The sequence below is a fragment of the Streptomyces sp. WAC 06738 genome, from assembly GCF_003945505.1.
Taxonomy (GTDB): Bacteria; Actinomycetota; Actinomycetes; order Streptomycetales; family Streptomycetaceae; genus Streptomyces.
Genome location: NZ_CP029618.1, coordinates 5227183 through 5283781, shown reverse-complemented (window position 1 = coordinate 5283781; position 56599 = coordinate 5227183). Strand labels below are relative to the sequence as shown.

The window sequence follows — 56599 nt, the reverse complement described above, 5'->3', positions numbered from 1 at the left end:
CGGCGGGCGACAGCGCCGACATCTCGGCGAGGTCGATCTCCTCCAGCAGCTTGGCGCGGTAGGTGGGGACGAGGGTCTCGCCGTGGCCTTCCGTGCTGTGGTCGGGGGTGGTGATACGGGCCCGCAGGCTCATCGTCAGTCCTTCCCCCGCGGCATGGTGGAGCTGCGCTCCACCGAGCCGAAGTTGTCGACGCCGGGGATGAGGGACGGGATCTCGACGCTGGCGGTGACGGTGACCTCGCCGTCGCCCGAGGAGACCGAGAAGCCGGCGTCCAGCCAGTCGCTGATCGCGGCGGCGCCGGCGGCAGCGGCGGAGGACGGCGGGTCGTCCAGGGACTCCATCCGCGCCGCGGCCCGGGCGGCGGTGCCGGCCTGGGAGGCGGTGTAGGCGGCGATGCCCAACTGCACGGCGGCGAGCGCGATGAAGATGAGCACCGGCAGGAAGCCGATGTACTCGATCGCCACGGACCCCCGGTCGCGGCGCCCTCGCCGGGCCGGCGAGACCGGCAAGCCGTCCGCGGCCGGCGCCGGCGCGGCGCGCTCGGCGCGGAGACGTTTCGTACGCGATCCGCTCGCCACCCTCAGCCTCCCTCGTCCGTCGCGCCCGCGGTGCCGCTCACCGTGAACGGGAAGTCCAGCCCGCCGGGGAAGAGGACCGGCACCTTCAGGTCGACCTTGGCGGTGGTGACGCCGTTCGACGAGCCGACGGACACGGAGGCGTCCCAGGCGTCCGGCAGGTCCTCCGCCGCCGCGGCCGCCGGATCGTCGCCGACGGCGGCGGCGCGGGCGGCCATGTCGGCGGCGTTGCCGGCGAGCGAGTAGGTGTAGCCGACGAGGACGAACTGCCAGACGACGACGAGGACCAGCGCGATCAGCGGCAGCATGCCGGCGAACTCCACCGACACCTGGCCGCGGTCCCCCCAGCGGCGCCCATCGCGCCCTGCCGCGGGACCCGGCGCGGCGCCGGGACCGGGCGCCCCCGGGGCGCCGGGCGGCAGCGCCGCCTTCGCGCCGGTCGGTGCGACCTGGGGCGCGGAGCCCGTGCCGCGGCCGCCGGCGGCGACGGCGCCGGGACCGGCGCCGGCGCCCAGCGCCCGCTGCCCGCCGCCCCCGTGCGCCCCCGGGCCGCCGGGACCGCCGGCCGCACCCGGGCCCGCCTGGTCCGGCACCACCGTCAGCCCCAGCTCCCCCGCCACCGCCCAGAGCGCCTGCCGCACCGTCGACTTCTGCTCCAGGTCCTGCAACCGCCCGGCGTCCACCAGCGGCTGAAGCTCCTTGAACGCCGCGGGCACCGCCGTCCGCGCCACCGTCGTCCCGGTGGCCCGCGCGATGATCGACGGCTGGATCTCGGTGTTCCGGGTGAGCCGGTTGACCAGCACGACGGTGTCCTCCGCCTTGCGGATCTGCAGCCGGTCCCACAGCCGCAGCATGCGCTTCGCCCCGCGTACGGAGATCACGTCCGGCGTCGTCACGAGCAGCGCGACGTCGGCGAGTTCGACGGCGGCGGCGTTCGGCGTGGTCACCTGGCTGCCGCAGTCGAGCACCACGACCTCGTACCGCGACCGCAGCGCGCTCAGCGTCTGCCGCGCCGCGCGGTCGTCGACGTCCTCGCCGCGCTCGCCCTCGGAGGGGGCCAGCAGCAGGCCGAGGCCGGTGTGGTGGGTGAAGACGGCGTCCTGGAGCACCCGTGGCGAGATGTCCTTGATGCCTGCCAGGTCCGCGACCGAGCGGCGGAACTGCACGTCGAGGTACGAGGCGATGTCGCCGGACTGCAGGTCGAGGTCGGCGAGCGCCACCTGCCGCCCGGCGGCCCGCGCGGCGAGCGCGAGCTGCACCGCCGCGACGGTGGTGCCGACGCCGCCCTTCGCGCCGCTGACGGTGACGAGTGTGCCGCCGGGACCGCCGAACGCCTCGGGCCCCGTCGCGGCGCCGAGGTGCCGACGGACGCCGCCGCTCCACTGCGCGGCGGCCTGCACCCGGGCGGCCAGTTCCTCGTACGCGAGCGGCAGCCCGACGACGCCGCGGGCGCCGGCGTCCATGGCGGCGGAGTAGCCGGCGGGCGAGGTGTCGGCGGTGACGAGGACGGTGCCCACGGCGGGGAAGCGCAGCGCGACGTCGCGGATCAGCTCCAGCGCGGGCACGGGACCGATCCGCTCGTGCACGAGGACGACCTCGGGCAGTTCCGCCACGCCGCTGCCGGCGAGCGTCGCGAGGTGGTCGAGCAGCGCGACGGAGTCGCCGATCGGCGCGGCGGCCTCGGCGTCGGGCAGTTGGTGGAGCAGCGAGACGGTGGCGCGCGCCGCGTCGGGGTCGGCGATGACGGGCTGGATGCGTACGGTCATGTGCGGCCCCTCACCGGTCCTCGTCGAGGGTGTACGTGCGGTCCTCGGGGGCGATGTCGGTGTCCTCCTCGCCGGGGGCCACCAGCGCGAGGCGCACGTGGGTGGCGAAGGACTCCGCGTACGCCACGCGCTGCGCGTCGGAGGTGCCGAGGGCGAAGGTGATCGGCACGGCCTCGCCCTCGTCGGCCCGCGGGTCGTCGTCGCCGGTGCGCTCGATCGGCGTCAGCTCGCCGACGTCGATGACCCGGGCGCCCGCGACGATCACCTGGGAGACGGGCTTGTCGCCGTCGCCCTGGGCGTCGAAGGTGGCGAAGATGTTCACCCGCGCGCCCGGCGTGATCTTCCCGGCCACGCCGGTGGAGGCGTCGATCATGATGGCGATCTCCTGCTGGCCCGGCTCCAGGTCCGGGCGCCCGCTGACCATGTCGCTCTGGAGCAGGGAGCCCTGCTTCAGCGGCGTGAGCGCGACCTTCCCGGCCAGCTCGCCCGGGTCGGTGACCGCGGTGTCGGGCAGCCAGCGCTTCGGCATGGTCGTCTTCTCGTACTGGTCGGGCTCCAGCGGCTCGTACGCCTCGACGTCGGTGGTGAGCCGGTACGCGGTGGCCTCGTCGCCGACCTTGGACTCCACGTCGCTGACGAACGCCAGCACGCCGGCGAAGGCGCCGAGTGCGACGAGGACCGACAGCAGGACGAGGATGATGCCGCGACGCTGGCGTGAGTTCATCGACGGGACCTCAACGGTTGATCTCGGGGGGTGACGGTGGGGCCGCGCCGACGGCGGGCTGGTGGTACGGCGGTACGGACTGCGGCGGCGGCTGCGCGACGGGCGGGGGCGCGCCCTGGTGCGGTACGGGCGCCGGCACCGCCTGCGGCAGCGGGGGCGAGGGGGCGGCGGGCCCCGGGGGCACCGGGGTGGCGCAGAGCAGGCACCGGTCGCCGATGATCTCCAGGCCGCACCACGAGCAGCGGGCCCGCTGCACCGAGGCGACGAGCCGGCTCAGCACCAGCGGGTCGGTGATCCCGGCGGCGAACTCGCACACCTTGTCCGTCGCCCACCAGGGCGCGGAGGCCGCGGGCAGCGGCACCATCTCCATCCCCTGCACCCGCCAGCCGGCGGCGAGTTCGCCGGTGACCCAGGCCGCGTCGGCGCGCCCGGAGGCGTGCACGAGCCCGGTGGCGAAGTCGGGCCCCGGCGGCACGGGGTCGCGTCCGATCCGTACCAACTGGGGGCGGGGGGCGGCGAGGACGGCGAACTGCGCGCCGGGCACCCAGGAGCGGGCGTGCGCGCCGAGGGTCACCGGCACCCGGTCGAGCTTGGCGACGCTGCCGAGCACGGCGCCCGCGTGGATGTAGTGCGTGAGCAGCCGGGCGGCGGTGGCGAGCACGCCGGCGCCGAGGTCGGCGGTGGACAACTGGAGCAACTGGCGGGCGATGACGGCGACGGCCAGCGGCGGTAACGGCAGCGGGATCAGCGCCATCCGGTCGCTCTCCAGCACGGACCGCACGGTGTGCAGCCGGCGGACCACCTCGGCGGGGGTGGCGGCGGGGTGGAGCACGACGAGGAAGCCGTGCTGCTCCAGCACGGCGGACACCTCCGCCAGCGCCTCCTCCAGGGGCTGCTCCCGCGGGTGGCGCAGCGCCATCACCGTGGGTCCCGGGAGTCCTGGCGGGCCCTGCCGGCCGAGCGGCCCGTGCCGGCCGGGGGCGGGGAGCACGAGGTCGGGGCCGGTGACTGCGATGGCTGTTGGCACGTCGGGCGTCCCCCCACCGGTCTCAGACACGCTCTGAGCACCATAACCGGGACGTGGGCTGCGGAAACACCTTTTATGCAAAGAGGGTTGGGTGCACGGCGGCCGTGCGGGGGCGGGCCGGACGGCGCCGTTCGGGGCGCGGCTCCCGTACGGGAAGACTTGACACCCGCATTGGTCTGGACCAAGTTGTGCGGCGCACCCCGCACCGATCCGCACCACCCCTGATCCGTACGTCCCCGGCCCACCCACTACCCCGCACGGTCCAGCTCCTCACGCGCTCCCCCGTTACGGAGGCCCCCGTGTTCCGAGCACGCAGACCCCGCACGCCCCGCTCCGTCCGTACCGCCAGAGGCTCCTTCCGCCGGCTCGCCGTCGCCGCGGCCGGCGGCCTCCTCGCCACGCTCCTCGGCGCCCCGCTCGCCGCGTCCGCGGAGCCCAACCTCGTCCAGAACCCCGGCTTCGAGTCCGGCCTCAGCGGCTGGACCTGCTCCGGCACCGCCGGCACCACCGTCGCCAGTCCGGTGCACTCCGGCACCGCGGCGCTGCGCGCCACCCCGGCGGGGCAGGACAACGCCCGCTGCACGCAGAGCGTCGCGGTCCGGCCCAACTCCGCGTACGAGCTGAGCGCGTGGGTGCAGGGCTCGTACGTCTACCTGGGCGCCGGCGGCACCGGCACCACCGACGTCTCGACCTGGACCTCCGGGGCGTCCTCGTACACCCAGCTCAAGACGAGCTTCACCACCGGGCCCCACACCACCTCGGTGACCGTCTACACCCACGGCTGGTACGGCCAGCCCGCCTACCACGCCGACGACATCAGCCTCACCGGACCCGGCGGCGACCCGGGCACCGTCCCCGCCACGCCCACCGGCCTCCAGGTCACCGGCACCGCCGCCCGCTCCGTCTCGCTGGGCTGGTCCCCCGTCACCGGCGCGACCGGCTACAACGTCTACCGCGACGGCACGAAGGTGCTCAGCACCGGCGGCGCCTCCGCGACCGTCACCGGGCTGACGCCCTCGACCGCGTACCAGTTCCAGGTGACCGCGACCAACGCCGCCGGGGAGTCCCCGAAGTCCGCGGCCGTCACGGGCACCACCACCCAGGACGGCGGCGGCGGGCCCGGCGTGCCGAAGCACGCGGTGACGGGCTACTGGCAGAACTTCAACAACGGCGCGGCGGTCCAGAAGATCCGCGACGTCAGCAGCCAGTACGACATCATCGCGGTCGCCTTCGCCGACGCGACCGCCACGCCGGGCGCGGTGACCTTCAACCTCGACTCGGCCGGGCTCGGCGGCTACACCGTCGCCGAGTTCAAGCAGGACATCGCCGCCAAGCAGCAGGCGGGCAAGTCCGTGATCATCTCGGTCGGCGGCGAGAAGGGCACGGTCGCCGTCAACTCCTCCACCGCGGCGGCGAACTTCGCGAACAGCCTGTACTCGCTGATGACGGAGTACGGCTTCGACGGGGTCGACATCGACCTGGAGAACGGCCTGAACTCCACCTACATGACGCAGGCGCTGCGCTCGCTGTCGCAGAAGGCGGGCCCCGGCCTCGTCATCACGATGGCGCCGCAGACCATCGACATGCAGTCGACCGCCGGCGAGTACTTCAAGACGGCGCTGAACATCAAGGACATCCTCACCGTCGTCAACATGCAGTACTACAACAGCGGCACGATGCTCGGCTGCGACGGCGGCGTGTACGCCCAGGGCACGATCAACTTCCTCACCGCCCTGGCCTGCATCCAGCTCGAAGGCGGGCTCGCGCCCTCGCAGGTCGGCCTCGGCCTGCCCGCGTCCACCCGCGCCGCGGGCGGCGGCTACACCGCGCCGTCCGTCGTCAACGCCGCGCTGGACTGCCTCACCCGGGGCACGAACTGCGGCTCGTTCAAGCCCCCGCGGACGTACCCCGACCTGCGCGGCGCGATGACGTGGTCGACCAACTGGGACGCCACCGCGGGCAACTCCTGGTCCAGCGCCGTGGGGCCGCACGTGCACGCCCTGCCCTGACCGGCCGTCCGCGGCCGGCCGCCTCCCGCACTGCCGGCCGCGCCGGCGGCCCACGGCCCGCCCGCCCGCGCAACCCGGGCGGGCGGGCCCGTATCCGCCCCGCTACCAGGGCAGGTCCCTGATCTGCTGCACGCACAGCACGATGAAGAGCATCCCGGAGACGGTGAGCAGCGCGTTGCTGAGCAGACCGTTGCGCCACTGTTGCGGGGTGCGGTCGGTGTTGAGCAGCCACAGCAGCGTCAGCGCGAGGAACGGCATGAAGAACGCCCCGAGCACGCCGTAGGTGATGACGATGGCGAACGGCTGGTCGAGCCAGAGCAGCGTCATCGGCGGGAAGGTCAGCCACAGCAGGTACGCCCGGAACGGCAGCGACCGCTCCCGGCTGCCCGCGGCGACCTCCCGCGCGCTGCCGTCGCCGCCGCCCGCGCCGCGCACGTTCTCGACGAAGTCCGCGAAGAGCAGGCTGACGCCGTGCCAGACGCCGATGAGCGAGGTGAACGAGGTGGCGAAGAAGCCGACGAGGAAGAGGTTCGCGGTGGCCGCGCCGTAGCGCTCTTCAAGGATGTCGCCGAGGTCGACCAGTCCCTTGTCGCCCGACTCCAGGGTGAGCTGGGTGGCGTGCAGCAGCTCGGCGCCGACGAGCAGCATCGCGACGACGAAGATGCCGGTGGTGAGATACGCGACCCGGTTGTCGAGCCGCATCACCTTCAGCCAGCCGATGTCCGTCCAGCCCTTGGCGTTGACCCAGTAGCCGTACGCGGCCATGGTGATCGTGCCGCCGACGCCGCCGATCAGGCCGAGGGTGTACAGCAGCGAGTCGTCGGGCAGCGTGGGCCAGAGTCCCGCGAAGGCGTCCCCGATGTTCGGGGAGACGCGGATCGCGACGTACACGACGACCACGAACATGACGCCGACGAGGACGGTCATGACCTTCTCGAAGACCGCGTAGCGGTTGAACCAGACGAAGACCAGGCCGACCAGGCCCGTGAGGATGCCCCAGACCTTCAGCTCGGGACCGTCCGGGAAGAGCGCGACCAGCGGCAGCGCGGAGGACGACATGGCGGTGGCGCCGTAGACGAAGCCCCAGATGACGACGTAGACGGCGAAGTAGACGGAGGTCCAGGCGCCGAGGGTGCGCCAGCCCTCGAAGAGCGTGCGTCCGGTGGCCAGATGCCAGCGGCCGACGGCCTCGGCGAGGGCGATCTTGACGACGCAGCCTATGACGGCGGCCCAGAGCAGGGTGTAGCCGAACTTGCTGCCGGCGAGCAGCGTGGCCACCAGGTCGCCGGCGCCGACGCCGGTCGCGGCGACGACGATCCCCGGCCCGACATGGCGCCACTTGGCCTTTCTCATCACGGGTGGTGCGGACGCGGGCTCGGTGCGGTCAGCCATGAGCGGCTCCTTCGCAGCTCGTCCCCCCTGCGATCTCCGGCATTGATAAGGGATCCGCGGACGGGCGCACAAGAGGGCGTACGCGGCGGAAGGCCGGGGGGCGCCTCTTGACCTGACCACGCCAGGTTCAGAACCATTGACGCGCACCACCACCCCACACGACACGACGTCGCCATGCACCACCCCACACCTCCACATCCAGGAGCAGGCATGCGACTACGCATTCGGTCGGTGACCCTGACCGCGGTGCTCGCCCTCACCGCCGCCGGCGCCCTCAGCGCCGCCGGCGCGGAACCCGGCGCCGAGCCGGCGCGGGCCGGCGGGACGGGCGCCTCCCAGGCGCAGCAAAGCGAGCAGATCCGGCAGATCCGGCAATACGAAGTCCTGGGCCAGACCGGCCGCGAGGCCCGTACCCGCCTCGCCGCCACCGGCGTGTCCGTCGACGAGGCACGCGACCACTCCGTGGTCGTCTCCGCCGACGGCGCCCAGGCCCGGCAGCTCCGCGCACTCGGCTACCGGCTCGAACAGCTCCCCGCCCCGCCCGCGCGGCTGGCGGACAAGCCACCCACGACGCTCGACTTCCCGCCGGCCGACTCGCGCTACCACAACTACGCGGAGATGACCGCGGAGATCGACCGGCTGATCGCCGCGAAACCGGACCTCATCAGCAAGCGGGTCATCGGCACCTCGTACCAGGGTCGCGACATCGTCGCCGTCAAGGTCAGTGACAACGTGCGCACCGACGAGAACGAGCCCGAGGTCCTCTTCACCCACCACCAGCACGCCCGCGAGCACCTGACCGTCGAGATGGCGCTGTACCTGCTGGGCGAGTTCGCCGACGGCTACGGCACCGACCAGCGGATCACCGACGTCGTGAACGGGCGCGAGATCTGGATCGTGCCGGACCTGAACCCGGACGGCGGCGAGTACGACATCGCCACCGGCTCGTACCGGAGCTGGCGCAAGAACCGCCAGCCCAACTCCGGCTCCACCGCGGTCGGCACGGACCTGAACCGCAACTGGAACTACCGCTGGGGCTGCTGCGGCGGCTCCTCCGGCAGCCCGTCCTCCGAGACCTACCGCGGCAGCGCGGCCGAGTCGGCCAAGGAGGTCAAGGTCGTCGCCGACTTCGCGCGCAGCCGGGTGGTGGGCGGCAAGCAGCAGATCAAGGCGGGGATCGACTTCCACACGTACAGCGAGCTGGTGCTCTGGCCGTACGGGTACACGTACAACGACACGGGCCCCGGCCTGACGCAGGACGACCGCGACGCGTTCGCGGCGGTCGGCCAGAAGATGGCCGCGAGCAACGGCTACACGCCGCAGCAGTCGAGCGACCTCTACATCACGGACGGGTCGGTCAACGACTACCTCTGGGGCGAGCAGAAGATCTTCAGCTACACGTTCGAGATGTACCCGCGCTCGGCGAGCGGCGGCGGCTTCTACCCGCCCGACGAGGTCATCGACCGGGAGACGAGCCGCAACCGGGACGCGGTGCTGCAACTGCTGGAGAACGCCGACTGCATGTACCGCTCGATCGGCAAGGAGGCGCAGTACTGCACCGGCTGACGCCTGCGGCGCGCCCCCGGGACCGGGGGCGCGCCGTACCTTGCTGACGTGCGGGGGTTGCTGGACGTGCGGCTTGCGGTCAGGCTGCGCGGCCGTAGCGGGCGAGCGCGTCCCGTACGGAGACCTCCCCGGCGGGCGCCGGGTCGGCGCCGCGCTCGGCGGCCTTGAGCCGGCGGTCGGTGAGGCGCTCGCGCCGGTCGAAGTACAGGGCCGGACCCGCGAGGATCGCGGCCATCAGGAGCAGGACCAGGGTGCCGACGGTGTAGTCGAGGATCGCGTTCATGTCCTCTACGATCCCGGATCCTTGCAGGCACAAACAGTGGCAGCTCTGCCATAGGGCTTCGAATTACTGCCACCCCGGTGGCATACTGTCCGCATGCTCTCCAAAGTGGTCTGTCTGCTCACCGACGAGGTCAACGCCTTCGAGCTGGGCGTCATCACCGAGGTCTTCGGCATGGACCGCCGCGAGGAGGGCCTGCCGGTCTACGACTTCTCCTTCGCCGCCCCGCGCCCGGGCCGCGTCACCGTCCACCCCGGCCTGCCCGTCGAGGTGGCGCACGGCCTGGAGCAGTTCGCCGGCGCCGACCTGATCGCCATCCCGGCCGGCCAGAAGTTCGCGTACCGCGACTTCCCGCCCGAGCTGCTGCACGCGCTGCGCGAGGCGGTCGCGCGCGGTACGAAGGTGCTGAGCGTGTGCACCGGCGGGTTCCTGCTCGCCCAGGCAGGGCTGCTGGACGGCCGCCGCTGCACGACGCACTGGATGTTCGCCGACCGCCTCAAGCGCGAGTACCCGCGGGCGCTCGTCGAGCCGGGCGTCCTCTACGTCGTCGACGGCCCGGTGCTCACCTCCGCCGGCACCGCCTCCGGCATCGACGCCTGCCTCGCCCTCGTCCGCGAGGAGCAGGGCAGCAAGGTGGCCAACGCGATCGCCCGCCGGATGGTCGTCCCGCCGCACCGGGACGGCGGCCAGGCGCAGTACATCGACCGGCCGGTGCGCGGCACGTGCGACGACGATGCCATCGCCCGGGTGCTGGCCTGGATGCAGGAGCACCTGGACGAGGACGCCACGGTGGAGCAGTTGGCGGCGCGGGCGCATCTGGCGCCGCGGACGTTCGCCCGCCGCTTCCAGCAGGAGACGGGCACGACGCCGTACCAGTGGCTGCTCGGCCAGCGGCTGCTGCTGGCACAGCAGTTGCTGGAGGAGACCGACGCCACGGTGGACGCCATCGCCGCCCGCGCGGGCTTCGGCAACGCGGCGACGCTGCGCCACCACTTCCTGCGCCGGCTGGACACCACGCCGAACGCCTACCGCCGGACGTTCCGCGGCCCGGCCGTCGGCGCGGGGCGCTGACGGCCGGGGAGCGGGGAGCGTCCGGTCAGCCGAGGACGGCCAGGCAGTCGATCTCCACGAGCAGCCCGGCGGGCAGCCCGACGTAGACGGTCGTACGCGCCGCCGGCGGCTGCTCCAGCTCCGCGAAGTAGGCGTCGTAGATCTGGTTGAACTCGGCGAAGTGGGCGGTGTCGGTGAGGTACACGCGGATCATCACCGCGTCCTCCCACGACGCGCCGCCCTCCTCCAGCACCGCCTTGACGTTGGACAGCGTCTGCTCGGTCTGCGCCCGCAGGTCCGGGCCCGCCGGGGTCGGCGGCTTGCCCTCCTCGGCCGGCAGGAAGCCGACCTGTCCTGCGACCTGGAGGATGTTGCCCTTGCGCACGCCCGCGGAGAAGCGGGCCGGCGGCGGTACGTGGGTGGCGGGGGTGACGTCGGTCTTCTGGGCCTTGTCGCTCATGCGGGCACTCTTCCGGAGTAGTCGTCACTGATCGCTGCCGCCGTGCGGCGGAGCTGCGGGAGGAGGGTCATCAGCTCGTCCGCGGTGACGACGACGTTCGGCGCCGACAGGGAGCAGGCGGCGACGGTACGGCCGTCGGCGCCGCGGATGGGGGCGCCGATGCAGTTGATGGACTCCTCGTGGCCGCCGAAGTCGGTGGCCCACCCCTGCTCGCGCACCGCGGCCAGCTCGGTGAGCAGGGCCTGCGCGTCGGGCGTCGAACGGGGGGTGTACATGGGGTATTCGAGCCGTTCGGCGACGGCGCGCCGCTCCGGCTCCGGCAGGTCGGCGAGGAGCAGCTTGGCCACGGCCGCGACGGTGATCGCGACGGGCCGGCCGATGCGCGAGTACATCCGCACCGGGTAGCGGCTGTCGACCTTGTCGATGTACATCACCTCGCGGTCCTCGTAGACCGCGAGGTGCACGGTGTGCCCGGTCAGCTCGCCGAGCTTCACCAGGTGCGGGTGGGCGATCTCGCGGACGTCCAGGCTCTCGGCCGCCGCCTGGGCGAGGGCGAAGAGCCGGGCGCCGAGGCGGTAGCGCTGGTCGTCCTGGCGGTAGACCAGGCCGTGTTCGTGGAGGGTGCGCAGCAGCCGCATGGCGGTGGTCTTGTGCACGCCGAGGCGGGTGGCGACCTGTTCCAGGCCCGCGGGTCCTTCGGCGAGCATGGGCAGGATGGCGAGCGCGCGGCCGACCGACTGGCTCATCGCGACCTCCCGCTGCCGTGGCTCGTAGCTCCGTACCGCCGGCTGCGACCACCGGCTGCGTACCGCCGGCCGTTGACCAGCCGTTCGCCCGGATGTTAGACAGCGGTGTCGATATACGCAATGCACGTTGCACGTTGCGCAACCAACCTGCTGGAGGGCTTCATGGCGTCGCTCGCCGAGCTGGCGGAAGAACGTATCGACCACCGCTTCAAGGGCCTGCCACCCGACGCGGCCGGCCTCACGGTGGGCGAGCTGGCCGCCGAGCGCCGCTCGCTCTTCACCGGCGGCTTCACCACCCCGGTGCTCACGCTCTCCGCGCCCGCGCTGGCGCACAACCTCGGCGCGCTCGAACGCTTCTCCGCCGCGCACGGGCTGGCCTTCGCACCGCACGGCAAGACGACGATGGCCCCCCAGCTCTTCGCCCGCCAGCTCGACCACGGCGCCTGGGGCATCACCGTCGCGGTCCCCCACCAGGCGCGGGTGGCGCGGGCCTTCGGCGTCCGGCGGATCTTCCTCGCCAACGAGCTGGTCGACGCGGCCGCGCTGCGCTGGCTCGCCGCCGAGCTGGCCGCGGACCCGGACTTCCGGCTCGTCTGCTACGTCGACTCGGTGCGCGGCGTCGAGCTGATGGACGCGGCGCTGCGGGCGGCCGGGGCGACGCGGCCCGTGGAGGTCACCGTCGAGCTGGGCGCGGGCCCCGGCGCGCGCACCGGGGCGCGTACGGAGGCCGACTGCCGCGCGGTCGCCGAGGCGGCGGCGCGGGCGGGGACGCTGCGGCTGGTCGGGGTCGCCGGGTACGAGGCGGAGGCGCCGGGCGCGGACGCCGCGGTGGTACGGGGCTGGATGGCGCGGCTGCTGGGTCTCGCGGCGGAGTTCGACGCCGCGGGGCTCTTCGCGGAGACCGGCGAGATCGTGGTGAGCGCCGGGGGCAGCGCATGGTTCGACGCCGTCGCGGACGGCTTCGCGGCGGCGCCGGAGCTGTCGTGCCCGGTGCTCAAGCTGCTGCGCTCGGGCGCGTACATCAGCCACGACGACGGGCACTACACCCGGGTGACGCCGTTCAACCGGGTGCCGGGCGAGGGGTCGCTGACGCCGGCGTTCCGGCTGTGGACTCAGGTGGTCTCGCGGCCGGAGCCGGGGCAGGCGTTCGTCAACGCCGGGAAGCGGGACGCCGCGTACGACCTGGACCTGCCGGTGCCGGCGGCGGTGCGCAGGTTCGACGCGGCCGGCGGGGCGGGCGCGGAGCGGGCGGCCACCGGCATCACCGTACGCAAGCTCTCGGACCAGCACGCCTGGCTGGACGTGGCCCCCGGCGGGGTGGAGCCGGAGGTCGGGGACTGGGTGGCGCTGGCCCTTTCGCACCCGTGCACGATCTTCGACAAGTGGCAGCTCATCCCCCTGGTGGAGGAGGACGGTACGGTCACGGAGTACGTACGGACCTTCTTCTGAGCGGCGCCGGGGAGCGGCAGACATGGACCTGGTGATCCGCGGCGCCCTCGTCGTCGACGGCTCGGGAGCGCCGGGACACCGCGCCGACGTGGGGCTGGCCGGCGGCCGGATCGCGGCGGTCGGCCCGCGGCTCACCGGACGCACCGTCCTCGACGCCGGGGGCCTCGTCCTCGCCCCCGGCTTCATCGACATGCACGCCCACTCCGACCTCGCCCTGCTGCGCGACCCCGCGCACACCGCCAAGGCCGCGCAGGGCGTGACACTGGAGGTCATCGGCCAGGACGGGCTGTCGTACGCGCCCGTGGACGACCACACGCTCGGCGAACTGCGCCGCCAGATCGCCGGCTGGAACGGCGGCGGTCCCGGCGACGACGCGGTGGCGTTCGACTGGCGCACAGTCGGCGAGTACCTCGACCGCCTCGACCGCGGCCCGGACGGCGACGGGATCGCGGTGAACGCCGCCTACCTCGTACCGCAGGGCACCGTGCGGATGCTGGCGCTGGGCTGGGAGGACCGGCCGGCCGCGGACGACGAGCTGGCGCACATGAAGCGGCTGGTCGCGGAGGGGCTTGAGCAGGGCGCGGTGGGGATGTCGTCGGGGCTGACGTACACGCCGGGGATGTACGCGCCGACCGCCGAGCTTACCGAGCTGTGCCGGGTCGTCGCGGCGTACGGCGGCTACTACTGCCCGCACCACCGCTCGTACGGCGCCGGCGCCCTCGGCGCGTACGCCGAGATGCTCGGCCTCGCCCGGGACGCCGGCTGCGCGCTGCACCTCGCGCACGCCACCCTCAACTTCGACGTCAACGCCGGCCGCGCCGCCGAGCTGACCGCCCTGCTGGACCGGGCGCTCGCCGAGGGCGTGGACGTCACTCTGGACACCTACCCGTACCTGGCCGGCTGCACCACGCTGGGCGCGCTGCTGCCGAGCTGGGCGGCGGTGGGCGGTCCCGAGACGACGCTCGCGCGGCTGCGGGACGCGGACACGGCGGCGCGGATCGGGCACGCGCTGGACGTCGAGGGCTCCGACGGGTCGCACGGGGTGCCGATGGACTGGTCGACGATCGAGGTCTCGGGCGTCGGGGACCCGGCGCTCGCGCACTGGGTCGGGCGGCGGCTGCCGGACTTCGCCGCGGCCCGCCGGCTGCTGCTGGACGACCGGCTGGCGACGACGATCCTCCAGCACGTCGGGCACGAGGAGAACGTCCGGGCGATCATGGCCCACCCGGCGCACACCGGCGGCAGCGACGGCATCCTGCACGGCGCGAAGCCGCATCCGCGGGCGTACGGCACTTTCCCGCACTACCTCGGGCACTACGTGCGCGAGCTGGGCGTGCTGACTCTGGAGGAGTGCGTCCACCACCTCACCGCCCGCCCGGCGGCCCGGCTGCGGCTGCCGGACCGGGGTCTGGTGCGGGAGGGCTACGTGGCGGACCTGGTGCTCTTCGACCCGGCGACGGTGGCGGCGGGGGCGACGTACGACGAGCCGCGGCGGGGTCCGGTGGGGGTGCCGTACGTGCTGGTGGGCGGGGAGTTCGTCATCCGGGAGGGGCGGCGGACGACCGCGGTGCCGGGGCGGACGGTTCGGCGCCGGAGGGGTCCGGGGCGGGCGGTCCCGGAGCGGACTGTTCCGGGGCGGGCGGCGCGGAGGCGCGCAGGGCCCTGAGGGACGCGGCCAGCTCCATGACGTAGCCCAGCAGGGCGTCCCCGCTGTTGAAGATCCGGGCGTCCAGGCCGGCCGCGGCCTCCTCTCGCTCGGGAGTGACCCGGCTGGACAGGAAGACGGCGCGGCCACCGTACGTCCCTGAGTCGCGCCAGGCCCGCAGGTCGTCGAGGCCCGCGAACTGTTCGCCGCCGCGGGTGATGTCGGAGATCAGCAGGTCGAACGGGAGGGCGGCCAGCTCCTGCTCGGCCTCCCCGCGATCCCGCGCCAGGGCGATCCTGGCGCCGAGGCCGCGCAGCCGGCCGACGTGGGAGGCGTTGTTCCCGGGATGGTCGTCGACCCACAGGATCCGCAGGCCCTCCAGCGCGAGCGAGGACGGCAGCGGGCGGCCGAGGTCGCTGCCCCCCTGCGGGGGGAGGGGGCTCGCGTAGGCCGGCTGGGGCTGGCCCTGGCCCAGCGGGTACGCCTGCTGGGCCGGCTGCAGGTACGGGTTCTGGCCCTGCGGGTACGGGTGCTGGCCCGGCTGCGGGTACGCCTGCTGGCCCGTCACCGGCCGGGAGGTCCCCGGGTACGGCTCGGGGTACGCGACGCGGGCCTCGTACGGCCCGCCGCCCGCCGACGAACCCCAGGTGCCGGAGAGCACGCCCCGCTCGTCGACGTACGGGAGCGGGACCGGCGGCTGCGCCTGGCCCGTCCCCTCCACCGCCACCGGCGCCCCCTCGCGGAGCAGCACCAGCAGCCGCTCCGCGTCCGGCACCCGTAACAGCTCGCCGAGCAGGGACGTGAACCCCTGGTCGTCGGCGTGCTCGGGGAAGCCGACCGGCAGCCGCCGCTCCATCTGCTCCAGCCCGTGCTCCGCCTCTCCCCGGCTCCCGGGCGCGGACAGCTCGTACTGCTCGAAGAACGCGCGGACCTCGTCGGCCGAGGCGAACTCCGGCGACGACACCTGCGTCTCCGACGGCACCGCCGACAGCAGCGTGCGGCGTACCCGGCGGTAGGTCGTGAACTCCTGCACCACGTCACCGCCCGGGGCACCGGACGCGCCCGTCATCATCCGGTAGAACTCCGGATAGAAGTACTGCAGCAGCAGCGTCCTGATGACCGCCTCGGGGCGGAACCCGGACCAGACCGGGTTCAGCGTGGCCTCCAGCACGAAGCCGTTGACCAGCCGCTTGATCCGCCGCGGGTTCCGCCCCGACCGCTCGACCAGCAGCTTCTTCAGCGCGTCGTCGAGCATGCCCTCGATGCCCGCGGTGCGGGCGCACCACTCGACGTAGCGGCCGACGCCGTCGTTGTCCGCGACGGGGATGCGGTAGCTGGTCTGGAAGATCTTCTCCATGAACGCGGACCCCGCGGGCGACAGGTCGCGCAGCAGCCCGCTGGGGCCGAGCGCGGAGCGGTCGCAGCCGACGACGAAGACGAGCCCCGGCACGTCGAGGTAGATCTTCAGGGCCTCGCAGACGGCGAGGACCGTCTCCTCGGAGCAGCGGTCGAGGTCGTCGATGAAGACGACCAGCAGCCGCTGCGGCCGGTTCCCGGCCCACTCCCGGGCCATGCGGTCGATCTCCTCGCGCATCCCGTTGCGCGCCTCGGGTCCCGCGGCCCAGCTCGTCCACAGCTCGTCGACCAGCCCGGCCGCGCCGACCGCCCCGCCGAGCACCGTGGTGACGGCGCGTACGCCGCGCGTCACCGCGCGCGCCCGGGAGATGCGCGCCAGCGCGCGCTTGAGCGTGCGCCGCTCGAAGCGGACGAGCACCGACTTCACGAGCCCTTCGAGGGCGTCGGCGCCGGTGGAGGTCCAGGCGTTGTACCAGACCGTCTCCACGTCGGGCTCGGCCCGCAGCCTGGCGTCGACCAGCCGCATCAGGCTGGACTTGCCCATCCCCCAGCCGGCGTCCACGGCGAGGGTGAACGGCGTCGAGGCGCGGGAGGCGTGCAGCAGCCGGGCGAGCTGCGCGGCGGCCAGTCCTGTGCCCAGGATGTCGTCGCCGGGCGCGGCCACGGGCTCGTCGTTCACCAGGGCGAGCGTGCCGGCCCCGAGGGAGGCGAACGTCGGTGTGCCGGTGGGGGGTTGGGCCGCCATCCGGACATTGTGGCAGCTCCGGACCGGCCCCGGCGGGCCCTCGGCCGTGTGACGGGCCTCGCACGTTATCCGGAGGCGGGGCCGGGGACCGGGCCGTACAGTGGCCGCATGCAGGTGATCCAGTCAACGAAGCTCGCCAACGTCTGCTACGACATCCGGGGCCCCGTGCTCGAAGAGGCGATGCGGCGCGAGGCGGCAGGTCACCAGATCCTCAAGCTCAACATCGGCAACCCGGCCCCCTTCGGCTTCGAGTGCCCCCCGGAGATCCTGGAGGACCTCCTCCGCACGGCCGGCAGCGCCCACGGCTACGGCGACTCCAAGGGCATCCTCCCCGCCCGCCGCGCCGTGATGCAGCACTACCAGACCAAGGGCATCGACCTCGACGTCGAGGACGTCTTCCTCGGCAACGGCGTCTCCGAGCTCATCCAGATGTCCATGCAGGCCCTCCTCAACGACGGCGACGAGGTCCTGATCCCGGCTCCGGACTACCCGCTGTGGACCGCCTCGGTCTCCCTGGCGGGCGGCACCCCGGTGCACTACCGGTGCGACGAGCAGGCCGACTGGATGCCCGACCTCGACGACATCGAGCGCCGCATCACGGACCGCACCCGCGCCCTGGTCGTCATCAACCCGAACAACCCCACCGGCGCCGTCTACGACGCGGAGCTGATGCGGGGCCTGACGGACATCGCCCGCCGCCACGGCCTGGTGCTCTGCTCCGACGAGATCTACGACAAGATCCTCTACGACGACGCCACCCATGCCCCCACCGCCACCTACGCCCCGGACCTGCTGGTCCTCACCTTCAACGGCCTCTCCAAGGCGTACCGCGTGGCCGGCTACCGCAGCGGCTGGCTGGCCGTCTGCGGCCCGAAGCAGGACGCCCGCAGCTACCTGGAGGGCCTGACGATCCTGGCGAACATGCGCCTGTGCGCCAACGTCCCCGCCCAGCACATCGTCGCCACCGCCCTCGGCGGCCGGCAGTCGATCAAAGACCTGATCCTCCCGGGCGGCCGCCTCCTCGTCCAGCGCGACACCGCGTACGACCTGCTCACCCAGATCCCGGGCGTCACCTGCGTCAAGCCCAAGGGCGCCCTCTACGCCTTCCCCCGCCTGGACCCCAAGGTCCACAAGATCAAGGACGACGCCCGCTTCGTCCTCGACCTCCTCCGCGCGGAGAACATCCTCCTGGTCCAGGGCACCGGCTTCAACTGGCCCCGTCCGGACCACTTCCGCATCGTCACCCTCCTTGAAAAGGACGGCCTGACGGACGCCATCACCCGCATCGGCACCTTCCTGGACGGCTACCGCCAGCGCTAGCCCGCAGGTCGGCGGATCATCGGATCAGCACCAGCCCGCACCCGTACGCACGCTCTGCCGTTCTCCTGGTGCGTGATCATGGTTGCCGGGTCCGGGCGGAGGGCGGCGAGCAGGGCCGTGCCTTCAGGGCTTGTCACACCGGATGCCGGGTCGTGCCGATCGGCGTCCCGGGCTCCGGCAGTGACACCATGGCCGGATGGCGACCCGACTCGCGCACGAGACCTCCCCGTACCTCCTCCAGCACGCCGACAACCCCGTCGACTGGTGGCCCTGGTCGCCGGCGGCCTTCGAGGAGGCGCGGCGGCGGGACGTGCCCGTGTTGCTGTCGGTGGGGTATGCCTCCTGTCACTGGTGCCATGTGATGGCGCGGGAGTCCTTCGCCGACGAGGCGACCGCCGCGGAGCTGAACGCCGGGTTCGTCAGCATCAAGGTCGACCGCGAGGAGCGGCCCGACGTCGACGCCGTGTACATGGAGGCGGTGCAGGCCGCCACCGGGCAGGGCGGGTGGCCGATGACGGTGTTCCTGACGCCCGACGCGGAGCCGTTCTACTTCGGGACGTACTTTCCGCCGCGGCCGCGGGGCGGGATGCCGTCGTTCCGGCAGGTGCTGCAGGGGGTTGCGGCGGCGTGGGCGGACCGGCGGGGGGAGGTTGCCGAGGTGGCGGCGCGGGTGGCCGCCGATCTCGCCGGGCGGACGCTCGGCGCGGCGGCGGGCGGGGCGCCCGGGGCGGCCGAGGTGCACGGGGCGCTGCTGGAGCTGACGAAGGAGTTCGACGCGGTACGGGGCGGGTTCGGCGGCGCGCCGAAGTTCCCGCAGCCGATGGTGCTGGAGTTCCTGCTGCGCCACCACGCCCGCACCGGTTCCGCGGCGGCGCTGGAGATGGTGGAGGCCACCTGCGAGGCGATGGCCCGCGGCGGCATCTACGACCAGCTCGGCGGCGGCTTCGCGCGCTACTCGGTGGACGCGGAGTGGGTCGTCCCGCACTTCGAGAAGATGCTCTACGACAACGCCCTGCTGGCCCGCGTCTACGCCCATCTCTGGCGCGCGACCGGCAGCGAACTTGCCCGGCGGGTGGCGCTGGAGACCGCGGACTTCATGGTGCGCGAACTGCGCACCGAGGAGGGCGGCTTCGCCTCCGCGCTGGACGCCGACAGCGACCGGCCGGACGGCGGCGGGCACGCCGAGGGCGCGTACTACGTGTGGACGCCCGGCGAGCTGCGCGAGGTCCTCGGCGCGGAGGACGCGGCGCTGGCGGGTACGTACTACGGGGTGCCCGGGGCGCCGGAGGCGGCGACCTTCGAGGAGGGCGCCTCGGTGCTGCAACTGCCGGACACCGGCACGCCGTTCGACGCCGGGCGGATCGCCTCCGTACGGGAGCGGCTGACGGCGGCGCGGGCGGAACGGCCGCGGCCGTTCCGCGACGACAAGGTGGTCACCGCGTGGAACGGGCTGGCCATCGCCGCCCTCGCCGAGATCGGCGCGTACTTCGACCGGCCGGACCTGGTCGACGCCGCGGTGGCCGCGGCGGACCTGCTGGTACGGGTGCACATGACGGACGGCGCCGGCGGGCCCGGCACGGTGGCCCGGCTCGTCCGCACCTCGCGCGGCGGCGCGGCCGGCGACAACGCCGGTGTGCTGGAGGACTACGGCGACGTGGCGGAGGGCTTCCTCACGCTCACCGCCGTCACCGGCGAGGGCACGTGGCTGCACCTCGCCGGGCTGATGCTCGACACCGTGCTCGACCGGTTCCGCGGCGAGGGCGGCACGCTGTTCGACACCGCCGACGACGCCGAACGGCTCATCCGGCGCCCCCAGGACCCGACGGACAACCCGACGCCGTCCGGCTGGACGGCATCCGCCGCGGCGCTGCTCTCCTACGCCGCGTACACCGGCAGCGAACGGCACCGCGAGGCCGCGGAAGAGGCCCTCGGCATCGTGGCGAAGCTGGGCCCGCGGGCACCCCGCTTCGTCGGCTGGGGCCTGGCGGCGGCGGAGGCGGCGCTGGACGGCCCCCGGGAGGTCGCCGTCGTCGGCTCCCCGGAGGATCCCCGCCGCGCGGAACTCCACCGCACGGCCCTCCTCTCCCCCGCCCCCGGCGCGGTGGTCGCCGCCGGGCCGCCCTCCGGCAGGGGGGAGGCGCAGGCCGCGACCGCGGAACCCGCCGGGGCACGGCACGCCGCCGCGCTGCCCGAGGATCCGGACGCCGTTCCCCTCCTCGCGGACCGGCCCCTCGTCGACGGCGCTCCCGCCGCGTACGTCTGCCGCCGCTTCGTCTGCGCCGCCCCGGTGACCGGGCCCGAGGAGCTACGCGCCCAGTTGACCCCGGCCGCACCCCCGCAGGGCTGAGACGCGGGCGCGCCTCACCGGGTCGGGCCGCTCACAGCGTCATGCCGCGCTCCAGCACCGCCAGCGCCCGGTCGACCGTCTCCACCAGGTCGCCCTCCGGCCCCCGGTCCACCCACTCGAACAGCACCTGCGTCAGCGCCCCGAAGATCGCCCCCACCACCACCCGGAGCTCGAAGTCGTCCCTCGGCCGCCCGGTGCGCTCGGAGAGCACCCTGCAGAGCAACTCGACGTTCTGGTCCATGCCCTCGTGCATCTGCGCGCGCAGCGCCGGCACCTCGCGCACCAACTGCATCCGGAGCACGAACTCGGGCCGGAACTCGTCGTAGAGCAGCCGCAGCGAGGCGACCACCGCCTCCCGCAGCGCGACGAGCGGCGGCTCGTCCGCCGGCCGGTCGAGGATGGCCTGCTCCAGCACCGGGTCGTACTCGTCGGTGAGGATGATGTCCTCCTTGGTCGCGAAGTACCGGAAGACGGTGCTCGGCGAGACCTCGGCGGCCTCGGCGATCTGCTCGACGGTGGTCTGCTCGTACCCCTGCTTCCCGATCAGCCGGTACGCCGCCTGCCGGATCGCCTGGCGGGTGCGCAGCTTCTTGCGCTCGCGCAGACCGAGCCCGGCCTCGGCGACCGAAGCCGCCTGGGAGGCGGCGACGGGTGGGGCGGCGGAGGTACGGGAGGAGACCATGCTCCTCATTGTCCTGCACCGCCCTTGGCCGCGGCTATTCCGGCGCCGCGGCCGGTCTTCCCTTCTTTCCGCGGGCCCCCCCGGTCCCCGGTCCATGACGAGCCCGCCGAGAGCCCACCAGCATCTTTTGGAAGTCACTTCCAAAAGATAGCAACTCGCAGAATCGACCGCCAGGGCCGCAGGCGACCCAGGCGGGGAAAACGGCGGAGGAACAGCAAAGGTCCGGCCCGCACAGGAGGAGGTGCGGGCCGGACCCGGGATCGTCGCCTAGTGGTTGTAGCTCTGCAGCGGGCCGAACACCACCGTGGACGACGGGCTGATCTCCGTGTACTTGTTGCCCGAGACACGGCTGTTGATCTTGTTCTCGACGTCGACGTCCACGTCGACCTTGTTCCAGGTCTTGTGGATCTTGTTGAACGACTTGTGGAACTTGTTGTTCTCCTTGTGGATCTTGTTGAACGACTTGTTGTAGTACGCCTTGGTGCAGCACGACTTGCCGGACTTCGGCTGCGTGGCCTGGGCCGCAGCGACACCGGCACCGGCACCGGCGAGGCCGACCACGACGGCGCTGACGGCCAGGGAGCGGGCGAGCATACGGATGCGCATTTCTGCCTCCACGGGGAGCGAGGGTGGTTGTTCGCCCCGAATAACAGCACCCCCGCGGCTTTTGCACCCCGAAGTGCAGAAGCCGACACGAGCAGATCACCCGGACAGTCGGATGACTGACACGAACTCCCCGGCCCGGCTCAGGCGTGGCGGTACGCCACCAGGGAGATCCCGACGTAGTGGACGGCGAACGCCGCCAGCGTGAACGAGTGGAAGACCTCGTGGAAGCCGAACCAACGCGGCGACGGGTTGGGCCGCTTGATCCCGTAGATCACGCCGCCCGCGCTGTACAGCACGCCGCCCACGAGGACCAGGACGAAGACCGCGATACCACCCGCGCGCATGAAGTCCGGCAGGAAGAACACGGCCGCCCAGCCCATCGCGATGTAGCAGGGCGTGTAGAGCCAGCGCGGCGCACCGACCCACAGCACACGGAACGCGATCCCGGCGAGCGCCGCCGCCCAGATGAACCAGAGCAGCGCCTGCTGCCTGCCGCCCTCCAGCAGCAGGATCGTGAACGGCGTGTACGTGCCCGCGATGATCAGGAAGATGTTCGCGTGGTCGAGCCGGCGCAGCACGGCCGCGGCCCGGGGGCCCCAGTCGCCGCGGTGGTAGAGCGCGCTGACGCCGAAGAGCAGGCAGGCCGTCAAGGTGTAGACCGCGCAGGCGAGCCGGCCGCGCGGACTCTCGGCCATCGCTGTGAGGAGCACCCCCGCGAAGAGCGCCGCCGGGAACATCACCGCGTGCAACCAGCCGCGCAGCCGCGGCTTGAGCACGGCGGCCGCGGCGTTCGCGACCCGCTGCAGCTCTCCCTCGCCCGTCGCACTCATCCGCCCATGCTACCGACGCGTCCGCAGGTTGCGGCCCGGGAGTGGCGCTGTTCACGCAGGAGCCGGCTGGACATGACGTCTGAGCTACCTCATCATCAAACGAGCGCACACCCGACACCGGATGGGCTCATATGAGCGGCGACCGGGTCGGCACCCCCAAGGGGTAACGGTCTTGAAAACCAGATAGATGTGACAGAAGAGAAGAAACAGCCCAAACCCTCTACATCTGGAGCAAGCAGCACTCATGACCACCCCGACCAAGCACGAAGGGCTCCTCTCCTGGGTCCAGGAGATCGCCGACCTCACCCAGCCCGACGAGATCGTGTGGTGCGACGGCTCCCAGGCGGAGTACGACCGCCTGTGCGCCGAACTCGTCGCCAAGGGCACGTTCACGAAGCTGGACCCCGTCAAGCGGCCCGGTTCGTACTACGCCGCGTCCGACCCGACCGACGTCGCGCGGGTCGAGGACCGTACGTTCATCTGCTCCGAGCAGGAGGAGGACGCCGGGCCGACCAACCACTGGATGGACCCGGCCGAGATGCGCGAGGTCTTCACCGGCACCTCCGGCAACGGCGGCCTCTTCCGCGGCGCCATGCGCGGCCGCACCATGTACGTCGTCCCCTTCTGCATGGGCCCGCTGGGCTCGCCGCTCTCCGCGCTCGGCGTCGAGATCACCGACTCCGCGTACGTCGCCACCGCCATGCGCACCATGACGCGCATGGGCCGCGCGGTCCTCGACGAGCTGGGCGACGACGGCTTCTTCGTCAGGGCCGTCCACTCCGTCGGCGCACCCCTGGAGCCCGGACAGCAGGACGTGCCCTGGCCGTGCAGTTCGACGAAGTACATCTCGCACTTCCCCGAGACCCGCGAGATCTGGTCGTACGGATCCGGCTACGGCGGCAACGCCCTGCTGGGCAAGAAGTGCTACGCCCTGCGCATCGCCTCCGTCATGGCGCGCGACGAGGGCTGGCTCGCCGAGCACATGCTGGTGCTCAAGCTCACCCCGCCGCGCGGCGAGTCCAAGTACGTCGCCGCCGCGTTCCCCTCGGCCTGCGGCAAGACCAACCTCGCCATGCTGGAGCCGACCACCCGCGGCTGGACCGTGGAGACCATCGGCGACGACATCGCCTGGATGCGCTTCGGCGAGGACGGCCGGCTGTACGCCATCAATCCCGAGGCCGGCTTCTTCGGCGTCGCGCCCGGCACCGGGGAGCACACCAACGCCAATGCCATGAAGACCCTGTGGGGCAACTCGGTCTTCACCAACGTCGCCCTCACCGACGACGGGGACGTGTGGTGGGAGGGCATGACCGACGAGCCCCCGGCGCACCTCACCGACTGGCTCGGCAACGACTGGACCCCGCAGTCCGGCACCCCCGCCGCCCACCCCAACGCCCGCTTCACGGTGCCGGCCGCGCAGTGCCCGACGATCGCGCCGGAGTGGGAGGACCCCAGGGGCGTGCCGATCTCGGCCATCCTCTTCGGCGGCCGCCGCGCCACCGCGGTGCCGCTGGTCACCGAGTCCTTCGACTGGCAGCACGGCGTCTTCCTCGGCGCCAACGTCGCCTCCGAGAAGACCGCCGCCGCCGAGGGAAAGGTCGGCGAGCTGCGTCGCGACCCGTTCGCCATGCTGCCCTTCTGCGGCTACAACATGGGCGACTACTTCGGCCACTGGCTCAAGGTCGGCGCCTCCGCGGACGCCGCAAAACTGCCGAAGATCTACTACGTCAACTGGTTCCGCAAGGACGCGGACGGATCGTTCGTCTGGCCCGGGTTCGGCGAGAACAGCCGCGTGCTGAAGTGGATCGTCGAACGGCTCAACGGCGAGGCCGAAGGCGTCGAGACCCCCATCGGCGTGCTGCCCGCCAAGGGCGCACTGGACGTGGACGGGCTCGAACTCACCGACGAGCAGCTCGACTTCCTGCTCTCCGTGGACCCCGAAGTCTGGCGCGAGGAGGCCGCGCTGATCCCCGCGCACCTCGAGACCTTCGGCGACCACACTCCGAAGGAGCTGTGGGACGAGTACCGCGCGCTGGTCGACCGCCTGGGCTGACCTGGTACGCGGCCGGCCGGACCGGCGGGTACGACAACGGCGTCGTACCCGCCGGTCCGTGTTTTCCCCCGCCCCCCAATTCCGCTCGGGGACCGGATACGCGGTGATATCAGCTCTTCATTCACCGCGTCATCCGGCCGAGTTATCCACAGGGGGATGCCGAATGCCCGGGAAACGCGGAAGACTTGGCTGTGCAGGGCAACTGCACGGGCGAGCGACGGGTATGGGAGGGGAGCACATGCCGGGCACAGCGTCCCGACTGCGCGACAAGCATCGGGGGGAGGCGGAGCTTCTTCTCACCCGCGCGGTGGAGGAAGAAGTGCGCCGCTCCGGTGGCCGGACCGACGGCGTGGTGCTGCTCGGCCGGGCGCGGGCGGCGCTGGACGACATGGCGGAGCGCGCCGCCGAGGAGTATGGGGCGTATGTGCGCGCGCTGGACGAGGCCGCCGCCGGCAGGCGCTCGCTCGCCGAGCGCTTCACCCCGCAGTCGATCGGGCCCGCCGTGACCGCGACGCTCAGCGCCGCCGCCATCGCCCTGCTCGTCTCGGCCGAGGAGGGTCTGGGCTCCACGGCTGCGCTCTGGACCGGGGTGGCGGCCGGCCTCGCCGGGCTCGTCGCGGGACTGGTGCAGATCGGCCTGGCCCACTGGCTTTCGGGCAACACGCGCTCGGGCGCCGCCCGGCAGCCCGGCGGCCCGGAGCAGCTCCGGCTGCAGTGGCTGACGGCGCTGGAGCTGCGCGGCGTGCGGCCCTTCTTCGACCAGCAGCGGATGATCTCGGCCGCCACCCGCACCGGCAGTCGCGCCGAGCCCGCCGCGGACCGCCCCCGGCCGGGCACGGCCGGCGGCGGGGGTACGGACCGCGAGCCCCAGTCGCGCCGGAACCGCAGCCAGGAGGCGCGGCAGCGGGCCACCCTGGAGCAGTCCTACCGCCAACTGCCCGAGGCCTCCCCGGTGTACGTGGGCCGCAAGGCGCAGCTCACCCAGATCGCCGGGTGGGTGCAGCAGGGCCGCGCCAGCACGGAGACCAAGCCGACCGTCGTCCTGCTGCACGGCCCGCCCGGCGCCGGGCGCACCACGCTCGCGGTCCGCGCCGCTCACCAACTGCGCGAGCAGTTCCGCGCCGCCGTGGTGGTGGACCTGCGCGGGGAGAGCCTGGGCGAGGACCCGCTGCCCACCCGCGACGCACTGCTGCACCTGCTCAACCGCCTCGGCGCCCCGCGCGACCAGCTCATGTTCCGCGAGCGCCCGGCGCACGACGCGCAGTTGCGCCGGCTCATCGAGCTGTACCACCAGCACCTGACCTCGCTGCCGGTGTCGATAGTGCTGGACGACGCGGTCGACGCCGAGCAGGTCAGGCTGCTGGTGCCGGAGCGCTCCGAGAGCCTGGTGCTGGTGACCTCGCGCGAGCGTCTCGAACTGCCCGACGACCTCGACGCCTGGGTGCACCACATGCCCGTCGAGGGCCTGGAGCCGACCGCGGCCGAGGAGCTGCTGAGCGCCATGGCCCGGGGGACGGAGGGCGGCGAGCGCTCCGCCGACCCGTACGACGCGCAGTCCACCGACCGCATCGGGATGCTCTGCGGCGGGCTGCCGCTGGCGCTGCGCATCGCGGGCTCCGCGCTGGACGGGCGCAGCCTCGTCGGGCTCGCCGAGGCGCTGGACGCCTACGGGCCGGTGGGTCCGGTGGAGCGCGCCCTGTGGCTGCGCTACGGCGACCTGGCGGAGCCGACCCGGGCGCTGCTGCGCCGGCTGTCTCTGGTCGGCCGGGCGAGCCTGGGAGCGGCGGCCTGCGCCGCCCTCCTCGACGTCGGCCAGGAGGAGGCCGGCAAGCGGCTGACGGCGCTGGCCCGCGCCGGGCTGGTGGAGCACGTGCGCGGCTCCCGCTTCCGGGTGCACGACCTGGTGCGCCGCTTCGCGTACGCCCGGCTGCTCGACGAGGAGGACCCCGAGGTGCGCGCCGCCGCGCACGAGCGGCTGATCCGCAGCTATGCGGAGCTGGCCGACTCGGTGATCCGGCTGGTCGACGGGCGCACGTCGACGCGCGCCGACCGGTTCGGCTCGCACGGCTTCACCTCGCTGGACGCGGCGCTGCGCTGGCTGGACGACGAGCAGAGCTTCATCACCGCCGCCCTGCGGCACGCCGAGGGCGTGGACCAGGCCACCGTGCTGCATCTGCTGGGCGCCCTCGCGGACTACTGCCTGCTCCGCGGCGACCTGTACCGCCTCGGCGAGCTGAACGAGCTCACCAAGGCCGCCGACCAGGGACTGCTGATGCGCTCGGTCCAGTGGCGTACGGGCGTCGCCGCCCGGCAGCTCGGCGAGCTGGACAAGGCCCGCTCCACGCTCTCCTCCGTGGTCGACCTCTACCGGGAGGCGCAGCACTCCGCCGGCGCCGCCCGGGCCCTGCGCGACCTGGGCATCACCCTGCAGCAGCAGGGCAGCCTGCGCGAGGCGGAGGCGAAGCTGCGCGAGGCCCTGCAGATGCAGCAGGGCGAGAACATGCGCGGCGACCGCGCCTGGACGCTGCACGCGCTGGCGGCCGTGCTGCGCGACCGCGCCCAGTTGGGCGACGCGCTGACGCTGCTGGACCAGGCGCTCGCGCTGCACCAGGAGAGCGAGAGCGTGCACGGCCAGGCATGGGCGCACTTCCAGCTCGGGCAGGTGCGGCTGCGGATGGGCGACGTCCCGGGAGCCGAGGAGGAGTTGGAGGAGGCCCTGGAGCAGTACGCGCGCACCCGCGACGGCCGCGGCGAGGCATGGGCGATGACGCAGCTCGCCCGCGCCCGGCTCGTCGCCGCCGACCCGGCCACGGCCGTGACGCAGCTCAAGGCGGCCCTCGCCCGGCACCGGGAGAACGACGACGCGCGCGGTGAGGCCTGGACGCTGTACTACCTGGGGCAGGCCCAGGAGGGCGCGGGCAAGCGGGAGTCGGCGGTGCGGGCGCTGGAGCGGTCCCGCTCGATGTTCAGCCGCATGCGGGACGTGTACGGGCTGGCCTGCGCGCGGCACCACTCCGCGCGGGTCACCCGCGACCTGCGCGCCGAGCAGACCGGCACGCTGCGCAACAGCGGCTTCGCCCGGCAGTTGCTCCAGGACGCCAGGCAGGACTTCCGCCGGGTGGGCGTGGCCCACGGCGAGGGGTGGTCCTGCATCGAGCTGGCGGTAATCGACGCGGGCAACGGCCGCGCGGGGCAGGCGCTGGAGCTGGTGGACACGGCGATAGACCTGTTCGGCGGCATCGGCGACCGGCGGGGGGCGACGTGGGCCCGGTTCCTGCGCTGCACGCTGCTGCCGTTCGCCTCGCCCGGCGGCTCGGTGGTGGGTGCGGCGGTGGCGCAGCAGGAGCTGTCGGAGCTGCTGGAGGAGCTGCGTACGGTGACCGCGGGGCGCCGCGGAGTGGTCGACCCGGCGCTGGAGGACTACGCGGAGACGTTCCAGCTCGTGCTGGAGCGTGGCGTGGAGCCGGAGACGGGCTGGCAGGCGTGGCGCCTGGGGATGGTCCCGAGCCGCCATGCCCGGGAGGTCATGGGCGTCCCGCTGGACGGCGCGGCCCCCGCGGGCGACGGCGCCCTGGCGGGCTGACCGGCGGCAGACGGCCCGTCCGGCGGCCCGGAAGCCCGCCGCTGACCACGGACCGGCCGCGCCCGGCCGCGCTCAGGCAGGGGCGACGGCGTGGCCGGGTGCCGAGCGCGCCCGGGATCCCGGCGTGGCGCCACTGGCCCGTACCGGCCCGGAGGCCGTGCCCGCCGCCGTCGTCAGCGGCGGCGGCCGACCGGCTGCTTGCCGGCCGCCGGGCTCTCCGCCGGCGCCGGGGTGCGCGGTGACTCGCCGCTTGGGCTGTCGTCGCGCGGGGCGCCGCCGCGGGGCGCGTCACCGCGCGGGGCCGACCCGCGCGGTGCGTCCCCGCGGGGCCTGTCGTCACGCGGGTCGCCCCCGTCTCCCGGGCCCTCGCCCTCCGGGCGGGAGCCGCCGGGGCCGGCGTCGCCGCGGTCGGTCTTCTCCTTGAAGTCGACCTTGCCCAGGTGGCGGTTCATGCTCTTCAGCAGGAACCACACCGCGACGCCGAGCAGCGCGAAGACGATGAAGCCGAGGACGCCCGGCGTGACCTTGTTCTTGTCGAGCTCCTCCGCGAGCGGGACGAGATCGGCAGCCAATGTGGTGTTCACACGCTCAATTGTCGCGGATGCCGGCGAAGAGGTCGTCCTCGGGGAGGGAAGTATCCACGAGCGACTTCGCCAGCTCGTACTCCTCGGTGGGCCAGACCTCCTGCTGGACCTCCATGGGGATCTTGAAGAACGGCCCGTCGGGGTCGATCTGCGTCGCGTGCGCGATCAGCGCCTTGTCGCGGATCGCGAAGAAGTCGGCGCACGGCACGTACGTCGTGATCGTGCGCTCCTTGCGCTCGAACTCCTTCCACCGCTCCAGCCACTCCCCGTACGGCGACTCCAGCCCGCGCGCGAGCATCGCCTCGTGCAGCGCGACGGTCCGCGGCCGGTTGAAGCCCTGGTTGTAGTAGACCTTCAGCGGCTGCCAGGGCTCGCCCGCGTCCGGGTAGCGCGCGGGGTCGCCGGCGGCGTCGAAGGCGGCCATCGTGATCTTGTGGGTCATGATGTGGTCGGGGTGCGGATAGCCGCCGTTCTCGTCGTAGGTCGTGATGACCTGCGGCTTGAACTCGCGGATCAGCCGGACGAGCGCCTCCGCCGCCTCGTCGACCTCCTGCAGCGCGAAGCAGCCCTCCGGCAGCGGCGGCAGCGGGTCCCCCTCCGGCAGCCCGGAGTCGACGAACCCCAGCCACGCCTGCTTCACACCGAGGATCTCCCGCGCCTCGGCCATCTCCTTGCGCCGTACCTCGTGCATGTTCTTCTCGATGAAGGCATCGCCCTGAAGCTTCGGGTTCAGGATCGACCCCCGCTCGCCTCCCGTGCAGGTGGCGACCAGGACCTCGACGCCCTCCGAGACGTACTTGGCCATGGTGGCCGCACCCTTGCTCGACTCGTCGTCGGGGTGTGCGTGGACGGCCATCAGCCGCAGGTCATCGCTCACAGATTCAATCCTCGGTAACAGGTCGTCTAGGCCGGCTTCTATAGTGACTGAGCGGACTGACAATTCATTCCGCCGTCAGCCGCAGCCAGCCGCTCTGCCGGGAGGGACCATCATGGCCGGTGCGCCCCAAACGCTGCCCGAGGGCCGTTACGGCCGCTCGGCCGACGCCCGTGCCGACCGGCGGCTGAAGGTCGTCGGCGCCGTGCTCGGCGCGGCCCTGCTCGGCTTCGTGGCCTGGGGCGCTGTCGACGCGACGGCCGGTTCGAAGGCGTCCGGGGAGCTGATCCGCTTCCAGGTGATGTCCGACACCGAGGTCCAGGCGCACCTCGAGGTCCGCAAGAAGTCCGACGTCGACGCCGTCTGCACGCTGCGTTCGCTGGCAGCGGACAAGTCCGAGGTCGGCGTGCGCGACGTGCGCATCGACGAGCCGAAGACCCGCGTCGACACCGTGGTGTCGATCCGGACCACGGAGCGCGGCACCAACGCCGAGCTCGTCGGCTGCAAGGCGGCCGACGAGCGATAACAGTCGCCGTCTCGCTGCCGGAATTGTTACGATCGTGGTTTCGCCCCACCCACGAAGGCGCAATTCTTCTGGGTAGGGCGATTGCTGCATCACAGACGCATGAGAACTTCCCCCAGCACCAGAACCACCACCGACAAGGAGCACCTGTGACCCAGACCAGCGACAACGTCACCTGGCTGACCCAGGCGGCGTATGACCAGCTCAAGGCCGAGCTGGAGCACCTGTCGGGTCCCGCACGCACCGAGATCGCCAAGAAGATCGAGGCGGCTCGTGAGGAGGGTGACCTGCGGGAGAACGGCGGGTATCACGCGGCCAAGGAGGAGCAGGGCAAGCAGGAGCTGCGCGTCCGCCAGCTTCAGCAGCTTCTCGAGAACGCGAAGGTCGGCGAGGCCCCGCCGGACGACGGTGTCGTCGAGCCCGGGATGGTCGTCACGATCGCCTTCGACGGTGACGAGAGCGACACCCTCACCTTCCTGATGGCCTCCCGGGAGTACGCGAGCGGGGACGTCGAGACGTACTCGCCGCAGTCGCCGCTGGGCATGGGAGTCAACGGCAAGAAGATCGGCGAGGAGGCGAGCTACGAGTTGCCGAACGGCAAGAAGGCCATGGTGACGATCCTCAACGCCAAGCCGTACGCAGCCTGACCGCGCGTCGGAGGCAGCAGCCCATCGCGAAGCCCCCGGCGGGAACCGAGGTTCCCCGGCCGGGGGCTTCGACGTGCGCCGCGGGGCGTGTTACCCGGCGGAGTTGCGGTACTTCCGCACCGCCAGCGTGCGGAAGAGCGCGATGATGGCGACCGAGTAGATCAGCGAGGCGAGCACCGGGTGCTGCATCGGCCAGGCGTCGGACGGGCTGACGCCCGGGTTGCCGAAGAGCTCGCGGCACGCCTGCACGGTCGCGCTGAAGGGGTTCCAGTCGGCGATGTGCTGCAGCCAGGGCGTCATTCTGCTGGAGTCCACGAAGGCGTTCGAGACGAACGTCACCGGGAAGAGCCAGACCAGCCCGCCGGACGTGGCCGCCTCGGGCGTACGCACCGACAGCCCGATGAGCGCGCCGACCCAGGTGAAGGCGTAGCCCAGCAGGAGCAGCAGGGCGAACGCGGCCAGCGCCTTCGGCAGGCCCTCGTGGAACCGCCAGCCGACCAGCGCGGCGACGAGCGCCAGCACCACCAGCGTCAGCGCGGTCTGCACCAGGTCGGCCAGGGTACGGCCGGTGAGGACCGCGCCGCGGGCCATCGGCAGCGACCGGAAGCGGTCGATGAGGCCCTTGTGCATGTCCTCGGCTATGCCGGCGCCCGCGCCCGCCGTGGCGAAGGTGACGGTCTGGGCGAAGATGCCGGCCATCAGGAACTCGCGGTACACGTCGGAGTCCGTGCTGCCGCCGACGTTCATCGAGCCGCCGAACACGTACGAGAACAGCACCACGAACATGATCGGCTGGATCAGGCCGAAGATGACGACTTCCGGGATGCGGGACATCCGGAGCAGGTTGCGCTTGGCGACGACCAGCGAGTCGCGGGCGGACTGGCCGACACCCCCCAGAGCCGGCGGCGCCGTGGGGCCCGGGCGCGCCGGGGCGGTCGAGGCGGTCACTTGTCGGTCTCCTTCGCGGCGTCTGCGGCGGCCCCGGGGCCGCCGTCCTCGATGGCCTTCCCGTTCCCGTCCTCGTCCTCGGCCGCGTGGCCGGTGAGCGAGATGAACACGTCGTCCAGCGTGGGACGGCGCAGCCCGATGTCGTCGATGGCGATGCCGCGCTCGTCGAGGTCGCGGATGACGTCGGCGAGCAGCCGGGCACCGCCGCTGACGGGCACGGTGAGCTTGCGGGTGTGGTCCGCGACCGTGACCTCGCCCTGGCCGAGGGCGCCGAGGACCTCGCTGGCGGCGAAGATCTGGTCGCGCTGGTGCACGACGACCTCGACGCGCTCGCCGCCGGTCCGGGCCTTGAGCTCGTCGGAGGTGCCGCGGGCGATGACGCGGCCGTGGTCGATGACGCAGATGTCGTGCGCCAGGTGGTCGGCCTCTTCCAGGTACTGCGTGGTGAGCAGCAGCGTCGTGCCGCCCTTGACCAGCTCCTGGATGACGTCCCAGAGCTGCTGGCGGTTGCGCGGGTCGAGGCCGGTCGTCGGCTCGTCCATGAACATCACGGGCGGCTCGACGACGAGCGCGGCGGCCAGGTCGAGCCGCCGGCGCATGCCGCCGGAGTACGTCTTGGCGGTGCGGTCCGCGGCGTCGGCGAGGTTGAACCGCTCCAGCAGGACGCCCGCGCGCGCCTTGGCGTCGCGCGAACTCAACTGGTAGAGCTGGCCGACCATCTGGAGGTTCTCGCGGCCGGTCAGATACTCGTCGACCGCGGCGAACTGGCCGGACAGGCCGATGGACCTGCGCACCTCGTTCGGATGCTTGAGGACGTCGATCCCCGCGACCTCGGCGCGCCCGGCGTCGGGTCGCAGCAGCGTGGTCAGCACACGGACGGCGGTGGTCTTGCCGGCCCCGTTGGGACCGAGCAGACCGAGAACGGAGCCTTCGGGGACGTCGAGATCGACGCCGTCCAGTGCCCGCACATCGCCGAAGTGCTTGACCAGCCCTTCGGCGTGGATGGCGCCTGGCATAGAGATCTCCCCAGGTTGGATGGAAGTCGGTGGTGGTGGACGGTCTGGCGGCACTTCTCAACAAATGTCAGACATGGGCGGACGGGCGGACAACAGCAGGAGAATAGAACACGCGATATATCGCGTCAAGTCGCGAGTGCCAGAGCCGTGTGGGGTGGGTGAACAGTGGGTTGAGGGGGGTGTGCGCGCCTCTGCGCCTCGTTGCGCACGGGCCGGGACAGCGGCGCCGCGGCGCGCGTCCGGAGCGTCGTGCGCGGGGGCGCTGCGTGACGCGTGATGCCCGTGGGGCACGGTGGGCGTCGGACAGCGCTTCGTGCTCGTCGTACTCGTGTGTGTCAGGCAGTCACCGTGTACCCGGCTTTCCGGAGCGCAGCGAGCACCCGATCACAGTGCTCCCGCCCCTTCGTCTCTAGCTGTAGCTCGACTTCGGCCTCCGTGAGCCCGAGGCGCGGATCCGTCCGCACATGGCTCACGTCGAGGACGTTAGCGTCCGCCTCTGACAACACCCCCAGCAGCGTCGCGAGCACCCCCGGGCGGTCGGTCACGCGCAGCCGCAGCGAAAGGTACCTCCCCGCCGCCGCCATGCCGTGCCGGAGGATGCGCTGGACGAGCAGCGGATCGACGTTCCCGCCGGAGAGCACCGCCACCACCGGACCGCCCCCGAATGCCTCCGGATCGGACAGCAGGGCGGCGACCGGAGCCGCTCCGGCCGGCTCGACGACCAGCTTCGCCCGCTCCAGGCACAGCAGTACCGCGGCGGACAGCGCGTCCTCGGAGACCGTACGCACCTCGTCCACGTACTCGCCAATGATTTTGAAGGGGACGTCGCCCGGCTTACCGACCTGGATGCCGTCCGCCATCGTCCCGAACGACTCCAGCGCCACCGGCCGCCCCGCGGCGAGCGAGGGCGGATACGCCGCCGCGTCCTCCGCCTGCACGCCGATGATCCGCACGTCGGGCCGGACCGCCTTCACCGCCACCGCGATGCCGGCCGCCAGGCCGCCGCCGCCGATCCCCACCACGATCGTCGACACCTCGGGGCACTGTTCCAGCACCTCCAGGCCGACCGTGCCCTGGCCCGCCACCACGTCGGGGTGGTCGAAGGGGTGGATGAGGACGGCGCCGGTCGCCGCGGCGTACGACTCCGCCGCCTCCAGCGTCTCGTCGACGACCTGCCCGTGCAGCCGGACGTCCGCGCCGTAGTCCAGCGTCGCGGCGACCTTGGGGAGCGGGGCGCCGACCGGCATGAAGACCGTCGAGCGCACGCCCAGCAGCGACGCGGCCAGGGCGACGCCCTGCGCGTGGTTCCCGGCGCTGGCGGCGACCACGCCCCGGTGGCGCTGCCCCTCGCCGAGCCCGGCGATGCGCACGTACGCGCCGCGGAGCTTGAAGGAACCGGTCCGCTGGAGGTTCTCGCACTTCAGATGGACGGGCGCGTCGACCAGCCGGGAGAGGAACCTGCTGCCCTCCAGCGCAGTGACCCGCGCGATGCCGGCGAGGATGTTCTGTGCGTCGCGAACGTCGTCCAGGCTGACGGCACCGGCCGCGGCTGCGCTCATGGCCACAGTCTCGCACGCTGAGATGGCGCCGGGTTTTCCACAGGGGGTTTTCCACAGGCCGTACGGCACACGGCGGGGCCGCGTAATCTGTGGCCCAGTTCGAATCCACAATGTTCGCCCCTGTCCTACGGACCGACCCGCGCCCGTGTCCGTGCCCGCCCCCGTATCCGCAGTCACCCGCCCGCAGACCCTGCCGCCGTGTCCGCGCCGGCAGCCAGATCCGCAGCCAGTGAACGTCCTCACGAAGTGAGCACCGTCCATGCCCTCCCCCCCTTCTCCCACCGACACCCCGGCACCGGCCGACCTGCTGAACGACCTGCAGCATCAGCTCGCCGTCTTCGCCCGCCGCGCCGAGCAGACGCGCCTCGCCGGCGCCGGGCAGATGCGCAACACGATGGACCGCGCCGCCTACCTGCTGCTCAACCGCCTGGAACAGCACGGCCCCACGGGCGTCAAGGCCCTCGCCGCCGGCATGGGCATCGACTCCTCGACCGTGACCCGGCAGGTCGCGCCGCTCGTCGACGGCGGGCTGGTCAAGCGCGCCACCCACCCCGAGGACGGCCGCGCGGTCGTGCTGGAGCTGACGCCGCTCGGCAGGGCGCGGCTGCACGAGGTGCAGGATTCGCGGCGCGAGCTGGTCGCACGGCTGACCGCCGACTGGACGCCGATGGAGCGGGCCACGTTCTGCACCCTGCTCACGCGGTTCAACACCTCGGTCTCGCAGGCCAACGCCGGGCAGCAGGAGGGCCGGCAGTCCGGCCGGCAGGACGGGGAGGGGAACGGAGAGGGGAGCAGGGAGGAGAGCGCGGAGCGGGACGGCCTCGGCGGCCCGCGGGAGGGGGACGGCTGACGAGGTCAGGTCTCGGCCGGCGTTCGGTGCCGCCGACGTCTTGACCCCGGCGCCCGGCTGCCGTCCTATTGGTTCGAGGGCGGTGAAGGGAGCAGCGCTGTGCGTCAGCGGCGCTCGGCACAACAGCGCCGCCGTGCCCTGGAGTTCGAGACCTTCTGCGCGGGCGCGGCCGGCCGGCTGCTGCATGCCGCCCAACTGCTCACCGCCGAACCGCCGGACGCCGCTCCGCAGGCCGAACGGCTGCTCACCCAGGCCCTGGCCCGTACGTACGCCCGCTGGGACCGGCTGCGCGGCGAGGATCCGTACGAGACCGCGCGGCAGCAGCTCGTCGCCCGCTACGCGCAGACCGCCTGGCGCTACCGGCGCACCTCCGGCGGCCTGCTCGACCGGCTGTCGCCGCAGGAGCGGCTGGTGCTCGTGCTGCGGATGTCGGAGGGCGTCGCCGAGGAGCAGACCGCGGCCGCGCTCGGGCTGCCGCCCGAGCGGGTCCACCAGATACTGATGCGGGCCAGCGCCGCCATGCTCAGCCGGCACACGCCGGCCCCGGGGCGTACGCGACGGGAGGTGGCGACGCCGTGATCTCGATCACCGCCCGCAAGGAGCAGGCCGTACGCGACCTCCTCGACGGCCCGCACCCCGCCGTGCCGCCGCAGCTCGCCGACCTGGCCGCGGCGCGCGGCCGGCGCCTGCTGCGCCGCCGGACGCTGCTGCGGTCCGGGGTGTGGCTGCTGCTCGTCGCGGCGCTGGTGGCGCTTACGGTGTGGGCCGCGGTGAGCGGCGCGTGGGTGGATCACCCGGCGCAGACAACGCCGGACTTCGACGGCTGGTGAGGCGGCGGGGCCGACCCGAGGGCCCGGACCCGATGGCATGGAGCCGGTGCGCGAACGGGGGCCGCGAGGCCCGCTCCCGGTCCGTCCGCTCCGGGTCCGCCCGGCCCCGGTCGGTCCAGGCCCGGGTGTCCGGGCCGGGCGTGTCCCGGCCCGGCAGGTCCCCCGTCCTCAGCCGCCCAGGGCCTGCGTGAGGTCCGCCAGCAGGTCGTCCACCGACTCGATCCCGACCGACAGCCGCACCAGGTCGTCCGGCACCTCCAGCGGCGACCCCGCCGCCGAGGCGTGCGTCATCCGCCCCGGGTGCTCGATCAGCGACTCGACGCCGCCCAGCGACTCCCCGAGGATGAAGAGCCGCGCCCGGTTGCAGACCTCGACCGCCGCCTCCTCGCCGCCCTCGACGCGGAACGACACCATGCCGCCGAAGTCGCGCATCTGCTTCGCGGCCGTCTCGTGGCCGGGGTGGTCTTCGAGGCCCGGGTAGTACACGTGCGTCACGCGCGGGTGCCGGTCCAGCATGTGCGCGACGCGCGCCGCGTTGGCGCTGTGCCGGTCCATCCGTACGGCCAGCGTCTTGATGCCGCGCAGCACCAGCCAGGCGTCGAACGGCCCGGCCACCGCGCCCATCGCGTTCTGGTGGAACGTCAGCCGCTCGCCGAGCTCGCGGTCGGCAACGACGAGCGCGCCGCCGACGACGTCCGAGTGCCCGCCCATGTACTTGGTCGTGGAGTGCACGATGACGTCGGCGCCGAGCGCCAGCGGCTGCTGCAGGTAGGGGCTGGCGAAGGTGTTGTCGACGACGAGCAGGGCACCGGCCTCATGCGCGACGGCGGCGGAGGCGGCGATGTCGGTGATGCCGAGCAGCGGGTTGCTGGGCGTCTCCACCCACACCAGCTTCGTACGGTCGGTGAGCGCGGCCCGTACCGCCGCCGGGTCCCCGGTGTGCGCGACCGAGAACTCCACCCCCCAGCGCGCCGCGACCTTCGCGAAGAGCCGGAAGGAGCCGCCGTACGCGTCATCCGGGATGACCACGTGGTCGCCGGGGGTGAGCGCGGTGCGCAGCAGGCAGTCCTCGGCGGCCAGGCCGGAGGCGAACGCGAGGCCGCGGGCCCCGCCCTCCAGCGCGGCGAGGTTCTGTTCCAGGGCGGTGCGGGTGGGGTTCGCGGAACGGCTGTACTCGTAGCCTCCGCGCAGGCCCCCCACCCCGTCCTGCTTGTACGTGGACACCTGGTGGATCGGCGGTACGACCGCGCCCGTCGCCGGGTCGGGCTCCTGGCCCGCGTGGATGGCGACGGTCTCGAAGCTGGGCTGGCTCATGCGGCCCGAGGATAAGCCCTGGAGGGGGGCCGTTGCGCGCGACGGTCTGGTTTGCTGGAGGGGAGGACCCGTACGTGTACCAGCCCGGCCCGCACCCTCTTTGAGAACCCAGGACACATTAATGGAACTGTTGTTCGCACTCCTCGCCATCGCCCTGATCGCATGGGTCGCCGTGCCCCTGCTGCGGCGTGCCCGGGGCGGCCGGGAGGTGCTGCAGTCGAACGCGCGGGCCGTCGACCCGGCCGGAAGCTACGGCTTCGTACCCGTCGACGAACTCGACGTCCGCCTGCCCGGCCCCGACCCGCAGCTCGCCGAGGTCCTGCGGGAGCTGCGGGAGGACCAGGACTGGCAGGCGGCCTCCCGGCTGCTCGCGCTCACCGACGACGAGTGGGAGCTGCGCTGGCAGCGGGTGCAGACGCTGGCGGGCGCGGCGGCCTTCGAGCTGGCGCAGACGCCCGGCGAGGGCGGAGCGTGGCTGCGCACGTGGCGGGCGGAGAAGCCCAAGGACGTCGGCGGGGCCGAGGTGCACGCGGAGTTCCTGGTACGGCAGGCGTGGATGGCCGGGGCGGGGGCGTCGGAGTTCCCGGTGATCCTGGAGGAGGCGAAGAAGGTCTGCGCGGAGGCGGCGATGCTGGCGCCGGGCAGCCCCATGCCGTACATCATCGAGCTGGCCATCGCCCGCGGGGCGCACTACCGCGAGGCGGACTTCGAGGAGCTGTGGCACACGGTCGAACAGCGCGCGGGTGACCACATGGGCGCGCACCTCGCGGCGCTGCAGTACGCGTGCGAGAAGTGGCACGGCTCCAGGGAGGCGGCGTACGACTTCGCGCAGCGCGCGGCCGCCTCGGCGGGGCCGGGGACGCTGCTGCCCGCGCTGCCGCTGTTCGCGGTCTGGGAGCACCTGCCGGAGGCGAACCTGGTGCGGGGGCTGTACGAGGGCGAGGTCGTCAGGCAGGCGATCGAGGGCGCGCAGTACGCGGTGCACCACGCCCCGGCGGACCACCCGATGCTGCCGCACGTACGGCACCTGCTGGCGTGCTTCCTGGTGCGGGCGGAGCGGTACGAGGAGGCGCTGGAGCAGATGCGCCACGTGGACGGCTACGTGGGCGCGCTCCCCTGGTCGCTGAGCGAGCAGCCGGCGGCGGAGTACGCGGCGTACCGCGCGCTCGCGGTGGCGGGGTACGAGGGCGGCAGGGGCGCCGCGTTGAAGTGAGGCGGCGGGGAATGTCAGAGGTGCGCGATACGTTCCTCGAAAGGGTAATCAGCACGTCAGCGGAGGAGGCCGGAGATGTTCCTGAACCGCCACAAGAACCACCTCGTGACCAAGGACGAGGCGATTCCCGGCCGCCCCGCACCCGCCTTCCCCGTCCCGGAGCGCCACACGGTGCTGGGCCACGCGCTGGAGGGCCCGTACCCGGAGGGCATGGAGGTCGCGGACTTCGGTCTGGGCTGTTTCTGGGGCGCCGAGCGCAACTTCTGGCAGACGCCGGGCGTGTGGACGACCCTCGTCGGCTACCAGGGCGGACACACGACGCACCCGACGTACGAGGAGGTCTGCTCGGGCCGGACGGGCCACACCGAGGCGGTCCGGGTGGTGTACGACCCGGCGGTGGTGTCGTACGACGAGCTGCTCAAGCTGTTCTGGGAGTCCCACGACCCGACGCAGGGCTTCCGCCAGGGCAACGACATCGGCACGCAGTACCGCTCCGCGGTCTACACCCACACCCCCGCCCAGGCGAAGGCGGCGGACGCCTCGCGCGCGTCGTACCAGCAGGTCCTGTCCGCTTCGGGCTACGGCGACATCACGACGGAAATCCTTCCGGCAGCCGACCGCCCCTTCTACCCGGCGGAGCCCTACCACCAGCAGTACCTGGACAAGAACCCGGGCGGCTACTGCGGCATAGGCGGCACGGGCGTGAGCTGCCCGGTGGGCGTCGCCAGGGCCGAGTGAGGGCGTCGACGCGCGCGAGCGCGTCACGGCCCTCCCGGGTGCACTGTCCGGACCGTTGATGCGGCTGTCGGTCTTCGGCATCGCCGTGGCGCGCATGGCGTGACGGGCGCAGCCATAGCTGACAAATACCATAAAATAGGGCTACGACCTGAAATGCTGCGGGCGCGGGAGCGGAGCGCGCAAGAGGTGGTAGCCGATGGCGGACGACGGAGGCGGCGCGGGCGCGTGGAGCCATACCTCCGCGCACCTCGGCGAGCTGCTGGATCTGGTCGACGAGGCCATCGTCACGTACGACCGCGCCGACGGGACGATCCGGGGGTTCAACCGGGCCGCCGTCCGCCTCTTTCCCCGGCTGCGCCCGGGAGAGCCGGCGAGTGCGTCGGCGCCGCCCCTGGCCCGTGCTGCCGCCCGCGGGGCGAAGCGCTTCTCCGCCGCCCACGAGGGCCGCAGGCTCCGTGGTCGTCTGCGTACCGTCGACGGACTCGCGGTGTGGCTGGTCAGTGAGGTGAGCAGTGCACACGAGGCCGAGGCGGCGCTCGTCGACGAACGCGCCAGGTCGGCCTTCCTGGAGGAGGCCACCCAGCGGCTCGGTGCTTCGCTCCATCACAGCCGCACCGTCCGTACGCTCACCGAGATCGTCACCCCGAGACTGGCGGACGCGTCCGTGGTCGTCCTGCCCCCGAGCGGGCGGCGTACGGACTGGCACCGGGCGGGTCCCGGCGGGGCCCGCTCCTCCGGTGAGGTGGCGGTCGAGAGGCTCGAAGAGGTGCCCGAGATCGCGAACGCGCTCTACGGCCTCCAACCGCACCCCACGGTCATCAGCCCTCAGGAGCTGGACCCGCTCGGCAGCCTCATGCCGGCGGAGCTCGTTCGAGGCGGAGAACCGCTCGTGGCCCAGCTCGCCGCGGGGGGCGTGCCGGCCGGCGCGCTGATCATGCTGCGCGGCCCGGAACGGACGCCGTTCGACGATGCCGACATCGAGCTGGCGCACGAGTTCGCCGTAAGGGCCGGACTCGCGCTGGCGACGGCGGCGCTCTATACGCAGCAGGCCCACACCATCGCCGTCCTACAGGCCAGCATGGCCCCGGAACCACTGCCCGCCGCCGACGGCCTCAGGCTCGGCGCCGCCTACCGGCCGGCCGCCGAGGCGCTGCACATCAGCGGCGACTTCTACCACGTGGCCCCCTCCGCCCTGGGCGGGGTCACGTTCTTCTTCGGCGACGTGTCCGGGAAGGGTGCGGAGGCCGCGGTGCTGGCGGGGCATCTGCGGCAGAGCATGCGGACGCTGGCGATGGTCGCGCAGGAAAGCGAACCCCTGCGTGACCTGTCTCTGCTCAACGAGATCGTGCTGAGCGACGGCCACCGTTTCGCGACCCTGGTCACGGGCTCCGCCCGTCCCCGCGACGACGGCTCGGTGAAGGTGGAGATCGCCGGCGGCGGCCACCTCTCCCCGCTCGTACTGCGTGGCGACGGAAGGGTGGAGGAGATCACCTGCGAGGGCACGCTCGTCGGGGCGGTGCCCGATCCCAGTTTCAGCCTGACGGAGGTCGTTCTCGAACCCGGTGAGCTGATCCTCTTCTACAGCGACGGGGTCACCGAAGCGCGAGGCGGTGCGAGCGGGCGGGAGATATACGGCGACGAACGCCTCGTCGACGCGCTGGCCAGTTGCACGGACATGCAGGCGGCGTCGGTCGCCGAGCGGCTGGAGCTGCTCACGACCGAATGGCTTGCCGGCCGCCCGCACGACGACATCTCCATCCTCACGCTCCAGGCACCTCCGCGCCGTGGCTCCTCCCCAGCGTCGGCCCGGGAGCCGCGCGAGTCCCCCGTTGCCGGGAAGGCCGGGACCTCATGAGTGAGACCCGGATCCCCGAAGCCGCCCGGGCCCGCTTCGACGCCTGCCTGGCGGACGCGGACGAGGACGCGGCGGTCGAGCTGGCCGTCGGTCTGGTGACGGGCGGCGTGAGCGCGGAGGACGTGCTGCTCCGGCTGGTGGCGCCCGCGCAGGTGAGGGTCGGTGAGCGGTGGGAGTCCGGCGAGTGGACGGTATCGCGGGAGCACGCGGCCACCCATGTCAGCAGGAAGACCGTCGACGCGGTGGCGGCAGCGGCCGCCGCCCGCGTGCCCGGCGGGGCCGGTTCACGGGGCCACGTGCTGGTGGCGTGCAGCGACGGCGAATGGCACGTCCTCCCCGCCCAGATCCTCACCGAGGTGCTGCGACTGCACGGCTTCGACGTGCAGTTGCTCGGCGGGTCGGTGTCCCCGCAGGGGATCCTCTCGGACGTCCACCAGCACGGCCCCGACGTGGTCGCTCTCTCGTGCACGCTGCCCTGGAACCTCCCGCTCGCCCACCGGCAGATCGAGATCTGCCGGTGGGCGGGCGTCCCCGTCGTCACGGGCGGGGCGGGGTTCGGTCCCGGGGGCACATGGGCGTACGCGCTGGGTGCGGACCTCTACGCGGCCGACGCCCGTGCCGCCGCGGACGCGCTGATGCGCCACTGGCCGCCGGTGTTGCGCGGAGAGTCGTCGGTCGAGGCGGAGGCCGTGGAGGCGTACGCGATGCTCGTCAGGCAACGGCCCGAGTTGCTGGAGCACATGGCGACCGCGCTGCGGGAGGTGCACCCAGGCCCGGATACGGGATACGTCTCCGGTACGGAGCACGAGGAGGGCACCGGGGTTCTCGGCCGGCTGCTGGATTCCCTGGCGGCGGCCGTCTACGTCGACGACGAGCGCGTGTTCACTCGGCACCTCGCCTTCGTACGGACGTATCTCTCCGCCCGCTCGGCGGACTCGCGCTTCCTCATCGTGATGGCGGACACCCTCGCCGACCGGCTGAAGGGGTCGCCGCGGGCCCTGGACAAACTCTCGGCGGGGCGCCGGTTCCTCGCCGGGCGGGAGGAGGACGACTCCGGCGGTCCGGGATGAACGAGTGCCGCGGCGCGGTCGTGGGGGTCCGGTCGCCTCCGCGGGGGAACCGGCACCGGCGGCTCGCTGCGTTCCCCACCGGCCCGGTGCCGGGTTCACGGCACCGGGCCGGCTGAGGTTCTGTACGTACGGGCCTTCCGGCTCAGCCGAAGTTCACGTCACTGCACATCAGGTAGGCCTGGTCCAGGTGCGAGGCCTGCCAGATCGTGAAGACGATGTGGTGTCCGGAGTAGCCGGAGGTCTGGACGGGGAACGTGATGTCGGACGCCGGGGGGTAGCTGCCCGTCTCGGTGATGAAGTCGAGGTCGTCCCAGCCGAGAGCCTGGGTCTTGGGGTCGAACCCCTGCTTGCTCACGTAGACCCGGAAGAAGTCGGCTCCGTGTGATGCCTGGTCGTACAGGTGGATCGAGAAGTTGTCGGTGACGTCGGTCGTCGTCCAGGGACCGGGGTTGTTCAGGCTCTCGAAGTTCTGGTGGTTGTTGCTGCAGAGCTTCCCGTCGGGAGTCCGTTCCTCGAACTTTCCACCCAGCCCGTCCTGGAGCATGCTCATCCAGTTCCACATGGTGTTGGGGTTGGCCTGGTAGGCCTGCCAGCACATGGGGTCCTCCTGCTCCATGGCCGGGTTCAGGTGGTCGTCTCCCCATTCCTCCCAGCAGTGGTAGGCGCGGGTTGCCGGGTCGACGACGGTGCCGTGGGCCTGAGCGCTGCTGGTCCAGGCCAGCGCGCCGGCGAGCACGGCGATCAGCAGGGTGAGCGCCTGGAGAGGTCGGCGGACGGCTCGGCGGGAGCGCCTGCCGGAGTGGCTTGGCTTGTGCATGGGGGGTCTCCTATTCCGGTGGGGGAACACAGATGGGAGCGCTCCCATCACACTACTCCGCCTGGATGAGATGTCCATGACCAAGACAGAGTTTCACACCCCGGTGCGCTTCACGGACCACGTGATCGTCGTCATCCGGATCGCCGCCGGGGCGAACGGGCACAGGAGCGATCGCCGTACGCCCGGAGGGCGCCGGCGCGCCGGGCCCGGTTACCTGCGATCCGGAGGGAGGGGGCGGGTCCCCTCTCTTACTGCCTGGTGGATCGTCCGGGACAATCCGGCCGCGTCGTGGGTGAAGCCCGTGAGGAGGAGCCGTTTGCCGTCCTGGACTCTTATGCGGCAGTGGACGTCCCAGCCCATGACCGCGCTGATCGCGTTCTGCTGGCCGCTGTCAGAGACCTTGCGGATGCTCTCCCAGGGGATCACCCGGGACTCGCCGGTCCTGCGGTAGACGAGGCCGCCCTCGCGGACCGTGTAGACCTCGCCGTGGCGGGTGGTGTAGCGCAGGCCGTTGGTGATGCCCGACCACAGGCAGAGGAGGGCCACACCCACCACCAGGCCGGCGAAGGTGCCGCTGGAGGACTCCTCGAAGGTCTGGATGACGACCGGGATGGCCGCGGCCGCCGCCGCCACCCCGATCACCAGCGAGATGATCCCCGTCCGCCCGTGGCGCCCGACGTCGGTCTGATGGCGAGCCACGAAGGCGCCCAGCTCCTGCTCGCCCGGCACAGTCATGAGTTCCCCCCTCAATCCCCCTTGCCGTGCGCAGCATTCTCCTCAAGAGGCGGGGCCCGCCACAAGCAGGGCGGCGACGCGGGCGACCATCTCGCTCTGGTCGCCGCTGCCGACGGTCGTCGGGTGGTAGGCGAGGACGAAGCGGCGGCGCCCGTCGCGGGTGGAGAACGCCGCGTTCTTGTAGCCGTACGTCTCGCCGGTCTTGCCCCACAGAGGGACGCCGGCGACCACGGCCTGCTGCAGTCCCGTCGAGTAGCGGGCCGGGCTGCCGTCCGGCATGCGTACGTCGTCAGGCGGCAGGGTGAACATCAGGCGCAGCAGCTCCTGCGGCAGCAGTTCGCCGGCGAACAGCGCGGCGAGCAGCCGGTCGAGATCGTCCGTCGTCGAGATCATGTCGCCCTCGCCGCGGGCGGAGGACTGGTCGTACGCGGTGATGTCGCGGAGGCTGCCGTCGGCCGTGGCGAGGTAGCCGTGTACGTGCCGGCCCTTGATGTGCCGGGCGTCGCCGGGTACGTCGGTGCGCGTCAGGTCCAGCGGGCGCAGGATGCGCGTGGCGATGGCGTGCCCGTACGGGCGGCCGGTCAGCCTGTCGATGACCATGGCGGCGAGGAAGTAGTTGATGCCCCGGTACTCCTGCCCGGTGCCCGGGGCGAATTTCAGCGGGCCGTGCGTCGCGGTAGCCACCCACTCCCGCGGTGTCCAGTGGTCGAAGCGGTGGCGGAATACCCCCTCCGCGGTCTGCGGCTCCGGGATGCCGACGTGGTCGGGCAGCCCACTGGTGTGCGTCAGCAGGTGCGCGAGGGTGATCGGCGCGAAGCGCGCCGGGAGCAGTCCGGGCAGCAGGCGCCGCACCGGGGCGTCCAGAGAGACGCGGCCCTCCGCCACCAGTTGCAGCACGACCGTCGCGACGAACACCTTGGTGACGCTGCCGATACGGACCTTGTGGTACGCCGATACCGGCCGTCCGGAGTCGATGTCGGCCACGCCGGAGGTCCCGTACCAGTGGCCGGCCGTGCCGCCGACCCGCAACTGGGCGGCGGTGGACGGGGGGTGCTCCAGGTCGTCGATCGCGGCCTGGAGGGCGGCTGGGTCCACTCCCGGCAGGGGCAGGGCTGGAGCGGGGCGAGCGGGGGCCGCGGCTGCGGGGGTTGCGGACAGTACGGACACGGCGGACGCCGCGGCCGTACCCGTCAGCGCGACGCCCGCAAAGGCCCGGCGTGACATGTGCGTTGTGACCATGCGACGACTCTGCTGGGCGGGCCCGCTCCCGGCATCGGGGACCGCCCCCAGCGGTCCCCGACGGGACCCTGACCCGTCCCGGATACAGGCCCCGGAGCGCACAGTCAGGTGGTGGTGAGGAGTTCGAGGGTGTCGATCACCCGGTGGGAGAAGCCCCATTCGTTGTCGTACCAGGCGACTACCTTGATGTGGCGGCCGTCGACGCGGGTGAGGGCCGAGTCGAAGACGGCGGAGGCCGGGTTGCCCGTGATGTCGGCGGAGACGAGGGGGTCTTCGGAGTATTCGAGGATGCCGGCCAGGGGGCCTTCCGCCGCCGTGCGGTAGGCGGCGAGGACGTCTTCGCGGGTGACGTCGCGGGCGACCGTCGTGTTGAGTTCGACGATCGAGCCGACCGGGACCGGGACGCGGATCGAGTCGCCGGAGAGTTTGCCGTCCAGGCCGGGGAGTACGAGGCCGATGGCCTTCGCGGCGCCCGTGGTGGTGGGGACGATGTTGACGGCCGCGGCGCGGGCGCGGCGGGCGTCGCGGTGGGGGCCGTCCTGGAGGTTCTGCTCCTGGGTGTAGGCGTGCACGGTGGTCATGAAGCCGTGCTCGATGCCAGCGAGTTCGTCCAGTACGGCGGCCAGGGGGGCGAGCGCGTTGGTGGTGCAGGAGGCGTTCGAGACGATGGTGTGGGCCTGCGGGTCGTACGCCCCGGTGTTCACGCCGGGCGCGAGGGTGACGTCCGCGCCGGCGGAGGGGGCGCTGACGAGGACCTTGCGCGCGCCCGCGTCGAGGTGGGCGCGGGCGGCCGTCGCCGCGGTGAAGCGGCCGGTGGCTTCGAGGACCACGTCCACGCCGAGTTCGGCCCACGGCAGCTTCGCCGGCTCCCGCTCGGCGAGCACCTTGATGCGGCGGCCGTCGACGACGAGGGTGTCGCCGTCCGCCGTGACCGGGCGGCCGAGGCGGCCCGCGGTGGTGTCGTAGGCGAGGAGCCGCGCGAGGGTGGCGGGCTCGGCGAGGTCGTTGACGGCGACGACGTCGAGGCTGCTGTCGCGTTCCAGCAGCGCACGGAGCACGTTGCGGCCGATGCGGCCGAATCCGTTGATGGCGATGCGGGTCATGGGCTTCCTGCCTCCCGGGTCTCTGCGGCTCCCCACGGGATTCCCGTGGATGTCCCTTCGGGGTTTCTGCGCTTTCCCGTAGGTTCGCCCGCCCTGCCGCTCCCTGACAGCGGCCCGGGTGCCATCCTCCGCAAGGATCTCGCCAGCTACTCGCCCCGCGCGAACGTGCGCCGGTACTCGCTCGGCGTCGTCCCCAGAATCTGCTGGAAGTGCAGCCGCAGGTTGGCGCCCGTGCCGAGGCCGACGCGGTCCGCGATCTGCTCCACGCTCTGCTCGGACCGCTCCAGCAGCTCCCGCGCCACGTCGATGCGTGCCCGCATGATCCACTGCATCGGCGTGTACCCGGTGTCGTCCACGAAGCGCCGCGAGAACGTGCGCGTCGACACCCCCGCGTGCCGCGCCAGCGCCTCCAGCGTCAGCGGCTCGCCGAGCCGGTGCAGCGCCCACTCCCGGGTCGCGGCGAACCGCTCGCCGAGCGGCTCCGGCACGCTGCGCGGCACGTACTGCGCCTGGCCGCCGCTGCGGTACGGGGCCGCCACCAGGCGCCGCGCGGCGTGGTTGGACGCGGCCACGCCGAGGTCGCCGCGGAGGATGTGCAGGCACAGGTCGATGCCGGAGGCGGCGCCCGCGGAGGTCAGGACGCTGCCTTCGTCGACGAAGAGCACGTTCTCGTCGACCCGTACCTCCGGGTGCTTCGCGGCGAGCGCGCGCGTGTAGTGCCAGTGGGTGGTGGCGCGGCGGCCGTCGAGGAGGCCGGTGGCGGCGAGGGCGAAGGCGCCGGTCGAGATGGCGGCGAGGCGGGCGCCGCGGCGGTGGGCGGCGATCAGGGCCTCGGTGACGGCGGGCGGCGGGTCGTCGCGGTCGGGGAACCGGTAGCCGGGCACGAAGACGATGTCGGCCCAGGTGAGCGCGGACAGGCCGTGTGCGACGTGGTACGAGAGCCCGTCGCCGCCGGCCACCAGCCCCGGTGCGGCGCCGCAGACGCGGACCTCGTACGGCATGCTCCGGCGGGTGCTGAAGACCTGCGCGGGGATGCCGGCGTCGAGGGGCTTGGCGCCTTCCAGTACGAGGACGGCGGCGCGGCGGAGGCGGGAGGCTGGCACGGGGACACGGTACGTGCCCGGCCGCGGATCCTCAGTCGCGCGGGAAGTACGTGCCCGGCGGTGCCCCCACGGTGCGATGGAACGCCGCGACGAACGCGCTCGACGAGGCGTAGCCGACGTGCCGGGCGGCGGTGGCCACCGTCGCGCCGGAGGCGAGCAGCGGCAGGGACGCCTGGAGGCGCAGGTGGGTGCGCCAGCGACCGAAGGGCATGCCCGTCTCGGCGACGAAGAGGCGCGCCAGCGTGCGGGGCGCCGCGCCGGCGTACGGGGACCACTCCGCGAGCGTGCGGGCGTCCGCCGGGGTGTCGCGCAGGGCCTCGGCGACGGCGCGGGGGCGGGGGTCGTGGGGCATGGGCGCCAGGACCGGCGTCGGGGCGACGGGGGCGAGCTGGTCGAGGAGCACGGCCTCCGCGCGGGCGCGGGCGGCCGGGGCGGGGGCGTCGTCGGCGAGGTGGTCGCTGAGGGCCCGCAGCAGCGGGGTCACGGCCACGACGGTCGGCTCCGGCCATCCGGGCCGGTCCGCCGGCGGGCGCGTACGGAGCGGAGGGTCGGCGGCCGCCGGGGCCGGGCCCGGATACCGGACGTACAGCGTCCGCGGCTCCGTCGTGCCCGCCGTCCCGGTCGCGTGGCGTACGCCCGGGGGGATCCACAGCGCCGTCGTCGCCGGCAGCACCCACGTGCGGCCCAGCGCCCGCACCATCAGGACTCCGCTGCCCGCCCACGTCAGCTGCGGCACGGGGTGGCGGTGGCGGTCGGTCCAGCCGCCGCCCGCCGCCGCGAGGCCCGCCACGAGCACCGCACCGCCCCCGTGGGCGGAAGCGGAAGCGGAATCGGTAGGCGGTGCGGGGCCGTTCAGCGACATGGCTGGCCAGACTAGCGCGTGGCGGCCACTCCCCCACCCCGCCCGTCCGCCGGGCGAAGCGGAAGCGCACGAACGGGTCCCAGCCGGGTAGGAACCGGGCATGCGCCCCGTGGACTACGACCACCGCCTCCACCGTACCTACGCCGCAGGCCGCGCCCTCACCGACGCCCAGCGCACCGCCTGGTCCCGCGCGTTCGCCGCCCGCCTGCCCGCCGCCCGTCCGCTGCGCGGACTGGACCTCGGGTCCGGCACCGGGCGGTTCACGCCGCTGCTCGCCGCGGAGTTCGGCGGTCCGGTCACCGGGGTCGAGCCGTCGGCGCGGATGCGCGAGCAGGCCGTCGCCCACGCGGCGCATCCCCGGGTCGCGTACGTCCCGGGGCGGGCCGAGGCGCTGCCGCTGCCCGACGAGTCGGCCGATTTCGCGCTCTGCTTCCTCGTCTGGCACCACGTACGGGACAAGCCCGCCGGCGCACGCGAACTGCACCGCGTCGTACGGCCCGGCGGCACCCTGCTGCTGCGTACCGAACTCACCGACTCGCTGCCCGACTTGTGGTACCTCGACGCCTTCCCCCGCGGGCGCGACGTCCTCGCCGCGCTCTACCAGCCGCTGTCAGTGCTGCGCGATACGTTCGAGACGGCGGGATGGGAGCTGGAGGGGGTGGGAGAGGTCGGGTTGCCGGCGCCCGGGACGTGGGCGGGGGCGCTGGCCCGGTTGCGTACGCGCGCGTTCTCGATCTTCGAGCACATGCCGGAGGCCGACATCGAGGCGGGCTTCGCGGAGTTGGAGCGCCGGGTGGCCGCGGCGCCGCAGGCGCCCGCGCCGGTGACGCCGGGGACGGTCGTCACCTTCCGGCGCGGGTGAGGGCGGCCGGGCTCACCAGACGCCCACCTCGCTGTTCGGCTTGATCTGCGCCACCACCGGCACGGCCTCGCCCACGGTCTCGACCGCCTCCACCGACCACGGCCCGACCGCGACGAACACCACGTGCTCGATCCCGAACTCGGCGAACGACTCGCACCGCTCCGCCACCGACTCCGCCGGCTCCCCCACCTCCATCCGGGCGGTGACCGTCTTCTCCACCTCCCAGAACGGCCGCCCCGCCGCCGCGCAGTGGTCCGCGAGCACGTCCAGCTCGCGGCGGAGCGTCAGGCCGCCGTCCGGTACGTCGAAGAAGTTGCACGCGTCCGCGTACTGCGCCGCCAGCCGCAGCATCGGCCCGTCGCCCACGCCGCCGACGAGCACCGCGGGCCGCGGCCGCTGCACCGGCTGCGGGCTGCACACCGGGTAGTCCAGCGTGAAGTGCCGCCCGTCGAACGCGCCGGTGTCGCCCGCCCACATCTGCTGCGCCAGCCGCAGCGTCTCCTCCAGCCGCTCGACCCGCTCGACCGCGGGCGGCAGGGAGAGGCCCATCGCGTACGCCTCGTCCTCGCGGTAGCCGGCGCCGAGGCCGAGCCAGGCGCGGCCGCCGGAGAGCACGTCGAGGGTGGTGACGGCCTTGACGAGCAGCGCGGGCGGGCGGTAGGTGACGCCGGTGACCATCGTGCCGATGCGGACGTGCTCGGTGCGCGCGGCCAGGTAGCCGAGGGTGGTGTACGCCTCCAGCACCGGTTCGTCCGGCGTGCACGTGGGGTCGGCCTGCAGCAGGTGGTCACCGACCCACACGGTGTCCACGCCCGCCGTGTCCGCCGCGCCGGCGACCTCGGCGAGCGCGGGCGCGAGGGCCGTGGGACCGCCGGGCCAGGAGAAGTCGGTGACGTTGATGCTGATGCGCATGGTGGGCGGCCTCCTCGTCGCTTACACGCAGTCTGCCTGTGACGGCGTGTGCCGGTCGTCCGTCCACAGGAGTCAACTTTCTTACTCCCAGGGGAGTAACGGGCGTTCAGGCGGCCTTCCCGGAGCGGCTGGGGCCCGTCGCGGCAGGAGCCGGACGGTACGCGGAAGGGGGTACGCGACGACTGCGTACCGTGGTCCCATGAGCACCGCCAAGTTGACGCCCGCCCGGCGCCGGGCCGTGGCCGGGGCCGACGCCGCGACCGGGCTGGTGCGCGCGAGCGAGCGCGTGCTGGAGGGGCTGGTGGACGGCGGTCTCGCGGTACGGCATCCGCGCCCGCCGCACCGGCACTACCTCACCCCCGCGGGGCGCGAGCTGCGCGACCGGCTGCTCGCGGAGGCCGCGGCCGAAGCCGGCAACGCGGACGAGCCGGAGGGCAGCCGGGCCCCGGCAGAGCCCGGGGTGTTCGCGGCCCGTACCGGCGGCGAGCCCGCCCCGCCCGACGCCGCCGCCCGCGCCCGCGAGGTGCGCAGCGCCTGGGAGGGCCTCGCCGAGCTGCGCCGGCTCACCAACGCCGACGGCGCCACCGACGTGCCGTGCGCCTGGGAGCGTACGCATCTGGCGTCGGCCGTCGCCCTCGCGCTGGAGGCCGGCGGCCTGCCCCCGGCCACTGACGCGACCGGCGGCTACGCCGTCACCCCCGCCGCGCACCAGCCGGAGGCGGTGCGGGTCGACTGGCGGCCCGGGCCGGCCCTGCGGGAGCTGGTACGGGCCGCGGGGGTGCTGGAGGCGGCGGGGTGGCAGGTCTCCGAACACCCGGAACGCGACGGCGGGATGTACCTGCTGGCCTCACCCCGCCGCCGCTGAGCAGCCCGGCGCCCCGGTGCCGTACGGCACCGGGGCGCGCAGGGGCGCGTACGGACGCCTCCGCGCCCGTACGCGCCCTTCCCCCGAGACCCCCGTGACCCCCGTGCCCTTACGGCGCTACGCCGCCTCCCGCTCCGTGACCTTCAGCCGGCCCTTCTTGATGACCGCCAGCCGCGGCGCCCGCCTGGCGATCGCGCTGTCGTGCGTGACCAGCACGTACGTCAACCCCAGCTCCTTCCACAGCCCTTCGAGCAGCGCGACGATGTCGTCCCGGGTGTCCTCGTCGAGGTTGCCCGTCGGCTCGTCGGCCAGCAGCACCTTCGGCTGCTTCACCAGCGCCCGCGCGATCGCCACGCGCTGCTGCTGGCCGCCGGAGAGCTCGCCCGGCAGGTGCGTCAGCCGCTCCGCGAGCCCCACGGACTCCAGCGCCTCGGCCGCCCGCTTGGCGCGCTCGGTCGCCTTGACGCCGAGCGGCACGAGCGCGGTCTCGACGTTCTCCTGGGCGCTGAGGGTGGGAATGAGGTTGAAGCTCTGGAAGACGAAGCCGATGGTCGCGGCGCGTACCCGGGTGAGCGCTGCCTCGCTGAGGCCGCCGAGGTCGGTGCCGTCGAGGCTGACGGTGCCGGACGTCGCGCGGTCGAGGCCGCCGAGCAGTTGCAGCAGCGTCGACTTGCCGCCGCCGGTGGGGCCGCGGACGACGAGCTGGTCGCCGTCGGCGATGGTGAGGTCGACGCCGGCGAGGGCGTCGATGGCCTCCTTGCCGCGCTGGTAGCGCTTGGTGACGCCGGTGAGCTGGTACATCGTGGTCAACTCCTGGATGCCGCGGGTGAGGTGGTCGGGGGAGGTGGGGCTACTCGACGCGGCGCAGCGCGTCCGCCGGCCGCAGCCGCGCCGCCCGCCAGCCGCCGAAGAGGCCGGCGATCAGCCCGCCGGCGACCGCGAGCGCGACGGCCAGGGCGATCACGGAGAGCGTCACGGGCGCCTGGAGCGCGACTTCCACGGTGGAGTTCGCCGCGTCCACCATCTCCTTCGGCCCGCGCATCACGGCGCCCTCGGGCATGTCGGCGCCCGGGCCCACCGAGGCGTCGAGCGTCGGGGCGACGGTCGTGACGAGGTACGCGCCGGCGACGCCGAGCGCGATACCGAGGACGCCGCCGAGGATCCCGTTGACGAACGCCTCGCCCATCACCTGCCGGACGACGCGCCCGCTGCGCCAGCCGAGCGCCTTGAGCGTGCCGAACTCCCGCACCCGCCGGCCCACGGCGGACATGGTGAGCAGCCCGGCGAGCAGGAAGGCGGCGACCAGCACGACGACGGAGAGCCACTTGCCGATGTTGGTGGCCAGGTTGGAGGCGGTGGAGAGGTTCCCGGAGACCTGCTCGGCGAGGTCGGAGGCGGAGGTGACGCTGGCGCCGGAGACGTTCTCGTCGATGGCGTCCTTGACCGCGGGGATGTCCTCGGAGCTGTCGGCCTTGACGTAGATGGTGGAGACCTTGTTCTCCAGGTCGGCGTCGGACAGCTCCTGGGCGCGCTTGAGCGGGATGTAGACGTTCGCGGTGGCGGCGCCGGTGTCGGCGGTGGCGATGCCGACGACCTCGAACTTCTTGCCCTTGATGGTGACCTCGTCGCCGACCTTCAGGTCCTCGTCCTTGGCGTACGCGCTGTCGACGACCGCTTTGAGGGCGTCGGTGTCGTTCTTGCCGAAGGTCGCGCCGTCGCTGATCCTGGACGAGGAGAGCGGGCCGACGTCCTGCTGGGTGACGTCGAGTCCGGTGACGGTGAAGGAGTCGACGTCGATGTCGGCGCCGCCGCCCTCGATCCGCGGGCCGCCCCCGCCTCCGCCGCCGGGTCCGCCCTGGCCGGGAGCCGCCTGGCCGGTGGCACCGCCCTCGATCTTCCCCTGCTGGAAGTCGCCCTTGAACTCGATGTCGTTGAGCGCCAGCGCGCCCACCGCCGTGTCGACGCCGTCCTGGGCCTCGACCTCGCCGACGACCGAGTCGTCGAGGTGCTGGAAGCCGCCGAGCGGCATCAGCCGGTCGTCGGTCTCGGTGGCGTCCTCACCGTCCTCGCCGGGTCCGATACGGAAGCTCTGCGGCCCGCCGTCGCTCTCGTCCGCCTCCTTGCTGACGGTGAGGTCGGTGCCCACGCCGTAGAGGGAGTGCAGGACTTCGTCCTGGGCGTCGCGCATGCCCGCGGCGACGGAGGACACGGTGATGACGAGGCCGATCCCGAGCGCCAGGCCGAGGGCGACGACCAGTGCGGCCTTTCTGCGCCGGCGCAGCTCGCGCCGGAGGTAGGTGAGGAACATGCGCCGAAGCTATGGCGCGATGTTGGGGAAAGGCTGAGGTCACCGTGAGAGTGCCATGAGAAAGGGCCGGGCCTCGCCGTACGTACGTCGTACGGTCCAGGTCCCGGCCCTGTGCCGGTGCTACGGCGCACGCCCGCGGCGCCCGCCGGAGGAAGGCGCTCCGCGCCCCCGCGCGCTGCGGTACGCCGGAGCGTACGGGGCATCTCCGTACCCTCCCCGGAGCACCGCGTCGGCCGTGGCGGGGCGGCGCCTCGCCACGGCCGGGCGGATCAGCGGCTCAGAGCGCGCTGCCCTCCTGCCAGGCGGCCCAGTCCATGTTCCAGCCGTTGAGGCCGTTGTCCGGGGCGATGGTCTCGTCGGGCGAGTTCTTGACGATCACGACGTCCCCGACCAGCGACTGGTCGTAGAACCATGCGCCGTCCGTCCCGGAGTCGTTCGCCCCCTGCTTGTCGAAGAGGCCGACGCAGCCGTGGCTGGTGTTGGCGCTGCCGAAGACGCCCCGGCCGCCCCAGTAGTTGCCGTGGATGAACGTGCCGGAGGTGGACAGCCGCATGGCGTGCGGCACGTCCGGGATGTCGTACTCGCTCTCGCCCTGCTTGTCGGTGAAGCCCACGGTCGAGCCGTCCATCCGGGTCTCCTTGTGCTTCTCGGAGATCACCATCTGGCCGTTGTACGTGGGGTTCTCGGGCGAACCCGCGGAGATCGGGATGGTCTTGATCTTCTTGCCGTCCCGCACGACCTCCATCGTCATGGCCTTGACGTCGACGGTGGTGACCTGCGAGCGGCCCACGGTGAAGCTCATCTCGCGGTCCTGCACGCCGAAGACGCCGGGCGACGCCTCGACCCCGTCGAGGTTCATGTCCATGGTGACGGTGGAGCCCGCCTCCCAGTAGTCCTCGGGGCGGAAGTCGAGCCGGGTGTCGTTGAACCAGTGGCCGACGACCTCCTGGCCGCTGCTCGTCTCGACCGCGATCTTCGACTCGACGGCCGCCTTGTCCTCGACCGGCTTGTCGAAGTTGAGCGACACGGGCATGCCGACGCCGACCTCGCTGCCGTCCTCCGGGGTGAAGTAGCCGATCACGCTGTTCTCGGCGGAGACCGTGGAGAAGTTCGCGTTGGACGTGGACACCTGGCCGTCGCCGTCCTTGGCCTTGGCCGTGAGCCGGTACTCCGTGCCGCGCTCCAGGGCCGCGTCCGGGGTCCAGGAGGAACCGTCGTCCGCGATGGTCCCCGCGACCTGGTCGGTGCTGCCGGCCGCGGTGAGCACGACCTCGGTGAGCTTGCCGCCCTTCACCGTGACCTTGGTGTCGGAATTGATCCCGACGTTCTCCGTACCGTCCTTGGGCGCGATGGTTATTCGGGCGTCCGGCACGTTCTTCTTCTGCTCCGAGGCGGAGTCCTTCTGATCATCGGAGCCTTCCGCATTGCTGTCGCCGCCGCACGCGGTCAGCCCCAGCACGGCGCTCATCGCCAGTGCGGTCAGCGCCATCCCGCCCCTGCCGTACACCCTCACGTCGTAACTCCCCTTCACCGCGAAGGGCGCGATGCCCTACCTCACGGAGGAGGACGCCCAGTCCCCACTAGTCCGTTCCGTCCTGCCACCCCACTGTGGCACACGCCACGGACGCTCCTGACCGGCGGTCGGGCACACCGCCCCACATCCGGCCGGAAGGAGAGGGAACGGCGCAGGTCAGCGCCCATTCGTTCAGATTGCGACGAATCATGAAAGAGGCCCTGTGACGGACTCCACGGCCGTGACGAGCCGCCCGGAACGGATGAATCCCTCCGCCGCGGCCAGATCCGGCGACAGGAACCGGTCGTCCCCCGGCCCCGCGACCCCCGCGTCGCGCACGGCGCGCAGCACGGCCTGCGTGGCGGGCGCCGGCGTGAGTCCGGCGCGCAACTCGACGGCGCGGGTGGCCGCGTACATCTCGACGGCGAGCACTTTGGTCAGATGATCGATCGCGGTACGCAGCTTGCGCGCCGCGGACCAGCCCATCGAGACGTGGTCCTCCTGCATCGCCGACGAGGGGATGGAGTCCGCCGACGCCGGGACGGCCAGCCGCTTCAGTTCGCCGACCAGCGCGGCCTGCGTGTACTGGGCGATCATCAGGCCCGAGTCCACGCCGGGGTCGGCGGCCAGGAAGGCGGGCAGACCGTGGCTGCGGTTCTTGTCCAGCAGCCGGTCGGTGCGGCGCTCGGCGATGGAGCCGAGGTCGGCGGCGGCGACGGCGAGGAAGTCCAGGACGTACGCGACGGGGGCGCCGTGGAAGTTGCCGTTGGACTCGACCCGGCCGTCGATCACCACCGGGTTGTCGACCGCGGCTGCCAGCTCGCGCTCCGCGACCGTACGGGCGTGGGCGAGGGTGTCCCGGCCGGCGCCCGCAACCTGCGGCGCGCAGCGCACGGAGTACGCGTCCTGCACCCGGGGCGCGGCGGGCAGGCCGTCGTGGCCGGTCTGGTGGTGGCCGGTGAGTCCGGAGCCGTCGAGCACCTTGAGCATGTTGGCGGCGCTGGCGGCCTGGCCGGGGTGGGGGCGTACGGCGTGCAGCTCGGGCGCGAGCACCCGGTCCGTGCCGAGCAGGGCCTCCAGGGTGAGCGCGGCGGTGACGTCGGCGGCGGTGAGCAGCGCGGCGAAATCGGCGCAGGCCATCAGCAGCATGCCGAGCATCCCGTCGGTGCCGTTGAGCAGCGCGAGGCCCTCCTTCTCGCGCAGCGTCACGGGCGCGAGGCCGTGCGCCGTGAGCAGGTCCGCGGCGGGGTGCACGGTGCCGTCGGGGCCTTCGGCGTCGCCCTCGCCCATGAGCGCCAGCGCGCAGTGCGAGAGGGGGGCGAGGTCGCCGGAGCAGCCGAGGGAGCCGTACTCGTGGACGACGGGGGTGATGCCGGCGTTGAGCATCCCGGCCATCGCCTGCGCGACCTCGGGGCGTACGCCGGTGTGGCCGGAGGCCAGCGTCTTCAGGCGCAGGAACATCAGCGCCCGGACGACCTCGCGCTCCACCCGCGGGCCCATGCCGGCCGCGTGCGAGCGGACGATGTTGCGCTGGAGCTGCACGCGCAGGTCGGGGCTGATGTGCCGGACGGCGAGCGCGCCGAAGCCGGTGGAGACCCCGTACACCGGATCGGGCTTGGCGGCGAGGTCGTCCACGACGCGGCGCGCGGCGGCGAGCGCGTCGAGGGCGCGTACGGACAGCTCGACCGGGGCGCCGCGGCGGGCGACGGCGAGGACATCGTCCGCGGTGGTGCCGGCGGGCCCGAGGACGACGGGCGCGGGGCGGGAGTGCATATTCATATTCAGGAACCTTACGAAGTGAATCCTGAGCTGTCACGGGCGCTGCGCGGACCCCCTGGCGGGACGTCCAACTGATCAGAAAACACACTTGGTCAGCTCTGGCGCGGCGCGGTCGCACGCACTACGTTAGCGAGCGTTAACGCCACGAGCCGACGGAGGCAGATTCGCATGGGCGAGGGCATCGCCGTCCGCACGCACGAGCACGTCGCCGAGCTGGTCCTCGACCGGCCCGAGGCCATGAACGCCGTCTCCACCGAGCTGGCCCGCG

General features: G+C 72.9%; 50 protein-coding genes and 1 pseudogene (2 of these 51 running past the window's edge). 21 read left to right on the top strand and 30 right to left on the bottom strand.

Annotated features, from left to right (window positions below):
• From DMB38_RS23450 to DMB38_RS23430, 5 genes are all read right to left on the bottom strand, one after another.
• Positions 1–133, bottom strand: partial view of a CpaF family protein gene (locus DMB38_RS23450; protein WP_125936818.1) — the 5' end (the start) only. 1202 nt of this gene lie to the left of the window's left edge; only the first 133 of its 1335 coding nucleotides appear in the window; it begins with the start codon at positions 131–133; the stop codon falls past the left edge of the window.
• Between the two features lie 2 nt (positions 134–135).
• Positions 136–465 carry a TadE/TadG family type IV pilus assembly protein gene (locus DMB38_RS23445; protein ID WP_047020329.1) on the bottom strand — a complete coding sequence of 110 codons (330 nt, stop codon included), beginning with the start codon at positions 463–465 and terminating at the stop codon, positions 136–138.
• 116 nt (positions 466–581) lie between these two features.
• Positions 582–2342, bottom strand: coding sequence for an AAA family ATPase (locus DMB38_RS23440; RefSeq protein WP_125936817.1), 1761 nt, complete (start codon positions 2340–2342; stop codon positions 582–584).
• A gap of 10 nt (positions 2343–2352) precedes the next feature.
• The gene (cpaB, locus tag DMB38_RS23435; protein ID WP_125936816.1) at positions 2353–3066 is read right to left on the bottom strand and encodes a Flp pilus assembly protein CpaB; all 714 of its coding nucleotides are present in this window, start codon (positions 3064–3066) and stop codon (positions 2353–2355) included.
• A gap of 10 nt (positions 3067–3076) precedes the next feature.
• Positions 3077–4057, bottom strand: coding sequence for a hypothetical protein (locus DMB38_RS23430; RefSeq protein WP_125939219.1), 981 nt, complete (start codon positions 4055–4057; stop codon positions 3077–3079).
• 335 nt (positions 4058–4392) lie between these two features.
• Here DMB38_RS23430 and DMB38_RS23425 point away from each other — a divergent pair, with 335 nt between their 5' ends.
• On the top strand, positions 4393–6102 hold the full coding sequence (locus DMB38_RS23425) for a glycoside hydrolase family 18 protein (RefSeq protein WP_164716084.1): 1710 nt from the start codon (positions 4393–4395) through the stop codon (positions 6100–6102).
• A 102-nt stretch (positions 6103–6204) separates the two neighbouring features.
• Here the strand turns inward: DMB38_RS23425 and DMB38_RS23420 are convergent, their stop codons facing one another.
• Positions 6205–7494: an Nramp family divalent metal transporter gene (locus tag DMB38_RS23420; RefSeq protein WP_125936815.1), complete on the bottom strand. Its 1290-nt coding sequence runs from the start codon at positions 7492–7494 to the stop codon at positions 6205–6207.
• A gap of 210 nt (positions 7495–7704) precedes the next feature.
• Here DMB38_RS23420 and DMB38_RS23415 point away from each other — a divergent pair, with 210 nt between their 5' ends.
• Positions 7705–9060 (top strand): M14 family metallopeptidase, encoded by a 1356-nt coding sequence (locus tag DMB38_RS23415; protein ID WP_125936814.1) that lies wholly within the window; start codon positions 7705–7707, stop codon positions 9058–9060.
• Between the two features lie 79 nt (positions 9061–9139).
• Here DMB38_RS23415 and DMB38_RS23410 read toward each other — a convergent pair whose 3' ends face one another.
• Positions 9140–9343, bottom strand: coding sequence for a hypothetical protein (locus tag DMB38_RS23410; RefSeq protein ID WP_125936813.1), 204 nt, complete (start codon positions 9341–9343; stop codon positions 9140–9142).
• Positions 9344–9436: 93 nt separating this feature from the next.
• On the opposite strand from DMB38_RS23410, the gene DMB38_RS23405 reads away from it, so the two are divergent.
• Complete coding sequence (locus DMB38_RS23405; RefSeq protein ID WP_125936812.1) at positions 9437–10411, top strand: helix-turn-helix domain-containing protein; 975 nt, start codon at positions 9437–9439, stop codon at positions 10409–10411.
• A 25-nt stretch (positions 10412–10436) separates the two neighbouring features.
• Here the strand turns inward: DMB38_RS23405 and DMB38_RS23400 are convergent, their stop codons facing one another.
• Both DMB38_RS23400 and DMB38_RS23395 read right to left on the bottom strand, forming a co-directional pair.
• Positions 10437–10850, bottom strand: coding sequence for a RidA family protein (locus DMB38_RS23400; RefSeq protein WP_018834583.1), 414 nt, complete (start codon positions 10848–10850; stop codon positions 10437–10439).
• Positions 10847–11596 (bottom strand): IclR family transcriptional regulator, encoded by a 750-nt coding sequence (locus DMB38_RS23395; RefSeq protein WP_125936811.1) that lies wholly within the window; start codon positions 11594–11596, stop codon positions 10847–10849. Before DMB38_RS23395 ends, DMB38_RS23400 begins: the two co-directional genes overlap by 4 nt.
• Before the next feature lie 120 nt (positions 11597–11716).
• Between DMB38_RS23395 and DMB38_RS23390 the strand changes: the two genes are divergently transcribed.
• Together DMB38_RS23390 and DMB38_RS23385 are read left to right on the top strand one after the other, a co-directional pair.
• Positions 11717–13045 carry an alanine racemase gene (locus DMB38_RS23390; RefSeq protein WP_125936810.1) on the top strand — a complete coding sequence of 443 codons (1329 nt, stop codon included), beginning with the start codon at positions 11717–11719 and terminating at the stop codon, positions 13043–13045.
• Between the two features lie 22 nt (positions 13046–13067).
• Positions 13068–14711 (top strand): D-aminoacylase, encoded by a 1644-nt coding sequence (locus tag DMB38_RS23385; protein ID WP_125936809.1) that lies wholly within the window; start codon positions 13068–13070, stop codon positions 14709–14711.
• Between the two features lie 1162 nt (positions 14712–15873).
• On the opposite strand, the pseudogene DMB38_RS37075 reads toward DMB38_RS23385, so the two are convergent.
• A pseudogene (locus tag DMB38_RS37075) lies at positions 15874–16791 on the bottom strand (P-loop NTPase fold protein); the annotation flags it as partial.
• A 108-nt stretch (positions 16792–16899) separates the two neighbouring features.
• Between DMB38_RS37075 and DMB38_RS23375 the strand changes: the two are divergent.
• Entirely contained in the window at positions 16900–18111 is a 1212-nt protein-coding gene (locus DMB38_RS23375) for a pyridoxal phosphate-dependent aminotransferase (RefSeq protein WP_125936808.1), read from the top strand.
• 196 nt (positions 18112–18307) lie between these two features.
• Complete coding sequence (locus DMB38_RS23370; RefSeq protein ID WP_125936807.1) at positions 18308–20458, top strand: thioredoxin domain-containing protein; 2151 nt, start codon at positions 18308–18310, stop codon at positions 20456–20458.
• A gap of 31 nt (positions 20459–20489) precedes the next feature.
• Here the strand turns inward: DMB38_RS23370 and DMB38_RS23365 are convergent, their stop codons facing one another.
• The 3 genes from DMB38_RS23365 to DMB38_RS23355 all read right to left on the bottom strand — a co-directional run bounded on the left by DMB38_RS23365 (position 20490) and on the right by DMB38_RS23355 (position 22576).
• Complete coding sequence (locus DMB38_RS23365) at positions 20490–21140, bottom strand: TetR family transcriptional regulator (RefSeq protein ID WP_164716083.1); 651 nt, start codon at positions 21138–21140, stop codon at positions 20490–20492.
• 267 nt (positions 21141–21407) lie between these two features.
• A complete protein-coding gene (locus DMB38_RS23360; RefSeq protein WP_240662431.1) occupies positions 21408–21746 on the bottom strand; it encodes a hypothetical protein in 339 nt (112 codons plus the stop codon).
• Between the two features lie 140 nt (positions 21747–21886).
• Positions 21887–22576 carry a hemolysin III family protein gene (locus tag DMB38_RS23355; RefSeq protein WP_125936806.1) on the bottom strand — a complete coding sequence of 230 codons (690 nt, stop codon included), beginning with the start codon at positions 22574–22576 and terminating at the stop codon, positions 21887–21889.
• A 244-nt stretch (positions 22577–22820) separates the two neighbouring features.
• Between DMB38_RS23355 and DMB38_RS23350 the strand changes: the two genes are divergently transcribed.
• Together DMB38_RS23350 and DMB38_RS23345 are read left to right on the top strand one after the other, a co-directional pair.
• Positions 22821–24629, top strand: a complete 1809-nt coding sequence (locus DMB38_RS23350; protein ID WP_125936805.1) for a phosphoenolpyruvate carboxykinase (GTP) — start codon at positions 22821–22823, stop codon at positions 24627–24629.
• A 238-nt stretch (positions 24630–24867) separates the two neighbouring features.
• Positions 24868–28212, top strand: coding sequence for a tetratricopeptide repeat protein (locus DMB38_RS23345; RefSeq protein WP_206337729.1), 3345 nt, complete (start codon positions 24868–24870; stop codon positions 28210–28212).
• Positions 28213–28385: 173 nt separating this feature from the next.
• Here DMB38_RS23345 and DMB38_RS23340 read toward each other — a convergent pair whose 3' ends face one another.
• Together DMB38_RS23340 and mca are read right to left on the bottom strand one after the other, a co-directional pair.
• Entirely contained in the window at positions 28386–28796 is a 411-nt protein-coding gene (locus DMB38_RS23340) for a hypothetical protein (protein ID WP_240662430.1), read from the bottom strand.
• A gap of 4 nt (positions 28797–28800) precedes the next feature.
• Positions 28801–29673, bottom strand: a complete 873-nt coding sequence (mca, locus tag DMB38_RS23335; RefSeq protein WP_125936804.1) for a mycothiol conjugate amidase Mca — start codon at positions 29671–29673, stop codon at positions 28801–28803.
• A 112-nt stretch (positions 29674–29785) separates the two neighbouring features.
• On the opposite strand from mca, the gene DMB38_RS23330 reads away from it, so the two are divergent.
• Positions 29786–30196, top strand: coding sequence for a DUF4307 domain-containing protein (locus DMB38_RS23330; RefSeq protein ID WP_125936803.1), 411 nt, complete (start codon positions 29786–29788; stop codon positions 30194–30196).
• A gap of 146 nt (positions 30197–30342) precedes the next feature.
• On the top strand, positions 30343–30840 hold the full coding sequence (gene greA / locus DMB38_RS23325) for a transcription elongation factor GreA (protein ID WP_125936802.1): 498 nt from the start codon (positions 30343–30345) through the stop codon (positions 30838–30840).
• Between the two features lie 90 nt (positions 30841–30930).
• Here greA and DMB38_RS23320 read toward each other — a convergent pair whose 3' ends face one another.
• The 3 genes from DMB38_RS23320 to ilvA form a co-directional block, all read right to left on the bottom strand.
• Complete coding sequence (locus tag DMB38_RS23320; protein ID WP_164716216.1) at positions 30931–31737, bottom strand: ABC transporter permease; 807 nt, start codon at positions 31735–31737, stop codon at positions 30931–30933.
• A gap of 47 nt (positions 31738–31784) precedes the next feature.
• Entirely contained in the window at positions 31785–32804 is a 1020-nt protein-coding gene (locus DMB38_RS23315; protein ID WP_125936800.1) for an ATP-binding cassette domain-containing protein, read from the bottom strand.
• A gap of 335 nt (positions 32805–33139) precedes the next feature.
• Positions 33140–34363, bottom strand: coding sequence for a threonine ammonia-lyase (gene ilvA, locus DMB38_RS23310; protein ID WP_125936799.1), 1224 nt, complete (start codon positions 34361–34363; stop codon positions 33140–33142).
• A gap of 259 nt (positions 34364–34622) precedes the next feature.
• Here ilvA and DMB38_RS23305 point away from each other — a divergent pair, with 259 nt between their 5' ends.
• The 3 genes from DMB38_RS23305 (at position 34623) to DMB38_RS23295 (ending at position 36043) form a co-directional block, all read left to right on the top strand.
• Positions 34623–35213, top strand: coding sequence for a MarR family transcriptional regulator (locus DMB38_RS23305; RefSeq protein WP_125936798.1), 591 nt, complete (start codon positions 34623–34625; stop codon positions 35211–35213).
• A gap of 99 nt (positions 35214–35312) precedes the next feature.
• Positions 35313–35792, top strand: a complete 480-nt coding sequence (locus DMB38_RS23300) for a sigma factor-like helix-turn-helix DNA-binding protein (protein ID WP_047017745.1) — start codon at positions 35313–35315, stop codon at positions 35790–35792.
• Entirely contained in the window at positions 35789–36043 is a 255-nt protein-coding gene (locus DMB38_RS23295) for a hypothetical protein (protein ID WP_047017744.1), read from the top strand. The genes DMB38_RS23300 and DMB38_RS23295 overlap by 4 nt, the downstream gene beginning before the upstream one ends.
• Before the next feature lie 168 nt (positions 36044–36211).
• On the opposite strand, the gene DMB38_RS23290 is transcribed toward DMB38_RS23295, so the two are convergent.
• Positions 36212–37357 carry a cystathionine gamma-synthase gene (locus tag DMB38_RS23290; protein ID WP_125936797.1) on the bottom strand — a complete coding sequence of 382 codons (1146 nt, stop codon included), beginning with the start codon at positions 37355–37357 and terminating at the stop codon, positions 36212–36214.
• 121 nt (positions 37358–37478) lie between these two features.
• On the opposite strand from DMB38_RS23290, the gene DMB38_RS23285 reads away from it, so the two are divergent.
• The 4 genes from DMB38_RS23285 to DMB38_RS23270 all read left to right on the top strand — a co-directional run bounded on the left by DMB38_RS23285 (position 37479) and on the right by DMB38_RS23270 (position 42233).
• Positions 37479–38570 (top strand): hypothetical protein, encoded by a 1092-nt coding sequence (locus tag DMB38_RS23285; RefSeq protein WP_206337728.1) that lies wholly within the window; start codon positions 37479–37481, stop codon positions 38568–38570.
• A 75-nt stretch (positions 38571–38645) separates the two neighbouring features.
• Positions 38646–39308 (top strand): peptide-methionine (S)-S-oxide reductase MsrA, encoded by a 663-nt coding sequence (gene msrA, locus DMB38_RS23280; protein WP_125936796.1) that lies wholly within the window; start codon positions 38646–38648, stop codon positions 39306–39308.
• A gap of 196 nt (positions 39309–39504) precedes the next feature.
• Positions 39505–41163 carry a PP2C family protein-serine/threonine phosphatase gene (locus DMB38_RS23275; protein WP_125936795.1) on the top strand — a complete coding sequence of 553 codons (1659 nt, stop codon included), beginning with the start codon at positions 39505–39507 and terminating at the stop codon, positions 41161–41163.
• Positions 41160–42233, top strand: a complete 1074-nt coding sequence (locus DMB38_RS23270; protein WP_125936794.1) for a cobalamin-dependent protein — start codon at positions 41160–41162, stop codon at positions 42231–42233. Before DMB38_RS23275 ends, DMB38_RS23270 begins: the two co-directional genes overlap by 4 nt.
• 142 nt (positions 42234–42375) lie before the next feature.
• On the opposite strand, the gene DMB38_RS23265 is transcribed toward DMB38_RS23270, so the two are convergent.
• From DMB38_RS23265 to DMB38_RS23240, 6 genes are all read right to left on the bottom strand, one after another.
• Positions 42376–42981 carry a lytic polysaccharide monooxygenase gene (locus DMB38_RS23265; protein ID WP_164716215.1) on the bottom strand — a complete coding sequence of 202 codons (606 nt, stop codon included), beginning with the start codon at positions 42979–42981 and terminating at the stop codon, positions 42376–42378.
• Positions 42982–43260: 279 nt separating this feature from the next.
• Positions 43261–43785: a PH domain-containing protein gene (locus tag DMB38_RS23260; RefSeq protein ID WP_240662429.1), complete on the bottom strand. Its 525-nt coding sequence runs from the start codon at positions 43783–43785 to the stop codon at positions 43261–43263.
• Between the two features lie 42 nt (positions 43786–43827).
• The gene (locus tag DMB38_RS23255; RefSeq protein WP_125936792.1) at positions 43828–45024 is read right to left on the bottom strand and encodes a serine hydrolase domain-containing protein; all 1197 of its coding nucleotides are present in this window, start codon (positions 45022–45024) and stop codon (positions 43828–43830) included.
• 104 nt (positions 45025–45128) lie between these two features.
• Positions 45129–46127, bottom strand: a complete 999-nt coding sequence (gene gap, locus DMB38_RS23250; protein ID WP_125936791.1) for a type I glyceraldehyde-3-phosphate dehydrogenase — start codon at positions 46125–46127, stop codon at positions 45129–45131.
• Between the two features lie 146 nt (positions 46128–46273).
• Positions 46274–47230, bottom strand: coding sequence for a helix-turn-helix domain-containing protein (locus DMB38_RS23245; RefSeq protein WP_047017734.1), 957 nt, complete (start codon positions 47228–47230; stop codon positions 46274–46276).
• A 31-nt stretch (positions 47231–47261) separates the two neighbouring features.
• Complete coding sequence (locus DMB38_RS23240) at positions 47262–48092, bottom strand: helix-turn-helix transcriptional regulator (RefSeq protein ID WP_240662427.1); 831 nt, start codon at positions 48090–48092, stop codon at positions 47262–47264.
• 100 nt (positions 48093–48192) lie between these two features.
• On the opposite strand from DMB38_RS23240, the gene DMB38_RS23235 reads away from it, so the two are divergent.
• Positions 48193–48954 (top strand): class I SAM-dependent methyltransferase, encoded by a 762-nt coding sequence (locus DMB38_RS23235; RefSeq protein ID WP_125936790.1) that lies wholly within the window; start codon positions 48193–48195, stop codon positions 48952–48954.
• 12 nt (positions 48955–48966) lie between these two features.
• On the opposite strand, the gene DMB38_RS23230 is transcribed toward DMB38_RS23235, so the two are convergent.
• Entirely contained in the window at positions 48967–49866 is a 900-nt protein-coding gene (locus DMB38_RS23230) for a TIGR03560 family F420-dependent LLM class oxidoreductase (protein ID WP_047017731.1), read from the bottom strand.
• Between the two features lie 199 nt (positions 49867–50065).
• Here DMB38_RS23230 and DMB38_RS23225 point away from each other — a divergent pair, with 199 nt between their 5' ends.
• On the top strand, positions 50066–50731 hold the full coding sequence (locus tag DMB38_RS23225; protein WP_125936789.1) for a hypothetical protein: 666 nt from the start codon (positions 50066–50068) through the stop codon (positions 50729–50731).
• 117 nt (positions 50732–50848) lie between these two features.
• Here DMB38_RS23225 and DMB38_RS23220 read toward each other — a convergent pair whose 3' ends face one another.
• The 4 genes from DMB38_RS23220 to hutH form a co-directional block, all read right to left on the bottom strand.
• Positions 50849–51532 carry an ABC transporter ATP-binding protein gene (locus DMB38_RS23220; RefSeq protein ID WP_047017729.1) on the bottom strand — a complete coding sequence of 228 codons (684 nt, stop codon included), beginning with the start codon at positions 51530–51532 and terminating at the stop codon, positions 50849–50851.
• A 49-nt stretch (positions 51533–51581) separates the two neighbouring features.
• Positions 51582–53039, bottom strand: a complete 1458-nt coding sequence (locus tag DMB38_RS23215) for an ABC transporter permease (RefSeq protein ID WP_125936788.1) — start codon at positions 53037–53039, stop codon at positions 51582–51584.
• Between the two features lie 277 nt (positions 53040–53316).
• On the bottom strand, positions 53317–54528 hold the full coding sequence (locus DMB38_RS23210; protein ID WP_125939212.1) for an Ig-like domain-containing protein: 1212 nt from the start codon (positions 54526–54528) through the stop codon (positions 53317–53319).
• 231 nt (positions 54529–54759) lie between these two features.
• Positions 54760–56325 (bottom strand): histidine ammonia-lyase, encoded by a 1566-nt coding sequence (gene hutH, locus DMB38_RS23205; protein WP_206337837.1) that lies wholly within the window; start codon positions 56323–56325, stop codon positions 54760–54762.
• 174 nt (positions 56326–56499) lie between these two features.
• Between hutH and DMB38_RS23200 the strand changes: the two genes are divergently transcribed.
• Positions 56500–56599, top strand: the 5' portion of a protein-coding gene (locus DMB38_RS23200) for an enoyl-CoA hydratase-related protein (protein WP_125936786.1). Its footprint extends 680 nt past the window's final position; the window shows 100 of its 780 coding nt (coding positions 1–100); its start codon is at positions 56500–56502; the stop codon falls past the right edge of the window.

Coding starts and splice junctions, on each gene's coding strand:
- DMB38_RS23440 (WP_125936817.1), bottom strand. CDS start 2,342: ATGACCGTACGCATCCAGCCCGTCATCGCCGACCCCGACGCGGCGCGC.
- cpaB (WP_125936816.1), bottom strand. CDS start 3,066: ATGAACTCACGCCAGCGTCGCGGCATCATCCTCGTCCTGCTGTCGGTC.
- DMB38_RS23420 (WP_125936815.1), bottom strand. CDS start 7,494: ATGGCTGACCGCACCGAGCCCGCGTCCGCACCACCCGTGATGAGAAAG.
- DMB38_RS23415 (WP_125936814.1), top strand. CDS start 7,705: ATGCGACTACGCATTCGGTCGGTGACCCTGACCGCGGTGCTCGCCCTC.
- DMB38_RS23410 (WP_125936813.1), bottom strand. CDS start 9,343: ATGAACGCGATCCTCGACTACACCGTCGGCACCCTGGTCCTGCTCCTG.
- DMB38_RS23405 (WP_125936812.1), top strand. CDS start 9,437: ATGCTCTCCAAAGTGGTCTGTCTGCTCACCGACGAGGTCAACGCCTTC.
- DMB38_RS23400 (WP_018834583.1), bottom strand. CDS start 10,850: ATGAGCGACAAGGCCCAGAAGACCGACGTCACCCCCGCCACCCACGTA.
- DMB38_RS23395 (WP_125936811.1), bottom strand. CDS start 11,596: ATGAGCCAGTCGGTCGGCCGCGCGCTCGCCATCCTGCCCATGCTCGCC.
- DMB38_RS23390 (WP_125936810.1), top strand. CDS start 11,717: ATGCACGTTGCACGTTGCGCAACCAACCTGCTGGAGGGCTTCATGGCG.
- DMB38_RS23385 (WP_125936809.1), top strand. CDS start 13,068: ATGGACCTGGTGATCCGCGGCGCCCTCGTCGTCGACGGCTCGGGAGCG.
- DMB38_RS23375 (WP_125936808.1), top strand. CDS start 16,900: ATGCAGGTGATCCAGTCAACGAAGCTCGCCAACGTCTGCTACGACATC.
- DMB38_RS23370 (WP_125936807.1), top strand. CDS start 18,308: ATGGCGACCCGACTCGCGCACGAGACCTCCCCGTACCTCCTCCAGCAC.
- DMB38_RS23365 (WP_164716083.1), bottom strand. CDS start 21,140: ATGGTCTCCTCCCGTACCTCCGCCGCCCCACCCGTCGCCGCCTCCCAG.
- DMB38_RS23360 (WP_240662431.1), bottom strand. CDS start 21,746: ATGCGCATCCGTATGCTCGCCCGCTCCCTGGCCGTCAGCGCCGTCGTG.
- DMB38_RS23355 (WP_125936806.1), bottom strand. CDS start 22,576: ATGAGTGCGACGGGCGAGGGAGAGCTGCAGCGGGTCGCGAACGCCGCG.
- DMB38_RS23350 (WP_125936805.1), top strand. CDS start 22,821: ATGACCACCCCGACCAAGCACGAAGGGCTCCTCTCCTGGGTCCAGGAG.
- DMB38_RS23345 (WP_206337729.1), top strand. CDS start 24,868: ATGCCGGGCACAGCGTCCCGACTGCGCGACAAGCATCGGGGGGAGGCG.
- DMB38_RS23330 (WP_125936803.1), top strand. CDS start 29,786: ATGGCCGGTGCGCCCCAAACGCTGCCCGAGGGCCGTTACGGCCGCTCG.
- DMB38_RS23315 (WP_125936800.1), bottom strand. CDS start 32,804: ATGCCAGGCGCCATCCACGCCGAAGGGCTGGTCAAGCACTTCGGCGAT.
- ilvA (WP_125936799.1), bottom strand. CDS start 34,363: ATGAGCGCAGCCGCGGCCGGTGCCGTCAGCCTGGACGACGTTCGCGAC.
- DMB38_RS23305 (WP_125936798.1), top strand. CDS start 34,623: ATGCCCTCCCCCCCTTCTCCCACCGACACCCCGGCACCGGCCGACCTG.
- DMB38_RS23290 (WP_125936797.1), bottom strand. CDS start 37,357: ATGAGCCAGCCCAGCTTCGAGACCGTCGCCATCCACGCGGGCCAGGAG.
- DMB38_RS23285 (WP_206337728.1), top strand. CDS start 37,479: ATGGAACTGTTGTTCGCACTCCTCGCCATCGCCCTGATCGCATGGGTC.
- msrA (WP_125936796.1), top strand. CDS start 38,646: ATGTTCCTGAACCGCCACAAGAACCACCTCGTGACCAAGGACGAGGCG.
- DMB38_RS23275 (WP_125936795.1), top strand. CDS start 39,505: ATGGCGGACGACGGAGGCGGCGCGGGCGCGTGGAGCCATACCTCCGCG.
- DMB38_RS23270 (WP_125936794.1), top strand. CDS start 41,160: ATGAGTGAGACCCGGATCCCCGAAGCCGCCCGGGCCCGCTTCGACGCC.
- DMB38_RS23260 (WP_240662429.1), bottom strand. CDS start 43,785: ATGACTGTGCCGGGCGAGCAGGAGCTGGGCGCCTTCGTGGCTCGCCAT.
- DMB38_RS23255 (WP_125936792.1), bottom strand. CDS start 45,024: ATGGTCACAACGCACATGTCACGCCGGGCCTTTGCGGGCGTCGCGCTG.
- gap (WP_125936791.1), bottom strand. CDS start 46,127: ATGACCCGCATCGCCATCAACGGATTCGGCCGCATCGGCCGCAACGTG.
- DMB38_RS23240 (WP_240662427.1), bottom strand. CDS start 48,092: ATGTCGCTGAACGGCCCCGCACCGCCTACCGATTCCGCTTCCGCTTCC.
- DMB38_RS23235 (WP_125936790.1), top strand. CDS start 48,193: ATGCGCCCCGTGGACTACGACCACCGCCTCCACCGTACCTACGCCGCA.
- DMB38_RS23230 (WP_047017731.1), bottom strand. CDS start 49,866: ATGCGCATCAGCATCAACGTCACCGACTTCTCCTGGCCCGGCGGTCCC.
- DMB38_RS23225 (WP_125936789.1), top strand. CDS start 50,066: ATGAGCACCGCCAAGTTGACGCCCGCCCGGCGCCGGGCCGTGGCCGGG.
- DMB38_RS23220 (WP_047017729.1), bottom strand. CDS start 51,532: ATGTACCAGCTCACCGGCGTCACCAAGCGCTACCAGCGCGGCAAGGAG.
- DMB38_RS23215 (WP_125936788.1), bottom strand. CDS start 53,039: ATGTTCCTCACCTACCTCCGGCGCGAGCTGCGCCGGCGCAGAAAGGCC.
- DMB38_RS23210 (WP_125939212.1), bottom strand. CDS start 54,528: ATGGCGCTGACCGCACTGGCGATGAGCGCCGTGCTGGGGCTGACCGCG.
- hutH (WP_206337837.1), bottom strand. CDS start 56,325: ATGCACTCCCGCCCCGCGCCCGTCGTCCTCGGGCCCGCCGGCACCACC.